This is a genomic window from Pseudogemmobacter sp. TB195, assembly GCF_058313095.1.
In genome coordinates, this window is sequence record NZ_JBZEGG010000005.1 from 1 (window position 1) to 56,562 (window position 56,562).

Annotated in this window: 48 protein-coding genes and 2 pseudogenes (1 of these 50 only partly in view); 34 read left to right on the top strand and 16 right to left on the bottom strand. The window is 63.0% G+C overall.

Annotated elements, in window-relative coordinates:
- Positions 1-175 precede the first annotated feature (175 nt).
- The 3 genes from AC4FS3_RS06865 to repA form a co-directional block, all read right to left on the bottom strand.
- Positions 176-1,381 (bottom strand): helix-turn-helix domain-containing protein, encoded by a 1,206-nt coding sequence (locus AC4FS3_RS06865; protein ID WP_491019901.1) that lies wholly within the window; start codon positions 1,379-1,381, stop codon positions 176-178.
- A gap of 195 nt (positions 1,382-1,576) precedes the next feature.
- Positions 1,577-2,563 (bottom strand): plasmid partitioning protein RepB, encoded by a 987-nt coding sequence (gene repB, locus AC4FS3_RS06870; protein WP_491019902.1) that lies wholly within the window; start codon positions 2,561-2,563, stop codon positions 1,577-1,579.
- A complete protein-coding gene (gene repA, locus AC4FS3_RS06875; protein ID WP_491019903.1) occupies positions 2,553-3,758 on the bottom strand; it encodes a plasmid partitioning protein RepA in 1,206 nt (401 codons plus the stop codon). The genes repB and repA overlap by 11 nt, the downstream gene beginning before the upstream one ends.
- Positions 3,759-4,844: 1,086 nt before the next feature.
- Here repA and AC4FS3_RS06880 point away from each other — a divergent pair.
- The 12 genes from AC4FS3_RS06880 to AC4FS3_RS06935 all read left to right on the top strand — a co-directional run bounded on the left by AC4FS3_RS06880 (position 4,845) and on the right by AC4FS3_RS06935 (position 17,861).
- Positions 4,845-6,005, top strand: a complete 1,161-nt coding sequence (locus AC4FS3_RS06880) for an acyl-CoA dehydrogenase family protein (protein WP_491019904.1) — start codon at positions 4,845-4,847, stop codon at positions 6,003-6,005.
- Positions 6,002-6,775, top strand: a complete 774-nt coding sequence (locus AC4FS3_RS06885) for an enoyl-CoA hydratase-related protein (protein ID WP_491019905.1) — start codon at positions 6,002-6,004, stop codon at positions 6,773-6,775. The genes AC4FS3_RS06880 and AC4FS3_RS06885 overlap by 4 nt, the downstream gene beginning before the upstream one ends.
- A 1-nt stretch (position 6,776) precedes the next feature.
- Positions 6,777-7,919 (top strand): acyl-CoA dehydrogenase family protein, encoded by a 1,143-nt coding sequence (locus AC4FS3_RS06890; RefSeq protein ID WP_283179371.1) that lies wholly within the window; start codon positions 6,777-6,779, stop codon positions 7,917-7,919.
- Positions 7,916-9,097 carry a trans-sulfuration enzyme family protein gene (locus AC4FS3_RS06895; RefSeq protein ID WP_491019906.1) on the top strand — a complete coding sequence of 394 codons (1,182 nt, stop codon included), beginning with the start codon at positions 7,916-7,918 and terminating at the stop codon, positions 9,095-9,097. The genes AC4FS3_RS06890 and AC4FS3_RS06895 overlap by 4 nt, the downstream gene beginning before the upstream one ends.
- The gene (gene hydA, locus AC4FS3_RS06900; RefSeq protein WP_491019907.1) at positions 9,097-10,485 is read left to right on the top strand and encodes a dihydropyrimidinase; all 1,389 of its coding nucleotides are present in this window, start codon (positions 9,097-9,099) and stop codon (positions 10,483-10,485) included. The genes AC4FS3_RS06895 and hydA overlap by 1 nt, the downstream gene beginning before the upstream one ends.
- Positions 10,486-10,488: 3 nt before the next feature.
- Entirely contained in the window at positions 10,489-11,676 is a 1,188-nt protein-coding gene (locus AC4FS3_RS06905; RefSeq protein WP_491019908.1) for a M20 family metallo-hydrolase, read from the top strand.
- A 157-nt stretch (positions 11,677-11,833) separates the two neighbouring features.
- Positions 11,834-13,567, top strand: coding sequence for an AMP-binding protein (locus tag AC4FS3_RS06910; protein ID WP_491019909.1), 1,734 nt, complete (start codon positions 11,834-11,836; stop codon positions 13,565-13,567).
- Positions 13,564-14,043 carry a MaoC family dehydratase gene (locus AC4FS3_RS06915; RefSeq protein WP_491019910.1) on the top strand — a complete coding sequence of 160 codons (480 nt, stop codon included), beginning with the start codon at positions 13,564-13,566 and terminating at the stop codon, positions 14,041-14,043. The genes AC4FS3_RS06910 and AC4FS3_RS06915 overlap by 4 nt, the downstream gene beginning before the upstream one ends.
- Entirely contained in the window at positions 14,043-15,050 is a 1,008-nt protein-coding gene (locus AC4FS3_RS06920; RefSeq protein WP_491019911.1) for an ABC transporter permease, read from the top strand. Before AC4FS3_RS06915 ends, AC4FS3_RS06920 begins: the two co-directional genes overlap by 1 nt.
- Positions 15,047-15,907 (top strand): ABC transporter permease, encoded by an 861-nt coding sequence (locus AC4FS3_RS06925; RefSeq protein WP_491019912.1) that lies wholly within the window; start codon positions 15,047-15,049, stop codon positions 15,905-15,907. Before AC4FS3_RS06920 ends, AC4FS3_RS06925 begins: the two co-directional genes overlap by 4 nt.
- On the top strand, positions 15,904-16,872 hold the full coding sequence (locus tag AC4FS3_RS06930; RefSeq protein WP_491019913.1) for an ABC transporter ATP-binding protein: 969 nt from the start codon (positions 15,904-15,906) through the stop codon (positions 16,870-16,872). The genes AC4FS3_RS06925 and AC4FS3_RS06930 overlap by 4 nt, the downstream gene beginning before the upstream one ends.
- Entirely contained in the window at positions 16,869-17,861 is a 993-nt protein-coding gene (locus AC4FS3_RS06935) for an oligopeptide/dipeptide ABC transporter ATP-binding protein (RefSeq protein ID WP_491019914.1), read from the top strand. Before AC4FS3_RS06930 ends, AC4FS3_RS06935 begins: the two co-directional genes overlap by 4 nt.
- 69 nt (positions 17,862-17,930) lie before the next feature.
- On the opposite strand, the gene AC4FS3_RS06940 is transcribed toward AC4FS3_RS06935, so the two are convergent.
- From AC4FS3_RS06940 to AC4FS3_RS06955, 4 genes are all read right to left on the bottom strand, one after another.
- On the bottom strand, positions 17,931-19,526 hold the full coding sequence (locus AC4FS3_RS06940) for an ABC transporter substrate-binding protein (protein ID WP_491019915.1): 1,596 nt from the start codon (positions 19,524-19,526) through the stop codon (positions 17,931-17,933).
- 178 nt (positions 19,527-19,704) lie between these two features.
- On the bottom strand, positions 19,705-20,652 hold the full coding sequence (kce, locus tag AC4FS3_RS06945) for a 3,5-dioxohexanoate:acetyl-CoA acetone transferase (RefSeq protein ID WP_491019916.1): 948 nt from the start codon (positions 20,650-20,652) through the stop codon (positions 19,705-19,707).
- A gap of 7 nt (positions 20,653-20,659) precedes the next feature.
- Entirely contained in the window at positions 20,660-21,442 is a 783-nt protein-coding gene (locus tag AC4FS3_RS06950) for an SDR family oxidoreductase (RefSeq protein WP_491019917.1), read from the bottom strand.
- A 69-nt stretch (positions 21,443-21,511) separates the two neighbouring features.
- Entirely contained in the window at positions 21,512-22,369 is an 858-nt protein-coding gene (locus tag AC4FS3_RS06955) for a MaoC/PaaZ C-terminal domain-containing protein (protein WP_491019918.1), read from the bottom strand.
- A 153-nt stretch (positions 22,370-22,522) separates the two neighbouring features.
- Between AC4FS3_RS06955 and AC4FS3_RS06960 the strand changes: the two genes are divergently transcribed.
- Positions 22,523-23,734, top strand: coding sequence for an acetyl-CoA C-acyltransferase (locus tag AC4FS3_RS06960; RefSeq protein WP_491020054.1), 1,212 nt, complete (start codon positions 22,523-22,525; stop codon positions 23,732-23,734).
- A gap of 15 nt (positions 23,735-23,749) precedes the next feature.
- A complete protein-coding gene (locus AC4FS3_RS06965) occupies positions 23,750-25,681 on the top strand; it encodes a 3-hydroxyacyl-CoA dehydrogenase NAD-binding domain-containing protein (protein WP_491019919.1) in 1,932 nt (643 codons plus the stop codon).
- Positions 25,682-25,695: 14 nt separating this feature from the next.
- On the opposite strand, the gene AC4FS3_RS06970 is transcribed toward AC4FS3_RS06965, so the two are convergent.
- Together AC4FS3_RS06970 and AC4FS3_RS06975 are read right to left on the bottom strand one after the other, a co-directional pair.
- On the bottom strand, positions 25,696-26,448 hold the full coding sequence (locus AC4FS3_RS06970) for an IclR family transcriptional regulator (protein ID WP_491019920.1): 753 nt from the start codon (positions 26,446-26,448) through the stop codon (positions 25,696-25,698).
- A gap of 80 nt (positions 26,449-26,528) precedes the next feature.
- Entirely contained in the window at positions 26,529-26,942 is a 414-nt protein-coding gene (locus tag AC4FS3_RS06975) for a rhodanese-like domain-containing protein (RefSeq protein WP_491019921.1), read from the bottom strand.
- A gap of 247 nt (positions 26,943-27,189) precedes the next feature.
- Between AC4FS3_RS06975 and AC4FS3_RS06980 the strand changes: the two genes are divergently transcribed.
- The gene (locus AC4FS3_RS06980) at positions 27,190-29,487 is read left to right on the top strand and encodes a molybdopterin-dependent oxidoreductase (protein WP_491019922.1); all 2,298 of its coding nucleotides are present in this window, start codon (positions 27,190-27,192) and stop codon (positions 29,485-29,487) included.
- Between the two features lie 508 nt (positions 29,488-29,995).
- Here the strand turns inward: AC4FS3_RS06980 and AC4FS3_RS06985 are convergent.
- A pseudogene (locus AC4FS3_RS06985) lies at positions 29,996-30,282 on the bottom strand (ATP-binding protein); the annotation flags it as partial.
- Between the two features lie 174 nt (positions 30,283-30,456).
- Between AC4FS3_RS06985 and AC4FS3_RS06990 the strand changes: the two are divergent.
- Positions 30,457-30,603 (top strand): annotated as a pseudogene (locus AC4FS3_RS06990) (IS5/IS1182 family transposase); the annotation flags it as partial.
- 46 nt (positions 30,604-30,649) lie between these two features.
- On the opposite strand, the gene otnC reads toward AC4FS3_RS06990, so the two are convergent.
- Both otnC and otnK read right to left on the bottom strand, forming a co-directional pair.
- Positions 30,650-31,297, bottom strand: coding sequence for a 3-oxo-tetronate 4-phosphate decarboxylase (gene otnC, locus AC4FS3_RS06995; RefSeq protein ID WP_491019923.1), 648 nt, complete (start codon positions 31,295-31,297; stop codon positions 30,650-30,652).
- Entirely contained in the window at positions 31,294-32,556 is a 1,263-nt protein-coding gene (otnK, locus tag AC4FS3_RS07000; protein ID WP_491019924.1) for a 3-oxo-tetronate kinase, read from the bottom strand. The genes otnC and otnK overlap by 4 nt, the downstream gene beginning before the upstream one ends.
- A gap of 417 nt (positions 32,557-32,973) precedes the next feature.
- Here otnK and AC4FS3_RS07005 point away from each other — a divergent pair, with 417 nt between their 5' ends.
- The 12 genes from AC4FS3_RS07005 (at position 32,974) to AC4FS3_RS07060 (ending at position 45,228) form a co-directional block, all read left to right on the top strand.
- A complete protein-coding gene (locus AC4FS3_RS07005; protein WP_491019925.1) occupies positions 32,974-34,545 on the top strand; it encodes a sugar ABC transporter ATP-binding protein in 1,572 nt (523 codons plus the stop codon).
- A gap of 23 nt (positions 34,546-34,568) precedes the next feature.
- Positions 34,569-35,543 (top strand): ABC transporter permease, encoded by a 975-nt coding sequence (locus AC4FS3_RS07010; protein WP_491019926.1) that lies wholly within the window; start codon positions 34,569-34,571, stop codon positions 35,541-35,543.
- 1 nt (position 35,544) lies between these two features.
- The gene (locus tag AC4FS3_RS07015) at positions 35,545-36,582 is read left to right on the top strand and encodes an ABC transporter permease (protein ID WP_491019927.1); all 1,038 of its coding nucleotides are present in this window, start codon (positions 35,545-35,547) and stop codon (positions 36,580-36,582) included.
- 78 nt (positions 36,583-36,660) lie between these two features.
- Complete coding sequence (locus AC4FS3_RS07020) at positions 36,661-37,875, top strand: sugar ABC transporter substrate-binding protein (RefSeq protein ID WP_491019928.1); 1,215 nt, start codon at positions 36,661-36,663, stop codon at positions 37,873-37,875.
- 110 nt (positions 37,876-37,985) lie between these two features.
- Positions 37,986-39,272 (top strand): histidinol dehydrogenase, encoded by a 1,287-nt coding sequence (hisD, locus tag AC4FS3_RS07025; RefSeq protein WP_491019929.1) that lies wholly within the window; start codon positions 37,986-37,988, stop codon positions 39,270-39,272.
- A 17-nt stretch (positions 39,273-39,289) separates the two neighbouring features.
- Positions 39,290-40,330: a LacI family DNA-binding transcriptional regulator gene (locus AC4FS3_RS07030; protein WP_491019930.1), complete on the top strand. Its 1,041-nt coding sequence runs from the start codon at positions 39,290-39,292 to the stop codon at positions 40,328-40,330.
- A complete protein-coding gene (locus tag AC4FS3_RS07035) occupies positions 40,327-40,905 on the top strand; it encodes a hypothetical protein (protein WP_491019931.1) in 579 nt (192 codons plus the stop codon). The genes AC4FS3_RS07030 and AC4FS3_RS07035 overlap by 4 nt, the downstream gene beginning before the upstream one ends.
- Positions 40,906-40,930: 25 nt before the next feature.
- Positions 40,931-41,818: an N-acyl homoserine lactonase family protein gene (locus AC4FS3_RS07040; protein WP_491019932.1), complete on the top strand. Its 888-nt coding sequence runs from the start codon at positions 40,931-40,933 to the stop codon at positions 41,816-41,818.
- Positions 41,818-42,759, top strand: a complete 942-nt coding sequence (locus AC4FS3_RS07045) for a 3-hydroxyacyl-CoA dehydrogenase (RefSeq protein WP_491019933.1) — start codon at positions 41,818-41,820, stop codon at positions 42,757-42,759. The genes AC4FS3_RS07040 and AC4FS3_RS07045 overlap by 1 nt, the downstream gene beginning before the upstream one ends.
- On the top strand, positions 42,756-43,520 hold the full coding sequence (locus AC4FS3_RS07050; RefSeq protein WP_491019934.1) for an SDR family NAD(P)-dependent oxidoreductase: 765 nt from the start codon (positions 42,756-42,758) through the stop codon (positions 43,518-43,520). The genes AC4FS3_RS07045 and AC4FS3_RS07050 overlap by 4 nt, the downstream gene beginning before the upstream one ends.
- A gap of 26 nt (positions 43,521-43,546) precedes the next feature.
- Positions 43,547-44,455 (top strand): L-threonate dehydrogenase, encoded by a 909-nt coding sequence (gene ltnD / locus AC4FS3_RS07055; protein WP_491019935.1) that lies wholly within the window; start codon positions 43,547-43,549, stop codon positions 44,453-44,455.
- A 5-nt stretch (positions 44,456-44,460) separates the two neighbouring features.
- Complete coding sequence (locus AC4FS3_RS07060) at positions 44,461-45,228, top strand: hydroxypyruvate isomerase family protein (RefSeq protein WP_491019936.1); 768 nt, start codon at positions 44,461-44,463, stop codon at positions 45,226-45,228.
- Here the strand turns inward: AC4FS3_RS07060 and AC4FS3_RS07065 are convergent.
- Together AC4FS3_RS07065 and AC4FS3_RS07070 are read right to left on the bottom strand one after the other, a co-directional pair.
- Positions 45,218-46,213, bottom strand: coding sequence for a four-carbon acid sugar kinase family protein (locus AC4FS3_RS07065; protein ID WP_491019937.1), 996 nt, complete (start codon positions 46,211-46,213; stop codon positions 45,218-45,220). The genes AC4FS3_RS07060 and AC4FS3_RS07065 overlap by 11 nt on opposite strands.
- Positions 46,210-46,986, bottom strand: coding sequence for a DeoR/GlpR family DNA-binding transcription regulator (locus AC4FS3_RS07070; RefSeq protein WP_283179319.1), 777 nt, complete (start codon positions 46,984-46,986; stop codon positions 46,210-46,212). The genes AC4FS3_RS07065 and AC4FS3_RS07070 overlap by 4 nt, the downstream gene beginning before the upstream one ends.
- Before the next feature lie 147 nt (positions 46,987-47,133).
- Between AC4FS3_RS07070 and pdxA the strand changes: the two genes are divergently transcribed.
- The gene (gene pdxA / locus AC4FS3_RS07075) at positions 47,134-48,147 is read left to right on the top strand and encodes a 4-hydroxythreonine-4-phosphate dehydrogenase PdxA (protein ID WP_283179318.1); all 1,014 of its coding nucleotides are present in this window, start codon (positions 47,134-47,136) and stop codon (positions 48,145-48,147) included.
- A gap of 370 nt (positions 48,148-48,517) precedes the next feature.
- Here pdxA and AC4FS3_RS07080 read toward each other — a convergent pair whose 3' ends face one another.
- Positions 48,518-50,077: an aldehyde dehydrogenase gene (locus AC4FS3_RS07080; RefSeq protein WP_491019938.1), complete on the bottom strand. Its 1,560-nt coding sequence runs from the start codon at positions 50,075-50,077 to the stop codon at positions 48,518-48,520.
- 280 nt (positions 50,078-50,357) lie between these two features.
- Between AC4FS3_RS07080 and AC4FS3_RS07085 the strand changes: the two genes are divergently transcribed.
- The 5 genes from AC4FS3_RS07085 to AC4FS3_RS07105 all read left to right on the top strand — a co-directional run bounded on the left by AC4FS3_RS07085 (position 50,358) and on the right by AC4FS3_RS07105 (position 55,887).
- On the top strand, positions 50,358-51,401 hold the full coding sequence (locus tag AC4FS3_RS07085; RefSeq protein WP_491019939.1) for an extracellular solute-binding protein: 1,044 nt from the start codon (positions 50,358-50,360) through the stop codon (positions 51,399-51,401).
- Between the two features lie 73 nt (positions 51,402-51,474).
- On the top strand, positions 51,475-52,647 hold the full coding sequence (locus AC4FS3_RS07090) for an ABC transporter permease (RefSeq protein WP_491019940.1): 1,173 nt from the start codon (positions 51,475-51,477) through the stop codon (positions 52,645-52,647).
- A gap of 3 nt (positions 52,648-52,650) precedes the next feature.
- Positions 52,651-53,430, top strand: coding sequence for an ABC transporter permease (locus AC4FS3_RS07095; RefSeq protein ID WP_283179314.1), 780 nt, complete (start codon positions 52,651-52,653; stop codon positions 53,428-53,430).
- Between the two features lie 33 nt (positions 53,431-53,463).
- Positions 53,464-54,579 (top strand): ABC transporter ATP-binding protein, encoded by a 1,116-nt coding sequence (locus tag AC4FS3_RS07100; RefSeq protein ID WP_491019941.1) that lies wholly within the window; start codon positions 53,464-53,466, stop codon positions 54,577-54,579.
- Positions 54,580-55,887, top strand: a complete 1,308-nt coding sequence (locus tag AC4FS3_RS07105; RefSeq protein ID WP_491019942.1) for an aspartate aminotransferase family protein — start codon at positions 54,580-54,582, stop codon at positions 55,885-55,887.
- Positions 55,888-55,971: 84 nt separating this feature from the next.
- Here the strand turns inward: AC4FS3_RS07105 and AC4FS3_RS07110 are convergent, their stop codons facing one another.
- Positions 55,972-56,562, bottom strand: the 3' portion of a protein-coding gene (locus AC4FS3_RS07110) for an isochorismatase family protein (protein ID WP_283179310.1). 123 nt of this gene lie beyond the right edge of the window; 591 of the gene's 714 nt are visible here — the last part of the coding sequence; its start codon lies off the right edge, out of view — the gene reads right to left on this strand; the stop codon is at positions 55,972-55,974.

Sequence of the window (56,562 nt, forward strand, 5' to 3'; positions counted from 1 at the left end):
GCTCTCTCCTCAGGTTTTTGACCGTGGTCCGGAAGACCATAGCGCAGGTGGGTGAGGAGCCGTCCACACCAGCACATGATCTCACCTCGCTGTGTTTCCGCATGAGAACAATCAAAGAACCTATCTGATTCCTTTCGGGCGGTCTATCTGTCCGATCTGGCCTGGATGCGTGGGTTCAGGCACGGAGGACGGACCGGACATAGGCATCAGGGTTGAGGATGGAGCCGATTTGTTTTGCCATGCGGTCTTCGAGGCTCAGAAGCCCCCACAGCCCGAGCCGGTTCGCAGCGCTTGCCAGAATGTCCTGGCTTATTCTCAGCATCTTTCCGAATTCAAACGCGATGCGGGTGGCGTCCTGAGCGGTGGATGGTTCGGGATAGAAAGCGCTGACCTCGGTCAAGGCCGTCCAGCTGGCAGGTGATCCGGGTTCCTTCTTTCTTTTTTTTGTTTCTGACTCTTGCTCTATGTGGCGGACATTTCGTCCGTCAGAGGCGGGCGTTTGGTTGGTCGACGCCGCGGAACATGTGTCTTGTGTGGCAGGGGCTTCTTCCATGGGTTCAGCCCTGTCGTGGTCGAGGGTATTCTCCGGGTGGCAAGCGGAGTGCGCTGGCCCCGCATTCGGCGGCAGGCGGGGCTCATCCCGCCTTGCCTGAGGATCCTGCGCTGACTGAGGCGGGATATCAGAAGAGAAGACCGTGGTCAGCCGGGCGAGCGCTGCACGCGCCTCACAAAGGGTAAGCGTTGTGCGACGCACCAGGTTGCGCAATCCGTCGATGAAGACGGTGAGGGCCGCATCCAGATGCAGTTCGGCGCAGGCCGCGCGGAGCCTGAGGATCTGCGCCCGCAGCCCGCGCAGCTCATCTGCTTCTTCGCGGCGCCGCCGGGCAAGCGCGAGCAATGCGTCGGATTGCGCGAAGAGGGGGGAGAGATCGAGCCCGAAGGCGCCGATCGGTTTGCCATGCCGCATCACCGGGAAGCGTTTGCCATTGGCGCTGTCACGGCGGAGGATCAGGCCGGCGGTTTCCAGCGTCTCTATGTGCCGACGCAGCTGACGGTCGGTGAGCCCCCTGGCGCGGAAGCAGAGGGTTTCGTTGCTGGCATAGATGGTGAGGAGGGTGGCCGGTGACACGAGGGTTTCGCGCCCATCCGCGCCCTGGCAGGGCAGGCAGCTCAGCAGAGCGTCCAGGACAACAACCGCCCCTTGCCGAATGCCGAGATCGCGGCCGCAGGTATTGACCGCGGCCATGATGTCACGCCGCGAGATCGGCCGGAACGCCGGCTGCAGGGTGATCGACCCCATCCCGGGAAGCGACTGCTCCGCGGATTTGGCACAAGTTTCCTGTGCCCCGGCCGCAAGGACCGTGGATGTGATGTGCTTCATGCGATTTCAGACGGCAAACGAAATCCGTTCACCGAAATCGGTGTTGCGCTGATTCGATTTTGGGGGTACCTAGTAAGTGCTGAAGTTACAGGGACCCTTCGTTAGCTCACCGCTTTCGGGGGGTTTCTTTTTGCCTGAAGTCTGCTCCTTTTCTCGTGATTTGCCTGTGGGGTCGATTTCGCCGATTGACCATGGTCAATCTTTATAAATCAATGAGTTACCTGTTTCAGTCTGTGCGCTGGACCAATCAGAATAAAGCTGGGCCAGCTGCGCCTCTACATAGCGGAGGAAGGCACGATCCTGTTTTCGATCTGCGCGCAGAACCAGATTTCCGGTCGCCAGATGGCAGCTGACAGAACCCGCAATGACGGTTCGCTGGGGCGCCGGGCGGGATCGTTGAGCTTTGGGCTCGTCATTGAAGCTGCCCGAAGACAGGGCGCTGATGACCGCTTCCAGCCGTTCTGCCGCTGATCCGCTTTCCGGGACGATGCTGACCGCTTTTTTCACGACCTTGTCGCTGGCGCCCTTGATCAGGTCGCGCAGCTCCATCCAGGGACGGCGCCCGATGCCCTGGGCCGCTCCGATGCGCTGAATGAGCTGATCAGGGATGTCGCGCACAACAGTCCGCAACCGGCTGAGGGTGCTTGAATCGATGGCAAGCGCCTGGCAGATGCGCTCGGCGGTGAACCCTGCCTCCTCCAGCTTGGCGGCGAAAACAGCCTGTTCAATGAAGCTTCGTTCGAGCCTTGCGGAGTTCTCAAGCGCCTGGGACATGAGGGCCTCATCGAGGCTCATGTCCCTGATATAGGCAGCCACCCTGATGCCGAGGGCACGGCAGGCGGCAATCCTGCGCCTGCCATAGACCACTTCGTATCTGGGTCCCGCGCCCCGGCGATGGCGCAGCATGACCGGAAGTTGCTGGCCTGAGGAACGAATCGACTCAACCAGATCGCTCAGCCCGTCCCGGACGTCGAACCGGTCTGCGATTTCGGAATCGGCGATTTCTGCGGGATCGACATCCTGGGGGGCCTGCGCGGAAACACTCGACAGAACATCTGCCATCGACTTCAGGGATTTCGGGCCGTCCGCATTGGGGGCAGGGGAGGGCGCTGCGACCTCTGCTGTCTTATCGCCGCCTTCAAGGCTTTTCCGGAGGCTTTGAGCCAGGATGTTATTTCGCATCGGACACCTCCCGGCCCCAGGCCGCCTGAATGAGCTTCTCGATATCGTTGGAAAACCCGGTCGCAGAATCCAGCGCCCGTTCGAAGGTCTTACGGTTTTTGACCGAAGACAGATCGACCTCAAAGATAGTGCGCTGTGACAATCCCGCCTCGCTGACGGCCGATGACTTCACGAAGGGGGTCGGTATCACGCTTGTCCCGAGAAGCTCGCGTATCCACTCCGCAAGATCCTGTTGGGTGCTGATCGAAGTGTCGAACCGGGTAAGCAGATAGGCGAAATTGTCAAAGGCGCCGGCGGCGCCGTTGGTGTGCAGCACTTCCATGACACCAGAGGCCATCATGAGGAACTGGCTGGCCGAGGCCAGATCCACCCGCTCGGGGGTGATCGTCATCAGGAGGGAGGTGGAGGCACAAACCGCCGACATTGTCAGGTAGCCGAGCTGCGGCGGGCAGTCGATCAGAACGATGTCGTAATCATCTTCGACCTGGCGCAGAGCATCCCGGATACGGTTGAAAAAGACAGGTTGCTCGCCCCGGCTGAGCGCCGTTGGCGTCTCGGTTTCGAACTCGGAGAGCAGGATCCCGGCCGGAACCAGATCCAGCCCCGGGAAATAGGTGCGTCGCAAGACAGTGGTGATCGACACACGCGTTGTATCGCCATCATTGTAGCGGATCGCATCATAAAGCGTACCGCCCTGGCGGAAGTCGATTTCGGGCTGATAGCCGAAGAATGTCGTCAGCGATGCCTGTGGATCGGCATCCACCACCAGCACCCGATAGCCGCGGAGCGCAAGCCGCATGGCAAGGGTAACGGTCGTCGTGGTTTTCGATGATCCGCCCTTGAAATTCACGGTGGACCAGATCTGCAGCTTGTCGCCCTCGCGGCGACCGGGCAGGAACTGAAACGGGTCTTTGGCGGTCTGGGCCAGAATGCGGCGGATGTCGATGATCGAGGCCGCCGTATACTGGCGCTTGCCGCCGGAGCCCTGCTCTACCTCGGGGATTTTGCCGTCGAAATGGGCCTTGCGCAGATAGCCATCGCTGACCCGCAAAAGTTCTGCGACCTCGGAAGAGGTAAAGCTGCGAAGTGTCTTTTCTTCTTTTGGCGCCAGGAACAGCTTCGACATACGCTCCAGGGCCTCCGAAAGGAGGTGGGCATCTGCCTTCAGTTTGTCGTGAAGAACAGGTAGGGTCATGGTCCGCTCGTGATCTGTCGCAGGTTTGCGTTACTCGGTGAAGCAGGTACTTTATCCTGCCCCAGAAACGCACTTTGCGATCATTTCTTACTTTTGTCGTTACACGTATGCCTGCGCGGTTCTCAGTTCTCAAGAAAAATCGTTCGCGGGTATTTTGTGTTGGGCTTGAGCAGGCCTGCCAGATTTTGATTTCTTCCCCAGGTGACCGTTGAGTAAATTTATTCAATGTATTGTTTTAAAAGTATTTAGTTATGCACAGGCTGGGGGAAGGGGGCTCTGTGCTGACTTCTTGCACCCGGAGTGAGCCCCGCAGTCACGGTAACGCAAGGCAGGCCAGTTTCTACCCAGGGCGTGTTCCGGAAAACACCGAGGCGATTCTTGTCACGGCCTGATTTGGAATGCGAATCCCTCAATGATCCGGCGCAATCACGTTACCGGGGTAGATGGTCCGGCTCACGCGAAGCCACATCCAAAGCCCGGAGAAGATCCTCGCGGCCCGGCAGTTCTGGCGGAAGCCGGTCCGCCTGAAAGCGCAAATCCGCTGGAACAGTTCCGGGCCGGGCTTTGCTATGCCGGTGTTTTTCAGGTTTTCATGGAAACCGTATAGAGGTCCGATAATGCAAGATTATGGGATGTTATGCAAAAGTGACGGATGCGGCGGATATGTCGAAAAAAAACAACAAAAACGCCGTGATATTCTGGAGCTCCGGTATGTTTCTTTCCCTGAACCCGCCGGATGGCCGCAGCCTCGCGCTGGCGCGCATGGGCGGACCCTCAGACCCGTCTCCGACCGATGGCGGGTGGGTCTTCGGCCAGCGATCGCCGTATAGCTGCCCTGGCATCATGCGTTGTCGTGTCACGGGGCACGTTCCGGCGGGCGGCCTTTGTCGTCCTGCGCTCCCGGGGCCGGCACCGGGGCGCCGTTTCCTCCATGAACAGACTGGATAAGCGCTTAAGACGTTCGGCCTGCGGGCCATAACGCGCCCACCATTCCAGGCGTTGCTATATTGACAAGTTTTGCGAATTCATAAAACGTCATGTCAAATAATGAAACGATCTTTCGGATCGGCAATACGGGTTTCAATGATGAGCTATGCAGCCTACAGCGAAGATCAGCGTATGGTGGCCCAGGGTGTGCGTGCCTTTGTCGAAAAAGAGCTGACGCCCCATGAGGATCTGATCGAAAAGGCCGATAAGGTCCCGGAAGATCTGTTCCGTGAGCTGAAAAAGAAGGCAATAGATGCCGGATATTACGCGCTGAACATGCCCGAAGAGCTGGGCGGTGGCGGCCTTGGGCAGCGGCTGCGCGCGGTGGCGGAGATTGAGTTCGGGCGCACCACAAGGGCGCTTAACATCATCTGCAACCGCCCGGCGCCGATCCTGAAAGCCTGCACCGGTGACCAGATCGAAACCTATCTGAAACCGGTGATCCGCGGCGAACGCTGGGAATGCTTTGGCCTGACCGAACCCGGCGCAGGCTCTGACGCGCGCCAGATCGCCACCAGGGCGGTGCGCGACGGCGATGATTACATCATCAATGGCGAAAAGATCTTCATCACCATGGCGATGGTGGCGGATTTCATCATCCTTTTCGCCGTCACCGGCGTCGATGACACTCCGAAAGGGCCGCAAAAGCGGATCACCTGCTTCCTCGTCGACAAATGCCTGCCTGGCGTGAGTGTCAGCCCGCTGGAGCTGGTTGGCAACCGGGGTTTCAAATCCTGCTCAATCGCGCTGGAGGATGTCCGCGTGCCGGTCGCCAATATCATTGGCGAAGAGGGCGGCGGATTTGCCATTGCGAAAAGCTGGATCTTTTCGGGCCGGGTGATGCTTTCGGCCAATATGGTGGGCCTGGCCGAGCGCGCCATGGGCATCGCCGCGCAATATGCCAATACGCGCCGTGCTTTTGGCAAGACCATCGGCCAGTTCCAGGGCACCTCGTTCAAACTGGCCGATATGGCGATGGAGATCGAGGCGACCCGCCTTCTGGTGCTGAATGGCGCCGCAAGGATGGAGGATGGGCTGATCACCCAGCGGGAGGCCTCTATCGTCAACCTCTATGGCTCGGAAATGGCGGGGCGCGTGACCGATAACGCGCTGCAGATGCTGGGCGGCATGGGGGTCTCAAAAGAATGGCCGATTGAGCGGATGTGGCGCGATGTCCGCGTTGAGCGGATCTGGGAGGGAACCTCTGAGATCCATCGCGACATCATCTCGAAAGACGTGCTGCGGGAGTTCCCGGCATGAGCCGCATCAGAACCGAAATCCGGGGTCAGGTGCTGGAGATTGTCTTTGATCATCCGCCCGCCAATGCCTTTGACCAGCAGGCCAGCCGCGATTTCGACGCGGCGCTGACGCTGTTGAATGAAAGCCCTGATCTGCGCGTGGGGATCGTTTCTGCGGCAGGGGGGAAGATCTTTTCGGCGGGCTGGGATCTGAAGGCGGTCGCGGCGGGCGATGATGGCGAGGATTTCGGCCCGAACGGGTTCATGAGCCTGAACCGCCAGGATATGATCAAGCCGGTGATCGCAGCGATTGACGGGCTGGCAGTAGGCGGCGGCTTTGAATTTGCGCTTTTCGCGACACTGGTCCTTTGCACGGAAAAGACCGAGTTTGGCCTGCCAGAGCTTCAACGCGGTTTCATCCCCGAAGCGGGCGGGCTGTGGCGCGCGCATCGCCGGCTGCCGGTGAATATCGCCTCCGAGCTTTTGCTGACCGGGCGGCGGCTGACAGCGGAGGAGGGGCATAAATATGGCTTCGTCAACCGGATCACCACCTCTGAGGCACTGATGGATGAGGCCCGCGCCCTGGCCGCGCAGATCGTCTCGGCCGCGCCGCTGGCGGTTGCCGCGCTGCTCGAGGTGACGCGCGAGGTCGAGGGGCTTTCGGATCGCGAGGCTTTTGAAAAGCTTTACTCCGGCCTGCCCGCGCGGGATCGCATCCGGGCCTCGGAAGATTACAAGGAAGGTCCGCGGGCCTTTGCAGAAAAACGCGCACCACGCTGGACGGGGAAATAAGATGGATTTCGAGATTAGCGAAGAACAGCGGCTGATGCGCGACAATCTGCGCAGCTTCCTGACGCGTGAATGCCCGATTGAATATGTGCGTGAATGTGACGAGGCCGAGCGCTTCCCGACCGAGCTTTACGACAAGCTGGCGGCGGCGGGCTGGCTCTCGCTGCCGATCCCGGTCGAATATGGCGGCATGGGTGGCAGCTGCACCGATCTGGTGGTGTTTCTGGAAGAATTCGCCCGCCATTTCGAGGCCGGTGCCAATCTCTACTATACGACCGTGGTCATCGCGACCGATGCGCTGACGCATTTCGCGACCGAAGAGCAGAAGAAAGAGCTTTTGCCGAAACTGGCGCGCGGCGAGATCCGTTTCGCGCTCTCGCTTTCCGAGCCGGGCTCGGGGTCTGATGCCGCCTCGCTGGTGACACGGGCCGAGCTGGACGGTGAGGAATGGGTGATCAACGGGCAGAAAATGTTCTGCTCTGCCGCCCAGGTGGCGGATTACATCCTGCTGATGACCCGCACCGACCCCGAGGCCCCGAAGCATAAGGGCATCACCATGCTGCTGGTGCCGACCGGCACCAAAGGCATGGAAATCCGGCGGCTGAAGAAGCTGGGCCTGAAGCCGATGGATCTGAACGAGATCTTCCTGACCGATTGCCGCATCCCGAAAGAGAATGTGATCGGCGAGGTGAATGGCGGCTGGATGAATGCGCTGAAGACACTGGATTACGAGCGCTGCTGCCTGACCGGCGTCAATGTCGGCGCGGCGCAGTCGGTGCTGGAGAAAATCCTGCAATATACCGATGAGCGCAAGCAGTTCGGTCAGAAGATCAACAGCTTCCAGCTGACCAAGGCGAAGCTCGCCGATATGGACATGGAGATCGAGGCCGCGCGGCTCCTGCTCTATCGTTCTGCAAACCTCGTGGATCGCGGCATTCCGAACAACAAGGAATCCGCGATGGCCAATCTCTTCTCGTCCGAGATGTATGTCCGCGCCGCGCTGAACGGCATGCGGATGATGGGCGGTTGGGGCTATCTGATGGAATTCGACATGCAGCGCCATTTCCGCGATTCAAAGCTGGCGGAAATCGGCGGCGGCACGTCCGAGATCCTGCGCATCATCATCGCGAAAGAGCTGACGAAATGACAAAAGCCCCCGCACTTCGCCTGGCCACGATCGCGGTTCACGCCGGTCACGACCCTGCGGAGGCAATGGGGGCGGTTTCGCCGCCGGTCTATCAGACCGGCACCTTTGTCGCGAAAGACACTGCCGAGCTGATGGCAATCAACAGCGGCGAAAAACGCGGCTATGTCTATTCCCGGGTGCGCAACCCCACTGTTCTGGCGGCGGAACAGCGGGTTGCGGCGCTGGAAGGGGCGCAGTCCTGCGTGCTTTACGCCTCGGGCATGGCGGCGATTGCGGGGGCATTGGCACCTTTGCTGGAAGCCGGCGACGAGCTGGTGGCACTGCCCGATATCTATGGCGGCACCATCCGCTATTTCCGTGATGTGCTGCCGCGTCAGGGCGTCAATGTGGTCTGGGCGGCGTCGGGCGCGGTGGCGGATGTTCTGGCCGCGGTGACAGAACGGACGAAAGCGATCTATGTCGAGACCCCGACCAATCCGCTGCTCAGGGTTGTTGATCTGCGGGCGATCTCGGAACTGGCGGCGGCGCGCGGAATTCCGGTTGTGGTCGATGGCACGCTCGGCGGGCCGATGAACCAGCGGCCCTTGCAGCTTGGGGCGGCGCTGGTGGTGCATTCGGCGTCGAAATACCTCAACGGGCATGGCGATCTTTTGCTGGGGGCGGTTTGCGGCGGCCGGGATCTGACGCGGAAGCTGCGCAGCAATCAGCAGGCTTCGGGCGCGATTGTCGACCCGCATGCCGCCTGGCTTTTGCTGCGCGGCATGACCACCTATGCGCTGCGCATGGCGGCCCATAATGCCGGTGGCCAGAAAGTGGCTGAATTCCTCGCCGCGCATCCCAAAGTCGCAAAGGTGCATTACCCTGGCCTCACCTCCCATCCCGATCACGCGCTTGCCCTAAGCCAGATGACCGGATTTGGCGCGCTTTTGTCCTTTGAGGCGCAGAGCCCCGAGGCCGCCCGCCATGTGGTGGATGCGACCCGGCTCTTTGGCATCGGTGCCTCGCTTGGCGGTGTGGAAAGCCTGATTTCCCAGCCTGGCAATACCTCGCATTACTCGGTGCCGCAGGCGCAGCGCCTTGCCATGGGGATCAGTGAGAGCCTCGTGCGCATCTCGGTCGGGGTCGAAGACCCTGAAGACCTGATCGCCGATCTTTCCCAGGCGCTGGAGGGCTGCTGATGTCGATCCTGATCAGCGGGGGCCGGGTTGTCACCCCCGAAGGCGTGCGGTTTGCCGATGTGCTGACCGAAGGCGAAAGCATCCGCGCGGTGCTGCCGCCGGGCGAGGGACGCCTTGTCGCGCCAGAGGCACGGGTGATCGATGCGACCGGCCGGATCGTTATCCCGGGCGGGGTCGATCCGCATGTGCATCTGATGGTCGGCTTCATGGGCGTGCGTTCGGTCTATGATTTCGGCTCGGGCGGGATTGCGGCCTTGCGCGGCGGCACCACGGCGGTGGTCGATTTCGCGCTGCAAAGACGCGGTGGCTCGATCCTGAAGGGGCTGAGCCATCGCCGGGGCCAGGCCGATGCCAATGTGACGGTGGATTACGGGCTGCATGTCATCGTCACCGATGTGAATGCGCAGACGCTTGCCGAACTGCCTGCGCTGCGCGCGGCGGGGGTCACCACGCTGAAGGTCTATACTGTCTATGAGGAAGACGGGCTGAAGCTGACCGATGGCGCGCTTTATGCGCTGATGGAGGCGGCGGCGCAGAATGACCTCTCGGTGGTGCTGCATGCCGAGAATGCCGATATTGTCGAACGGCTGCGGGCCGAGGCGGTTGCGGCAGGCCATGAACATCCGCGCTATCACGCGCTGACCCGGCCGAAGATCGTGGAGATCGAAGCCGTTTCGCGGGCCATAACCTTCTCCCGCGCCACCGGCTGCGGCGTTCATATCCTGCATCTGGTGGCCGCCGAGGCGATTGATCTGGTCGCCCGCGCCCGGGCCGAAGGCGTAAAGATCACCGCCGAGACCTGCACGCATTATCTGGCGCTGACCGAAGAGGCGCTGGAGCGCGAGGATGGCTATAACTACATCCTGTCGCCGCCGCTGCGCGATCAGGCAAATCAGGACGCGCTGTTCCGGGGGCTTGCGCAGGGCGGTCTCAGCCTCGTGGCCTCGGATGAGGTCAGCTACAGCGCTGAGGCCAAGCGCAAAGGCCTGCCGTCTTTCACCACCGTTGCCAATGGCACCACCGGGATCGAGTTCCGGCTGCCGGTGCTCTGGACCCGCGGCGTCGATCAGGGCCGGTTGTCGCTGATGCGGTTTGTCGAGCTGTTCTCGACCCTCCCGGCGCAGATTTTCGGCTTTGAAAAGAAGGGTGTTATCGCCCCGGGCTATGACGCTGATCTGGTGCTGATCGACCCGGTGACGCGTCACACCATCACGCCCGCCAGCGATTACGGCGATATTGGGTATAACCCCTATAGCGGGCAGGAACTGACCGGATTTGCCACCGCCACGATCCTGCGGGGGAAGCTCGTGGTCGAGGATGGGGTCTTCCTCGGTCACGAGGGACAGGGACGTTTTGTCATGCGGGCCTCGCCCCGCCGCCCGGGTTAAGCGATGGATTTCCGGTCGGATTTCGCGCGGCTGAAGGGCTTTGGGGCCGATCCTGACGGCGGCTGGTCCCGGCTTGCCTTCAGCGCGGCGGATAATCAGGCGCATGACTGGCTGCTGGCCGAGGCGCGCGCGGCGGGCCTTGGCGCACGCTATGACGCCTTCGGCAATGCCATTTTGCGCCTTGAGGGCAGGGGCCCCAAATTCCTGATCGGCTCGCATCTCGATTCGGTGCAGCGGGGCGGCGCGCTTGACGGCGCCATCGGGGTGCTTGCTGGCCTTTCGGTCCTGAAACAGCTGAAAGCCGAAGGCTGGCAGGGCCGCGCCATCGAGGTCATCGCCTTTCGCGACGAAGAAGGGCGGTTCGGCCCTTTCACCGGCAGCCGCGCCATGGCAGGGCTGCATGATGAGGCGGCCCTTGCCCGCGCGCGCGCAGCCGATGGCACGGAGCTTGCGCCGCTGATGCAGGCGGCAGGGTTTACGCCTGCCAATGCGCCCTATGATTTTTCGGATGTGGCGTTCTATCTGGAACTGCATATCGAGCAGGGCCCGGTGCTGGAAGCCGCAGGTATTCCGCTGGGGCTGGTCACCGCGATTGCCGGACAGGAGCGGCTGGCGCTGCGCTTTACAGGCCAGGCCGATCACGCCGGGACTGCCCCGATGGATCTGCGCCGTGATGCGCTGGCCGGAGCCGCGCGTTTTGCGACAGAGTTCCGGGCGATGATCCGCGCCGCCGGTGATCCGGATCTGCGCGGCACCATCGGCGTCTTCAGCGTTGCACCCAATCAGGGCAATGTGGTGCCGGGGGAGGTGCGCATGGGCCTTGAATTGCGCGGCCCGGATGGCGGGCAGTTGCTGGCCCTGCGCGGCGCGGTTGAAGAGCTGGCGGAAGCGGTCGCGACTGACGAAAAGCTCGGTCTGCGGATCCGCCGGGTCTATTCGGATCATCCGGTTCCGATGGATGCGGGCCTTGCCGCAGCGATGTCTGCGGCCGCGAAAGCCGAAGGCATCGCGACCTGCGAGCTGCTGTCCGGCGCCAATCATGATGCCGGGATCATCGGGCGCATCGTGCCCGCGATGATGCTGTTCGTGCCCTCGGTCGGCGGACGCAGCCATTGCCCTGAAGAAGAGAGCGACCTTGCGCATATCGAAGCGGCGATCCGGGTGATGCTTCGGATGCTCAGACAGGCCTGAACGGCCTTTTGACATCTCTGCAAGAACAGCATGTTCGTTCTGAAATCGGGCATGTTTGGGGATTTTCTGTCTAATCCCTTTTGACCCGTACAGCAGGTGCTTGTTTCATTATTAGGAACCTGATTTCATATATCAGACCCAAAGGACGTGAGCAGGAATGACGCCGAAGGCCGAAATCAGCGACAATACCCCTGCCGCTGCGCCGGGTTCAGAGCCATTGGCCTTCCAGACCGGGCTGCAATCGCCGCATTGGCCGGCCGGGCTTGCTGCTGATCTGCCGGTGACCGGCGAAAACCTTGCCGCTTTGCTCGAGCGCAGCGCCACGACCTGGCCGGAGCGGCCGGCGCTTTACTATTACGGCACCGTTTTGCGCTATGACGCCTTGCAGGCGGATGTCTGCGCGCTGGCCGCCTGGCTTATCGCTGAAGGGCTGCGCCCGGGTGACCGTGTTGTTCTTGACCTGCAAAATGCGCCGCAATTCGTGATCGGCTTTTATGCCGTGCTGCGGGCGGGCGGTGTGGTTGTGCCGGTCAACCCAATGAATACATCCGAAGAACTGGGCTGGATCGTCAGTGACAGCGGCGCCCGCATGGCGATTGTGGCGGATGAGCTGCTGGAGCGTTTCGCGGTCCTGACCGGAGCGGGCGCGCTCGACCGGATTCTGCGCCTGCGCTACCTGGACCGGGTGCCGGAGACATCTGATCCGCTGCCGGAGGTGATGCTGCGTCCCGCACCGGCAGAGGTTCCAGTGATCTCGGTCGATTTCGAGGCCGCAATCCGGGCTGGCCGGGAACTCAGCCTGCCGCCAATGCCGCCCGGGGGCGAGACGCTTGCGATCCTGCCTTATACGTCCGGCACCACTGGCCGACCCAAAGCCTGCTTTACCACCCATAGCGCTGCCGGCTTTGTCGCCGAGGCGCAGCGGGTCTGGTATCGCACCGATCACAGCTCGGTCATGACCTGCTTCATGCCACTGTTTCATGTGGCGGGCATGATTGCCTCGATGGCCGAGGCGATCTGTGCCGGGGCGGCGCTTGTGCTTCTGACCCGCTGGAACCCTGATGCCGTGCCCGGCCTCTTGCGCCGCCATAAGGTGACCTGGTGGTCTGCGGCGCCGACGATGATCGTCGATGTGCTGGGGTCGGAGAACTTCACCGATGATTGTTTTGCCTCGCTGCAGGTGCTGACCGGCGGGGGCGCCTCGATGCCGGCTGCGGTGGCCGAGCGCCTGTTCAGCAAATGGGGGCTGCGCTTTTGCGAGGGCTATGGCCTGACCGAAACCATCTCTGCCACCCATATCAACCCGCCGGATGCGCCAAAGGATCAGTGCCTCGGGCTGCCGATACAGAATACCCATTCGATTATTGTCGATCCCGAAACCCTGTTGCCAGTGCCGCAGGGGGAGCTGGGCGAGGTGTGGATCTCGGGGCCGCAGATCATGCGCGGTTACTGGAACCAGCCCGGCGCCAGCGCTGAAACGCTGGTGACGCTGAACGGCAGGACCTGGCTGCGCAGCGGCGATCTCGGCTATGTCGATGCCGAGGGCTATTACTTCATTGTCGACCGCATCAAGCGCATGATCAATGTCTCGGGCTATAAGGTCTGGCCGGCGGAATGTGAGATGCTGCTTTATCGGCATCCTGCGGTGCATGAGGTTTCGGTGATCTCGGCCCCCCATGCCCGCAGCGGCGAGACGGTCCGCGCCGTGATCGCGCTGAAGCCCGAATATCGCGGCAAGGTCGATGCCGATGAAATTATCACCTTCGCGCGCGGGCTGATGGCGGCCTATAAAGTGCCGAGGGAAGTGGAGTTCCGCGATGCTCTGCCGCGCTCGGGATCGCGTAAGATCGACTGGCGCAGCCTGTGGACCGAGGCCTGGAAAAAGACATGACCGAACAGATCTGGTATGAGACCTTTATCCCCGGCACGGTTCTGCAATCAGCGTCGCGGCTGATCACCGTGCAGGATATTGATGATTATGCCCGCCTGACAGGCGAGGATCATCCGGTTCACATGAATGACACCTTTGCGCGTGAGGCCGGGTTCGCGGGCCGTATCACGCATGGCCTGTTCAATCTGGCGCTGATCGAGGGGCTGAAGGCCGGGCTGGGCTGTTTTGACCGCTCTGTCACCGCATCGCTGGGCTGGAGCGACATCAAATTCTCTGCCCCGCTTTACCCCGGTGAAGAGGTGTATCTGAAGCTTGAATTCATCAGCCGGCGCGAGACGTCAAAGCCCGGACGCGGCCTCGCGACCGAGCGTGGTTATCTCGTCAAGACGGATGGCACCGAAGTGGTACGGGGCGATCATCTCATCTTTTTGCTGATGCAACCGGCAGGCGTTAGCGGAACAGAGGGTCAAGGCTGATGCATCAGATCCCGCTCCGGCTTCTTTCGGCGATCCCGACGCTGTTCGGAGTTGTGCTGGCCACCTTCCTGCTGACGCGCGTTCTGCCGGGCGATCCGGCGGTGATCTTTGCCTCGAACCCCTCGATGACCAGTGCCGATATCGAGGCGGTCCGCCAGAGCCTCGGGCTGGATCAGCCGCTGCCGCAACAGTTCCTGACCTATCTGGGGGCCATCGCACGCGGTGATCTGGGGCAGAGTTTCTCAACCGGGCAGCCAGTGCTGACCGAGCTGATCAACCGGCTGCCTGCCTCGGCAGAGCTGACGGTGATGGCCTTTCTGCTGGCGCTTGGCGTTGCCATTCCGCTGGGGCTAGCCGCCGCGCTGCGACCGGGGTCGCTGATCGACCATCTATCCCGGATCATCGCGACGCTGGGCGTCTCGATGCCCACCTTTGTGACCGGGCTTTTGCTGATCTATCTGTTCTATTTCCTGATCGGCGTCGCGCCTGAGCCGATTGGCCGGCTTGATCCCTTTATGTTCGAGCCTGACCGCGTCACCGGCTTTCTGACCATCGACGCGCTGATTGCCGGCGATCCGGAAATCTTCTTTGCTGCGCTGAAGCAGATGGTGCTGCCAGCAGTCACCATGGCGCTGTTTGCGCTGGCACCGCTGGCGCGGATGACGCGGGCGGCAATGCTGGAGGCGCTTGGGGCCGAGTTCATTCGCACCGCCCGGGCCTCGGGCCTGTCAAAACGCAAGATCGTGCTGACCTATGCCTTTCGCAATGCCATGCTGCCTCTGATCACGACCATGGGCATGACACTTTCCTATATGCTGGGCGCGAATGTGCTGGTGGAGCGTGTCTTCGCCTGGCCCGGCATTGGCAGCTTTGCCATGGACAGCATCATCAACCTTGATTACGCGCCGCTCCAGGGGTTCATGCTGATGATGGCGCTGATCTTCATTCTGATCAATCTCGCCACCGATATCCTTGCGGGGATCGTCGATCCGAGGGCCAGCAAATGAACGCCTCCCTCCTGAAAATCAGGCTGCGGGATGCCCGCTATGTGCTGGTGGAAAACCCGCTGAACATTCTGGCGCTGGTGCTTTTGCTTGTGATCCTCGGGGCCGCGCTGTTTGGTTCGGTGCTGGCGCCGCATGATCCACTGGCCACCAATTCGGCGCAGGCACTGCAACCGCCTTCGGCGCTGCACTGGTTCGGGACCGACCAGCTTGGCCGGGATATTTTCAGCCGGGTGCTGGTCGCCACCAGGCTTGACCTCACCATCGCCTTCGGGGCGGTGATCCTTTCCTGTGTGGCCGGATCGCTGATCGGCGCGATGATCGGCTATTGGGGCGGGCCTGGCGATGTGGTTGTGTCGCGGCTGGTCGATGTGCTGATGGCCTTCCCGCTTTTCGTGCTGGCGATGGGGCTGGTGGCGGCGCTTGGCAATAGTGTGATCAATATCATTTACGCCACCGCGATCATCAATCTGCCCTTTTATATCCGCCTGTGCCGGACAGAGGTTCGGGTGCGCCGCAACCTTGGCTATATCGAGGCGGCGAAGGTTGGCGGCTCGTCTGACATTCGCATTATGACGCGGTTTCTGCTGCCCAATATCGGTGCGCCGATTGTGATCCAGGCCTCGGTTAATCTGGGCTGGGCGGTGCTGAACGCGGCAGGGCTTTCCTTTCTCGGCCTCGGCGTCAGCCCGCCGACAGCGGAATGGGGGATCCTGGTGGCCGAGGGCGCGCGCTTCATGATGTCGGGCGAATGGTGGGTGGCTCTGTTCCCGGGGCTTGCACTGATGCTGACGGTCTTCACCTTCAACCTGACCGGCGATGCGCTGCGTGACCTGCTTGACCCAAGGATGCGGACATGAGCGCGCCCCTGCTTTCCGTCAGGAACCTGACCGTCGATTTCGCCACCCGCCATGGTGATGTGCATGTGCTGGATGATGTCAGTTTCGACATCGGTCGCGGCGAGATCATCGGCATCATCGGGGAATCCGGCTCGGGAAAGTCGGTCACCGCCTATACGATCATGGGCATTCTGGACCATGCCGCCCGTATCCGCAGCGGCGAGATCGCGTTTGACGGGCGCGATGTGCTGGGGATGAGCGCGCCGGAGCGTGACAGCTGGCGCGGTGCCGAAGCCTCGATCATCTTCCAGAACCCGCGCACGGCGCTGAACCCCATTCGCGCCACCGGCGATCAGATCGCCGATGTCATCGCACGCCACAGCCCCGCCAGCGCCGCCGAGATCCGTCGCCGGACACTCGATGCGCTGCGCGAGGTGCGCATCCCGGACCCCGAGCGCCGGATGAAGGCGATGCCCTATGAGCTCTCGGGCGGGCTGTGTCAGCGGATCGGGATTGCGATTGCCCTCGCCTGCCGGCCGCGGCTGCTGATTGCTGATGAGCCGACCACCGGGCTTGATGTCACGACCCAGGCGGTGATCATGGATCTGATCCGCGATCTGGCGCAGAGCCAGAGCATGTCGGTCGCGCTGATCACCCATGATCTGGCGCTGGCAGCCGAATATTGCGACCGCCTGGTGATCATGCATGCGGGCCATGTTGTCGAGACGGGTCCGACCCCGGAAATCATAACCGCGCCCCGCCATCCCTATACCAGCCGGCTGCTGCGCTCGGTTCCTTCAATGGTGGAGGATCTGAACGAGCTGCATCCGATCCAGGGATCGCTGCCGGATCTGCGCCGCAAGGATCTGCCGCCCTGCCGTCTGGCCGAGCGCTGTGACCGCCGTCTTGCGGTCTGTGATGCCGGGCGGCTGCGGCTGGAAGCCTGCGGCCCCGCGCATTCTGTTGCCTGCAGGAACCCGCTATGACCCCCCAGCTGATCGCCGCACATGGCCTGAAAATGCATTTCCCGCAGCGCTCCGGCAGGCTGTTTGCGCCAAAGGTGCATCTGCATGCCGTAGATGGCGTCGATCTTGAGATCGCGCCCGGCGAGGCGCTTGGCCTGGTCGGGGAATCCGGTTGCGGCAAATCCACGCTGTCGCGGCTGATCTGCCGGCTGCTTGACCCTACCGAGGGCCGCATCGAGCTGGAAAATGTCGATATAACCGCAAGCAGCGCCGCGCGCTTTGGCCGCTCGCCCGCGCGGCGCATGGTGCAGATGGTGTTCCAGGATCCGACGGAAAGCCTGAACCCGCGCTTTACAGTGTTTGATCTGATCGCGGATCCCGCCCGGACGCTTTTGCCGAAGGAAGGCGCCGGGGCCCTGCGGCGCCGGGTAGAGGATGCGGCTGATGCCGTCAGCCTGCCGCATACGTTGTTGCAGCGCTTTCCGCATCAGCTGTCTGGCGGGCAGAAAGCGCGGGTTGGTATCGCGCGCGCGCTGGTGGTCGAGCCGAGGCTGATCGTGCTTGACGAGCCGACCTCGGCGCTGGATGTCTCGGTACAGGCGACGGTGTTGCAGCTTCTGGATAAGCTGCGGCGCGAGCGTGGCATTGCGATGCTGTTTGTCAGCCATGATCTGAATGTCGTGCGGCTTTTATGCCAGCGCATCGCGGTGATGTATCTTGGTCTGGTGGTCGAACAGGGCACCACGGAAGAGGTCTATCACCGCCCGGCGCATCCCTATACCCAGGCGCTGCTTTCGGCGATCCCCAACCTGCGGGGCCGCAAAGGCGCGCGGATCAAGCTGGAGGGCGACCCGCAAAGCCCGTTCAATCCGCCACCCGATCGCTGCCGCTTTGCCGGTCGCTGCCCGGTGGAACAACCCGACTGCACCCGCGCCGCGCCGCAGCTTCTGGGTCATGGCGGCAGTCAGCTGGTCCGCTGCTTTCATCCGGTCTCTGCCGCCGCAGACTGAGCTTTCCCGGAGGGAAAAGGAAAAGGCGGCCCCAACCGGGGGCCGCCTTTGCTTTTGTCTCTCAGGATATCAGCCGCGCGAGAGAGGGCGCAGATCCAGCTGACGGTGGAAGGTATAGGAGTAGTTTTCGACCGATTTCGCCAGACCCACATCCAGCGTCGGATGCCAGAGCAGGATGATCGGAACCTCTTCCTTCACCAGCTCGATCATCCGCAGGATATCGGCATCATAGACCGCCTTATCGGTTTCGTAGCGGGTCTTGTCGACCAGCGCTTTGAATTCCGGGTTCTGGTAATTGCCGAAATTCCAGCGGGTATCGCCAAAATAGAAGATGCGGAAGAAGTAGTCGGGGTCCGCGAGATAAGAGGTCGATCCCTCGAAGTAGAAGGGGACCTTCTTCTCCTGCAAAAGCGTGCCAAGCTGGCCGGCCGGCACCTTTTCCAGGTTAACCCTGATACCGATCTTGCCAAGGCTTTCCTGGAGCAAAAGCGCAACAGGCTCGGCGACGGTGGCGACTGACAGCTCATAGGCAAAGCTGGTCTCGAAACCATCTGCCAGACCGGCCTCGGCCAGCAGGGCCTTGGCCTTGTCTAGATCGGTGGAATAGCCCAGCGGTTGCGGGAAGGTGGTGGTTTCCGGCTTGCCGGGCGTGCCGCCAAACAGCGGCTGGGCGCGGCCAAACAGGGCCGATTGCAGCATGTCATGATAGGGCAGCGCATAGGCAATCGCCTGGCGCACCCGCACATCATCGAATGGCGCTACGGCATTGTTCATGCCGATGAACTGGAAGTTCGAGGTCGGCACTCCGACAACCTTGATGTCAGGATTGTCCGACAGCGCGATCACGTCTTTCGGCGGCAGATCCTGTACCACATCGGCATCGCCCTTGATCAGCGAGGCAACCCGGCTTTCGGCGGTCGGCACAGTCTGCCACAGCACTTGCGCAAATCCCGGCTTCGGCCCCGATTTCCAGTCATCGAACCGGCTGAAGAGAATGCGTTCTCCGATCTGCGCGCGCTCGATTTTGAACGCGCCGCCGCCTGCGGGATTGGTCTTCAGCCATTCCGAGGCAAAGGGATCCTCGGCGGTCGCATGCTGCGTCGCAAGTTTCGAGTTGACGATGATCGGATAGGTCAGCGCGATGTTGGGCAGCGCGAAACGGTCGGGCTGCGGCAGGTCGACGCGGAACGTATGCGTGTCGACGACCACGAATTGCTCGGGCGTGGTCATCGAGCCGGTCGAGAACTGGGCCAGACCGATTGGCGAGGCGACGAGACGGTCAAAGGACCATTTCACATCCTCGGCGGTCACCGGCGCGCCGTCATGGAAAGTGGCATCTTTGCGCAGATGGAAGGTGATCTGCTTCTGGTCTTCCGACACTTCAAAGCTTTCGGCCAGCTCAGGCTGAATGTCGAAGTAATCGTAATAGAAGGTGCCATCCTCGCGCGGCTTATAGGCGAATTTCAGCAGCCGGTCATAGATGTTCCAGGTGATCTGCAACGAGTTGCGGTTCACGCCGACAGAGAAGCTGTCGAATGAGTTCGCGGCCCCCTCGCTGAGAACCCGCAGCGCCTCTGCCCTGTCCTGGGCATATGCCCATTTCGCCGGCAGAACCGCGGTTGCACCGAACAGGGCCGAGCTGGCCAGAAAAGCACGACGATTCATGATTGCTCCCGATGGAATGTGATTGCCAGTCTATCGACGTTCTGGGGAGATTATTCCACCAGATATAGCAGTTCACGCAAAACTTGGTTGGTTTGTTCTATTTATTGGGGCAAGGTCGGAATATTAATCTACCGCCTTGCCCATTCTCAGATCTGCTGACCGGCCCGGTCTGCCGGGTTCAGAAACCGACTTTATCGCCACCCTTTGTCGCCAGCATACGCCGTGCATCAGCCGGGGTCGCGACGGTCTTTTTCAGCCCTTCGATCACCGTGCGGATCATGCCGACCTGTTCGGCATTCGACTCTGCCAGCTTGCCCGGACCGGCATAGAGACTGTCTTCCAGGCCGACTCTGACATTGCCGCCCATGGTTGCGGCCATGGTGGCCATGTTCAGCTGATGGCGTCCACCCGCCAGCACCGACCACTGATAGGTGCCTGCGCCGAACAGGCGGTCGGCGGTTTCCTTCATGAACATGAGGTTCTCGGGGCCGGGGCCGATCCCGCCCAGCGTGCCCACGATCAGCTGCAGGAACATCGGCACCTGAACCAGCCCGCGATCCAGCATATGGGCGAGGTTGTAGAGATGGCCGACATCATAGCATTCAAATTCGAACCGGGTGCCGCCTTTGCCCATCACCTCAAGGATTGTCTCGATATCCTTAAAGGTGTTGCGGAAGATGGCATCGCGGGAGGCCTCAAGATAGCCCTCTTCCCAGTCCTCGATGAATTTGCCGCGATACTTTTCGGCCATCGTATAGGTGCCGAAATTCATCGAGCCCATATTGCACGAACACAGTTCGGGTGAGGCGGTCGAAGGTGCGAGCAGCCGGTCCGAGATCGACATGAAGGTCGAGCCGCCGGTGGTCATATTCAGGATGGCATCGCTCTCGGCCCGGATCGAGCGCAGAATATGCAGCCAGATATTCAGGTCCGGGGTCGGGCGATGGGTCTCAGGATCCCGGGCATGCAGGTGGATCACCGCCGCCCCGGCCTTTGCCGCCCCGATTGCCTGTTCGATGATCTGATCCGGCGTCACCGGCAGATATGGCGACATGGTTGGCGTATGGGTTGCGCCGGTGATGGCGCAGGTGATGATCACCTTGTTGCGGTCTTCTTTCGGGATCATTTGCGCATCACTCCGTATATTCCAGGCCGCCGCAGATCTGCATCACCTGGCCTGTGACCGGGCGACCGGCAGGGCCGGTCAGATACAGCACCATCTCGGCGATTTCGGCAGGATCGACCATGGTTTTCATGGAAACTGCGCGCAAAGCGATGGCCTCCATTTCCTCATATCTGATGCCACGGGTCGCGGCCCGGTCGGTGAAAACGCGTTTGATGCGGTCGCCCGCCACGACACCCGGCGCGATAGCATTCACGCGGATCTGATGCGGGCCAAGCTCGACCGAGAGGGCGCGCATCAGCGAGATCACCGCAGCCTTGGACGCGGCATAGGGCGAGCGCAGCCCGAAGGCGTATTTGCCGGCAACCGAAGCCATGCAGACGATCGAGCCGGAGGCATTCTTCTTCAGATGCGGGATCGCGGCATGGGCCATGTAGAACTGGCCATGGACATTCACGTCAAAGCAACGCCGCCAGGCTGCGGCATCCATCTCTTCCACCGACGCCGCAGGGCCGGCGATGCCGGCATTGTTGATCAGGATATCAAGCCCGCCCATCGCCCCGGTTGCACGGGCAACGAAAGCATCACATTGCGCCTGGTCAGCGACATCGCAGATCATGGTGCCGATCCCGGGCAGCTCAGCAGCGGCTTTGGCCAGCACCTCTTCGCTGATGTCGCAGATCCAGACCGCTGCACCCAGGGCATGATAGGCTCTGGCGATGGCAAGACCGATCCCGCTGGCGCCGGCGGTGATGATCACCCTTTGCGCAGACCAGTAAGTTGTTGCCGTCATGTCGTCTCCTTATCGTCGGTCCGGAGCAGCGGGTGATATGCCAGTCTGCCGTCCTGAATGTGATCGCTGTTAACCCGCAGCTGGGTCGATCGCGGCAAGCCCGCCATCAAGCACCGGCGCATCGCGTTCGGCGGCCCGCGCCGTAAACCGGATGCGGCCAGGCTCTGTGGTCCAGCAGGACAGGCGCAGCGTCTCGCCGGGGAAAAGCGGGCCGGTGAAGCGGGCGGTAAAGCGGCGCATCCGGGCGGCATCCCCGCCTGCGAAGCGGCGGAGCACTTCAAGGCAGGCGATGCCGAATGTATTGGCGCCATGCATGATGGGCCGCTCGAACCCAATTTTCCGCGCGGTGTCGGGATCGATATGCAACGGATTGCGATCACCAAGCAGGCGAAACAGCAGCGGACTGTCGCTGCGGGTGGGCAGGTCGTGGGTCTGGTCAGGCTCTCCCGCAGGCATTGCCTCGCTGGCGAAAGCTTCGCCCTGCGAGCCGCCAAAGCCGCCCGCGCCCATCACGAAGAAATTGGAATATGAGGTGAAGACGCGCTTGCCGCCCTGCCAGACCTCGCTGATCTGCAAGGCAAGCGCTGCCTTCCCCTCGCCCTTGTCGGTCAGGCCGCCGATCCGGGTCCTGACCGTCACCTCGCCCGAGGCAATAAAGGGGGCTTCCATCCGCAGATCCAGCCCGCCATGTACCACCTTTGCGATATCGACCCCGGCAGGCTGCATCCAGTCGTCAAAGAAACACAGATTCTGGCCAAAGCTCGGGACAACCTGCAGCCCGTCCTCGCGGATATAGCGGAAATCGCCTTCGGCCACCGCCCGGTCTGCGCCGCAGCACAGCGCGTAAAGCATGGCGTCGCGATCCTCATAGGAGAGGCTTCGATCCGCAATCGGTGTTCCAAAGATGCGGGAAGGATCCAGAGGCATTGGGGATTCCGGGCTGTTGCAGGCGGAGCCTTGCATTGTTCGAAAAAAATTGCAACAGGGGTTCAAATAGTGGAACGTTTTAATCGACCGCTGCATCAGTGCCGGTCGGGGATCTGAGCTCAGCCGCTGAAGGATGTCGAAATGCCTGCGCCCTTGCCCGAAGCCGTCATCGTCAGCACAGCCCGCACTCCGGTGGGCAAAGCTTATCGCGGTGCCCTGAATGACACCTCGCCACAACGACTGGCCGGCCATGCGATAGCGGCGGCGCTGGGGCGGGCGGGCGGGGCCGGGGCAATCGGACCTGAGGTCGCGGATGTGATCCTTGGCTGCGCGCTGCAACAGGGCGCAACCTCTTTCAATATCGGACGCCAGGCAGCGCTGGCCGCAGGATTGCCGGTGACGGTGCCGGGCATGACGGTTGACCGGCAATGCTCGTCCGGGCTGGTGGCCCTGTCGCTGGCCTGCCAGCAGATCCGGCTGGAGGGGCGGCGGATCGTCGTGGCGGGCGGGGTCGAAAGCTGCTCGCTGGTGCAGACGCCGCAGATGAACCTGCATCGCGCCCGTGACCCGGACCTCAGCGCCCGCATCCCCGCGCTTTACATGAGTATGATCGAGACGGCCGAGATTGTCGCGCAGCGCTATGGCGTTTCACGCGAGGCGCAGGATGCCTTTGCGCTGGCCTCGCAGCAGAAGATGGCGGCGGCCCAGGCGGCGGGCCATTTCACCGCCGAGATCGCTCCGCTCACCGTCCTGCAAAAGCGGACCGACCGGGACAGTGGCGAGGAGACGCTTGCCGAGGTCCACTTCTCGCAGGATGAATGCAATCGCCCGCAAACCCGTGCCGAAGACCTTGCCGCGCTGCCGCCGGTCCTGAAGGAGGGGCAGCAGATTGCGACCGGGGTTTGCGTCACCGCCGGAAATTCCAGCCAGGTCTCAGATGGGGCCAGCGCGCTTGTTGTGATGTCGGGCAGCGAGGCGGCGGCGCGCGGGCTGGCACCCCTTGGCACGCTGCGCGGCATCGAAATTGCAGGCTGCGCCCCGGATGAGATGGGGATCGGCCCGGTCTTTGCGATCCCACCGCTGCTGAAACGCTTTGGTCTTACGGTCGCGGATATTGATCTTTGGGAGATCAATGAGGCCTTCGCCGCGCAGGCTGTTTATTGTGCCGACCGGCTGGGGCTGCCTTTTGACCGGCTGAACGTCAATGGCGGGGCTATCGCCATGGGCCACCCCTATGGCATGTCGGGCGCAAGGATGAGCGGGCATATCCTGCTGGAGGGCCGGCGGCGCGGCGCGAAATGGGGCGTGGTCAGCATGTGTATCGGTGGCGGCATGGGCGCGGCCGGGCTTTTTGAAATCTTCTGATCAGGGCGCGCCATCATGCAAAAGATCCCGCTTTCCGCCAGCGTCCATGCCGAGATCCGCGATGGTATCTTGCTGATCATCACGGATAATCCGCCGGTGAACGTGCTTTCTGCCGATGTGCGGCGCGGGCTGATGGCGGGGTTTGATCTGCTGGAAGGCCGCGATGATCTGCGGGCCGCCGTGCTGCTTTGCGAGGGGAAAAGCTTCTTCGCCGGCGCGGATATGGCGGAATTCGGCGGTGAGATCGCGATGCCGGATCTGCCGGCGCTGATCACCCGCCTGTCTCAGCTGTCGCGGCCGGTGGTGGCTGCGATGCATGGCACAGCGCTTGGCGGCGGGTTTGAACTGGCGCTGGCGGCAACTGCGCGGGTGGCGGCACCCTCGGCCGGGATGGGCCTGCCTGAGGTGACGCTGGGTCTTTTGCCCGCCGGGGGCGGTATCGCGCAGGTGACGAGGCTGGCGGGCGCAGAAGTCGCACTGGATCTGGTGCTCTCGGGGCGCCGCATCGGGGCAGAAGAGGCCCGGCAGTCAGGGCTGATCGACCGGATCGCAGACGGGGATCTGCGCGAGGCGGCATTGGCGCTGGCCGGGTCGCTTCCTGCGCGGGTCGGGCCAAAGGCCGATCCGGACGCCGTGAGAAGAATTGCGGAATACCGGCGCAGGAATGCCGCGAAACTGGCCGGGCGTGACGCGCCTGAGGAAATCCTCCGGCTGATAGAGATGGCGGTGCAAGACCCCGATCGCGACCAGGGGCCAGAGGCGCGCGAGGCGTTTTTCCGGCTGGAACAGGGAGAGCAATCACGCGCGCTGCGCCATGTCTTTGCCGCCGAGCGACGCCTGAAAGACCTGCCCTTCCTGCCGGCTGAAACGCAAAGCCTGCCGGTCGCGACGGTGGGCGTGGTGGGGGCCGGGACGATGGGCAGCGGCATTGCCACGGTGCTGGCAACCGCCGGGTTCAATGTGCTGCTCTGTGATTCCATGGCCGAGGGGCTTCAGCGCGGTCTGCAGGCGGTCTCCGATAATCTTGCGGGTGCAGTCCGGCGTGGCAAGATGGATGACGCGGCCCGCACGGCGGCGCTGTCCCGGCTTTCGGGGCATGCAGAGCCGGAGGCGCTGGCCGGCGCTGATCTGGTGATCGAGGCGGTTTTTGAACGCCTTGACGTCAAGACCGCGCTCTTTGCCCGCCTTGACGCGATCTGCAAGCCGCAGACGATTCTGGCCAGCAATACCTCGTTTCTGGATATCGACGTGATGGCCGCTGCCACCGGGCGTCCGGATCGCGTGCTGGGGATGCATTTCTTCAGCCCCGCCCATGTGATGCGGCTGCTCGAGGTTGTGCGCGGCGCAAAGACCAGTCCCGAAGTGATCAGGACTGCGGTCGATATGGGGCGGCGCATGCAGAAAATCACCGTATGCGTCGGAAACTGCCACGGCTTCATCGGCAACCGTATCCTGCTTGCGCGGCAGAGGGCTGCGATGGATCTCTTGCTGGCGGGGGCCTCTCCCTATGATATCGACAGGGCAATGACCGGCTTTGGCCTGCCGATGGGGCCGTTTCAGATGGCCGATCTCGCGGGTCTTGACGTTGGCTGGGATCGCGACGGCAGCGCCGGGCGGACGCTGGAAGAGGTGTTCTGCGAAGCGGGCCGCTTTGGCATGAAGAACGGCCTGGGCTACTACGATTATGACGAAAAAGGGCGCGGCCAGCCCTCGGCGGATGCCATGGCGCTGATTAATGCTTTCCGGGCGCGCCACCCTGAGAAGTTGCGCGATGCCGCGCCTGAGGCGCTGCTGGATCACCTGCTGGAGCCGATGCTGGACCAGGTTGACGCCATCATCGCGGAAGGGATTGCGCTGCGGCCCTCAGACATTGATGTGGTCTGGGTGCATGGCTTTGGCTGGCCCCGCTGGAAGGGCGGCCCGGCCTGGCATCGCGGCCATCGCTGAGGGCGCGGCGCGGCTTACGACAGCGGCTGATGACCAAGCTGCGCCGAGAAGCTGATCGCAGCCCGGCGCACCACGTCTGAAATCGCCGCCAGTTTTTCTGGGCTCAACCTGTAGCTTGGCATCGAGACGCCGATGGTCGCATAGGCTTTGCCATCGGTGCCGATCACCGGCGCGGCGACCCCTGAGATTCCGTCGCGATATTCGTCCCGGCCAATCGCACAGCCAGCTGCCCGCATCCCGGCCAGTTGCGTCAGCAGCACTTTCGGGTCGGTGATGGTGTGATCGGTAAAGCGCTGCATCACCGGACCCAGTTCCATGACCTTCGGCGGCTCCTGTTGCATCAGAAACGCCTTGCCGAAGGAAGAGGCGTGCAGCGGCGACCGGCTTCCCAGTGGCGCAATGGCCTGAAGAGGCTGCGCGCAATCCACCTTTTCGATGATGATCACCTCCTGGACATCGGCCCGCGCAAGCAACGCGGTTTCATCCACGGCTGCGGTGATCGCCTGCAAATGTGGCCGTGCCATGATGCGGATATCGCTGCGCTGAAAGGCCCGCACGCCGACTTCCCACATCTTCACCGTCATCAGATAGCGGCCATTGGGCTCATCCTGGGTGACATAGCCCATCTGCGAGAGGGTTTCGAGCAGCCGGTAGGTGGTGCTTTTGTTCATCTCGATAGAGCGGGACAATTCCGCCAGCCGCACCGGCGCATCATAACGCGACAGATGCTCAAGCAGGGTAAGGGCTTTGCCGACGGTACCAGACATCTATACGCGCTCAAATCCGACTGAGGGAATTCATTCCTGAGGATGATTAGCCACAAGGTCCGGATGCCGACAAGCAGCTTTTACGGTTTGGCTTTTTGCTCGACCGTTTCAACAGGGTTGCCCGCCCGTTTCCAGTCGCCAAAACCACCGAGAATATGGGCGACCGGGGCAAGGCCCATATCCTGCGCCGTTTTCGCAGCCAGCGCAGAGCGCCAGCCCGAGGCACAGTAAAACACAAAGGTCTTATCTTCCTGAAAGACCGGCTTGGCATAGGGGCTTTCGGGGTCGATCCAGAATTCCAGCATGCCGCGCGGGCAGGAGAAAGCCTCGGGGATCTTGCCCTCGCGGGTCAGTTCGCGCGGATCACGCAGATCGACAAAAACCACATCATCGCGGCCGTAAAGCGCCAGCGCCTCTTCGGTGGTCAGGGTTTTCACCTGCTGATTGGCCTCGGCGACCATGTCTTTGATATGCCGGGTGATGGTCGATGGCATGCTGCATTCCTGCTGTAAAAGACGGGGACAGGCCGAAGCCGGGATCTTGTGGACGGTTGCCGGCCAGACTGAAAAAAGCCTAGCCTGGGGCGCATTATTCCGCAATAAAAATAGAACGACGTTTTGAATAATGAACCACCATCGCCGGTGCGTTGTCGTCTGGCCCCAGGTCCGCGCTTGTGCAGCCGGGCAGAAAGGTGTTTCGACAGGCAGCAGGCCCAGGTGAAAGAAAAGCGGAGCGGCACCGATGTCTGTCACCCTGAACCATTGGGGAATTGACCGTCCGATAGTGGAAGAGGGCCGCCTCACCGGTATGAGACCGGCAGAAGGTGATCCCTCACCCTCGCGGATCAGCGAAAACTTCGTGGGGTCGGTCAACGGCCCGATGCGGATCACGCAGCCCATGATCCGCAAGGGGTTTCTCGAGGGCGATGGAGGCGCAAAGCGCGGTGAGGACAGTTTCGTCGCCGTCAGCTGGGATGAGGCAAATGCGCGCGTCGCGAAAGAGCTGCGCGAGATCATTGCTGAGCATGGCAATGAGGCAATCTTTGGGGGGTCTTATGGCTGGGCCAGCGCAGGGCGCTTTCATCATGCGCAAAGCCAGATCCACCGGTTCCTGAACCTGCTCGGCGGCTATGTCCGCTCTGTCAACACCCACAGTCATGCCGCCGCCGAGGTGGTATTACCGCATCTGATCGGCAATCAGGATGGAATGGCCGACAATCAGACCCCATGGGAGCTGATCGTCGGCCATACCGAACTTTTCGTGGCGTTTGGCGGGCTCGCGGTCAAGAACGCCCAGGTCAGCGCCGGCGGCGTCAGTCAGCACAGGGTGCCCGATCAGCTGCAGCGCGCGCGCGCTGCCGGCACCCGTTTCGTCAATGTCAGCCCCCTGCGCGATGACACGCCCGCAGGCCTTGATCCGGAATGGCTGGCGCTGCGGCCAAATACTGATGTGGCGCTGATGCTGGCGCTGGCATATGTGCTGGAAGCCGAAGGCCGCGCCGATCATGCCTTTCTGGACCGCTATACCACCGGCTATGACCGCTTCCGGGCCTATCTGACGGGCCAGAGCGACGGGATCGCGAAAACCCCCGCCTGGGCTGCGGCGATCACTGGTCTTACGCCAGAGGTGATCACCAGCCTCGCGCGCGAGATGGCGCAGAAGCGCACGATGCTCTCGATGGCCTGGTCTTTGCAGCGCGCAGATCACGGCGAGCAGCCGGTCTGGATGATCGTGACGCTGGCCGCGATGCTGGGCCAGATAGGCCTGCCCGGAGGCGGTTTTGGCACTGGCTATGCGGCGGCGAACCGGGTGGGAAACATCTCTTTGCCTTTCGCCTGGCCTGCATTTCCTCAGCTGAAAAATCCCGTCCGCAGTTTTATCCCGGTGGCCCGGCTGGGCGATATGCTGGAACAGCCGGGCGCGGCCTTCGACTATAATGGCGCCCGCTATCACTACCCGAAAATCGAGCTGATCTGGTGGGCGGGTGGCAATCCCTTCCACCATCAGCAGGATCTGGGCAGGCTGCACCGGGTCTGGAAAAACCCCCGCTGCGTCATCGTGCAGGAGCCGTTCTGGAACGCGATCGCCAAACATGGCGACATTGTCCTGCCCTGCACCCTGCCCCTGGAGCGCAATGATCTGGGCATCACGAAAGGCGAGCCGCATCTTGTTGCGATGAAGCAGGTGGTGGCGCCTTTTGCCCAGTCCCGCAATGACTTTGACATTCTGGCGGGCATTGCCGCCGCCATGGGGATGAATGAGGATTTTACCGGTGGCCTGGATGAGATGGGCTGGCTGAACCGGCTTTACGGTGAAAGCCGCGAGGTGGCGGCGCAGAATGGCTATACGCTGCCAGAGTTTCACCGTTTCTGGCAGGATGGCGAATTTGCCTTTACCGCCACCACGCCGCCGCGCGCGTTGCTGCAGGCTTTCCGCGAAGACCCGCTGGCCTATCCTCTGGCAACGCCCTCGGGCCGCATTGAGATCTTTTCCGAGCGGGTGGAAGGGTTTGGATATGCGGATTGCCCTGGCCATGCCACCTGGTTCGAGCCGGGGGAATGGCTTGGCAATGCGCCGCAGAACGGGTGGGGCGATGCGCTGCATCTGATCTCGAACCAGCCTGACCGCAAGCTGCACAGCCAGCTTGACCTGGGCAGTTATTCGCGTGAGGCAAAGATCCGTCAGCGTGAACCGGCCAGGATAAACCCGGCCGAGGCGGCGCGGCGCGGCCTCGTATCGGGTCAGGTGGTGCGGGTCTGGTCAGAGCGCGGTGCCTGCCTCGCGGGGCTGGTCATTTCGGATGCAATTGCGGATGGTGTGATTCAGATATCGACCGGCGCCTGGCTTGACCTCTCGCACGAGGGGCTGGACCGGCATGGCAATGTCAATGTGCTGACGCGAGATCTGCCGACCTCCAGTCTTGCCCAGGGTCCGACCGCCCATACAACGCTGGTCTGGGCAGAGCCCTGGCTGGGCGAGTTGCCCCGTCTGGAGGCGTTTTTTCCGCCCGAGATCAGTGGCACCGACCAGCTCTCATGATCTGTGCCGGCGTCGGGAACGGTTGCTCGTGATGGGATTTGCGCCAGATCTTCCGGTTCTCTGTATCGACCCGGCGGGATCTCGGCCAACCGATCAGGCCGTTCCCGATCCAGCCCGTGGCCCCCAGGGTCGGGCGGCAGGGCAATCATCACCATAGCCCTGATCCAAACGTCTGGCTCGGCGAGGCCGAATTGGCAGATGCCCTTTTTCGCGCGCCGCTTGCCGAGCGACAAGATCGTGGCGGTCAGGGGCAGACCCGCAATCGCGCATCTGAAATCCGCCTCATCCTTGCCTTCTAGGAACAAGGCGGATCCCGGCCGGGTCCACGCGCTGTCGCTCGAGGCGGAGGTCTCCTGCGCCCATCCCTCTCGCGCCGGAACCGGGCCCGGGATGACTTGCCGCGTTGTCGCTACGACGACCAGGCGATCAAAGCTCTTGAGGCGAAATTCCTGATCTCGTCAGGCGAGGTTATCGAAGCTGTCCGGCATGTGACGGGAGATGGTCGGGATCAGGCGCGGTTTTTGAAGCGCCAGGACTCGTTGCCTGTTTCGATGAACTTGCAGTGATGAGGAAGACGGTCGAGAAGCGCAGTGGTCATCCTGGTATCGCCGAACACCATCGGCCATTCGCCAAATGCAAAGTTGGTGGCGACGATGATCAAGGTGCGTTCATAGGGGTGGTGATCAGGCAGAGCGCGAGCGGGCAGCCGGATTGCGCGAAGGGCAGGTAGCCCAATTCGTCGAGGATGACGACGTCGAGACGTGTGAGGTGGTTGGCAATACGGCCCTGCTTGCCGCCGCGGGTCTGGACCGCCGCGACTGGAGTTTCGCGGCTCTGATCACGGGGGCGGGCTGGCTGCGCCGCCGGGAATCTGCATGTCGCCCGGCAGGTTGTAAGCGATCGCGCTGTGGGGCCGGACCTCGCTGTCGTAACTACGCCAAAGGGGCTTGCGACGCGCCTCGCTGACGCACTGCGATCCTCAGGTGCGGCGCGGCGGCAAACACACCCATCCGCAAGAACGGGCGACGAGGGCGGGAGGACTGTCCCGCCGCCAAGGCCCACAAGAGATCCTCAAAGCCACAGAATGCCTGGGACGAGCGGCCTGGAAGCGCATGGACCGGCGCAGAAACACAGACCAACAGGAAACTCCCGAAGGTTGTCCTCAGTCGAGTTCGAGCCCGAAACGGCGCACGAGATCAGTGATCTGCGCCTCGGTCAGCAGGCGCGGCTGGCGGCCATGGGTCAGCAGGACCAGCTTCGCGGTCTCTTCCAGTTCCTCAATCGCATTCACGGCGGCGTCGAGATCCTTCCCGGCCACCACCGGCCCATGATGGGCAAGCAGCACCGCCGAGCGACGCCCGGCCAGGCTGCGCACCGCATCGCCCATCGCGGGATCGCCGGGCGCAAAAAAGGGCAGCAGCTTCACTTTGCCGAGTCGCATCACTGAATAGGCGGTGATCGGCGGCAGCACATTGTCGGGGTCGGTGTCGGGCAGCACGGAAAGCGCCACAGAATGCGTTGAATGCAGATGCACCACCGCGCCGGCGCCCTTTCTGGTGTCGTAAAACGCCTCGTGCAGGGCCATTTCTTTGGTCGGGGCATCGCCGGCTGTCTGGCGTCCATCGGCGTCGAAAAGCGCGAGACGGCCCGGCTCGAGCGATCCCATGCTGGAGCCGGTGGGCGTTACCAGCAATCTCCCATCCGACAGCCGGGCCGAGATGTTCCCCGAGGCGCCGCAGGTCAGGCCGCGCTCAAAGATCGAGCGGGCAAAGCGGCAGATGTCGTCGCGCAGGCGGGTTTCCTCGCTCATGTCGCCCCCAGGATTGTATCGGCTTCGGCAAAGAAATCGGGCCCCCCGAAATTCCCGGATTTGAGCGCGAGGGCAAGCGCGCTGCCATTTGGCAGGCCGCTGCGCAAAGCCGGTGCTCCGGGTGCGATTTCCGGTCCAATTTCCAGTGAATGCAGGCCCAGCCCCTCAACCACCGCTCCGGAAGTCTCGCCGCCCGCGACGATCAGCCGGCCAATCCCGCCCGCAACCAGCGCCCGGGCGATGGCCGCAAACAGCGCTTCGATCGCTCCGGCTGCGCGGTCGCGACTGTGTTTTTCCTGCGCCGCCCGCACCACTGCCGGATCGGCGGATGAGTAAATCAGCGGGCGATTGCCTTGCGCCAGTGCCCAGGCGGCAATTTCTTCGGGCTTCAGTGCGCCGGCAACGGCGGCGTCGGCGCTGATCTCAAACACAGGAAGGCCCTGAGCCTGATGTCGCGCCACCTGGCCGCGCGTCGCGTTGGAGCATGATCCCGACAGCACCGCGCTTTTGCCGCTAACGCCCTGCCAGCTGTTCTGCCCGCCTGCCAGCAGTCCCCGGCGGCGGAAATTTCCCGGCAACCCCATCGCGATCCCCGAGCCGCCCGTCACCAGCGGAACCCCGTCCAGCGCGCTACCGATCTCGATCAGGTCCTGATCCGAGAGCGCATCGACGACGATCAGCCTGGCACCCGCCGCATCCGCGCGCGCCAGCGCAGCGGCGATCTCTGCCGCACCCTGGCGCACGCTGGCAAAGCCGATATGGCCGGTTTTCAGAACGGTCTGGGCCGCGAGCCAGCGGCGAATATCGGGGTCACTCATTGGGGTGAGCGGGTGGTTCTCCATCCCGCTTTCGCTCAGCAACCGGTCATTCACGAAGAGATGCCCCTGGTAGACCGTGCGGCCCGCTCCGGGAAAGGCAGGGCAGACCACCACCTTGCGGGCGGCCAGTGCCTCGGCCAGCGCGGCCGTGACAGGGCCGATATTGCCCTCGGGTGTAGAGTCAAAGGTTGAGCAATACTTGAACAGAAATTGCCGGCAGCCCTGCGCGCGCAGCCAGTCCAGTGCGGCGAGGCTTTGGGCAATCGCCGCATCAGCCGATATGGTGCGGGATTTCAGCGCAACCACACCGGCCTCGATACCGGGATCTGCGGGTCCTGCGGGCACGCCGCAGAATTGCGTCACCCGCATGCCCTGAAGGGCGAGGGTATTGGCGAGGTCGCCTGAGCCGGTGAAGTCGTCACCAATACAGCCAAGAAGCATATGGGCTTTCCGATGGAAGAGGGGTTGAGAGGGAGGGCGTGACATGCACCTGCGGGGGACTGGCGGGGCTTTGGTCAGTGCCGGATCCCGGGCGGGGCGGGTTGCGCTGCGGAAGCAAGCTGCGGAGCCGGCATTTCTCCGGGCAGGCGGAAGGCAGGCCGCGACTCACCCGGTACGGACTTGTTAAGCCCGCGATCCGTTGTTCTGTAACACATGGAAAACATGTAATAATATTCCTCACCACCCAGGTGTGCCGGATCTTGGCTGACGCGCTGTTCTGGCCCTGTGCCGTAGTCTGATCCGGTCACAAATTTAACAGCTTGACCCGAAGAATGGAATCATCCTTATATGCAAACGTTCCCAGAGAACGTTTGCATTAGTCTGACGCAAACGTCTCCGGGGCGAGGGAGGAGATCTATGTCTGATGCGACCGGCCGCGAAAGCGGCAGCCCTGCATTTGCGGGGGCGGTGGCGCTATGTGCCGAAAGCCTGCGTAAGGCTTACGGGGCGACCGTTGCGCTGGAACATGCCGATATTTCGCTGGCGGCGGGCCAGGTCCATGCGCTTCTGGGCGAGAATGGCGCTGGTAAATCGACGCTGGTGCGGATCCTGACCGGCGCGGTGCGCCCGGATCAGGGCGAGATGCAGATCGGCGCGGCGGCCTATGCGCCGGGCTCGATCCTTGCGGCGCAAAGCATGGGCGTGGCGACCGCGTTTCAGGAGCTGAGCCTCGTGCGCAACCTGACCGTGGCGCAGAACCTGCATTTGCCGCAGCAGCCAAAAGGTGGCTTTGGCATCAATTCCCGCCGCCTTGGCGAGGAAAAGGCGGCGGCCACCCTGGCTAAATACGATATGGCCCGCATCAGCCCGCGCAGTCTGATCGCCGATCTGCCGCTGGCCGAGCGCCAGCGCATCGAGATCCTGCGCGCGATGGAGCATGCCTCAAAACTGCTTATTCTTGACGAGCCGACTGCTTCGCTGGCTGAGACCGACTGGCTGTTCGATCTGATCCGCAAGAGTACCGCGCGCGGCCTTGCGGTGCTCTATATCTCGCACCGCCTGCCGGAGGTGCGCGAACTGGCGACGCGGGCCACCGTTCTGCGGAACGGGCGTTCGATTGCGAGCGTCGATCTGGCGGCGGCGGATGATGACGATATTTTCGAGATGATGGTCGGCCACAAGGTCGATCACGCCCGCCCGGCCCGCGCGCCACGTGCGACGGCCACGCACCGGATTGAGGTGGAAGACGTAACAGGCCGGGGCGTGAACGGCGCCGGTTTCACGCTCGGCACGGGCGAGGTTCTGGGCGTCGCGGCGCTGGAGGGCCAGGGCCAGCGCGGGCTCTTCCGGATGCTTGCCGGGCTGGAGCCGGTCAGCAGCGGTGAGATCCGTGTCGATGGCAAGCCCGTCACACTGCGCAGCCCGCGCCAGGCGCTGGCCGCCGGCAGCGGCATCGCCTTCCTGCCCGAAGAGCGCAAGACCGAGGGTATCCTGGCCGGCCTCTCCACCGCCTCGAATGTGGTGCTGCCTGTATTGGGCCGTATCTCGCGCGCGCTGATTGTCGGGCCGAAAGCAGAGGCAAAACATGCGCTTGAGACGGCCGCGAAGGTCGATCTGAGCCCGCGTTATCTGGCTTTCGCCATCGGAGACCTCTCGGGCGGCAACCAGCAGAAGGCGCTGATCGCGCGCACCATGGCGACGGGGGCCCGCACATTGGTGCTTTACGACCCGACGCGGGGCGTCGATGTCGGCACCAAACAGGCGATCTATGACGCGATCCGGGCCTTTGCCGATGAGGGCGGCTCGGTGCTGTTCTACTCATCCGAACTGCCCGAGATCGTCCAGCTCGCCGACCGCGCGCTGGTGTTTTACGGCGGCCGCGTGAATGGCGTTTTCGAGGGCGAGGCGATCACCGAACAGCGCCTTGTCGCGTCCATGTTGGGCCAGGGAGCGGAAAATGCTCCCCGCGCAAAAGGGGAGGCGGCATGAGTTCCGCGACTGAACAGAGACAAATGAAGCGAAAGCCGGTGCTCAAAAGCCTTCTGACCGAGGGCGCGGTGCTCATCGTGCTGATCTATGTCATCCTTTACGCGATCAATGTCTGGCAGCAGCCGCGCGCCTGGTCACTGGGAGCCTTTGGCAATCTGGTGAACAATTCGGTGCCGCTGGCGCTTGCCGCCGCAGGCCAGACCCTGGTGGTATTGTCGCGGGGCTTTGACCTTTCGCTCGCCGGGGTGGTCTCGCTCACCAATGTGGTGATGGCGGTCTATCCCCTGCAGGGGCCAGCTGGGGCGCTGGCCTCGCTGGGGATCTGTCTTGGCATCGGCGCGGTGGTCGGCGCGGTCAATGGCTGGCTGGTGGCGGGGCTGCGGCTCCAGGCTATCGCGGCGACTTTGGCCACGATGATCATCTGCCAGGGCATCGCACTGGTGATTCTTGATGCGCCCGGCGGCCAGGTGGCCACCTGGGTGAGCTATGAGCTGACTGACCGGCTCTGGGGGGTGGTGCCGGTTTCCGGGCTGGTCGTGCTGGCGGTGATCGTGATCTGGAGCCTCGCCCGCCGCACCGACTGGGGTGTCGCGCTTTACGCCATTGGCGAGGATGAACAGGCGGCGCGGCTTTCCGGCGTGCCGGTGGCGCGGGTGCGCTTCCTGACCTTTGTCGGCGCCGGAATGCTTTACGGGCTGGCGGGTTATATGCTCTCGGCGCAGACCGCGACCGGCAACCCCAATGCCGGGACGCCACTGCTGATGCTGGCCTTTGCCGCCGTGGCGCTTGGCGGCACGGCTTTCACGGGCGGCAAGGGAGGGCTTTTCGCCTCGGTCATGGGGGCGGGCACTCTGATGCTGTTGCAAAAGGTGCTGTTCTCCAGCGGCGTCGCCTCTTTCTATACCGGGATTTTCCAGGGCGCGGTGCTGATCCTCGCGGTGGTCTTCAGCGGTGTGCTGGCGGGCATCGGGCGCGGTGCAGGCCTTGGGAAGCGCTGAGATGAAACAGATGATTACTTCCACTTCAGCCGAAAAATCCTCAGGTTACGCAGCATCCCCCGACCGGCGTGGCGCGGCCAGGATCTCACGCGAGACGATCTCGACGCTCGCGGTCTTTGCGATCTGCATCCTCATGCTGCTTGGCTCGCGCTTCATCAGCCCCAATCTCGGCTCATGGGCGCAGGTGCAGACCGTGATGGTGCTGGCCTCCTTCCTGGTGGTTCTTTCGTTCGGCCAGGGGCTGGTGATCCTGACCGGCGGGCTTGACCTGTCACTGCCGGCGCTGATCACCCTTGGCGGGGTGCTGGCGACCAGTCTCGTGGGGGCGGGTAATACCGGTGCATGGTATCTCCTGCCGCTTGTCGTGGTGATCTGCGCCGGGGTGGGGCTTGCCACCGCCATCGGCGTCGTCTGGCTGAAAGTGCCGCCCTTCATCATGACCATGGCGACCTCGATTATCGTGGCATCGGTCGCGCTTGGCATGACCAAGGGGACGCCGCGCGGGGCCTCGCCCGAAGCGCTGACCTGGCTGATGAAATCGCATCTTGCAGGCGTGCCGCTGCCGGTGGTGTTCGTGATCCTCTTCGTGGCGTTCGGCTGGCTGGTGCAGTCGCGTTCCACGCTTGGCCGCTATCTCTACGCGCTTGGCACCAATCCCGAGGCCGCGCGCATCGCCGGCATCCCGATGCTGACCGCACAGGTGGCGCCCTATGTGATCAGCGCCGCCTGCGCCGGTTTCACCGGCATGATGCTGGCAGGCTATTCGAACGGCGCCACGCTGCGGATGGGTGACAATTACATGCTGCCCTCGATTGCGGCGGTGGTGATCGGCGGCTCGTCGATCCTTGGCGGCTCGGGCTCGTTCCTCGGCACCGTCGGTGGCGCGATCCTGCTGACGACGCTCGGCACCATCATCTCGGCGATCGGGCTGCAATTCGGCCTTCGCACGATCATCGAAGGCGCCATCATCCTCGTCGCATTACTGCTGCTGCGCGACGAGGTGTTCGAGAAGATCCGTGCCCTGGTCCGCAAGGGCTGAGGTCAGGGGAGGGCGGCGCCTGCCTGAGCGGGCGCCGGATGCAGAGACCAACAGATTTTCAGGAGGAGAATCGAAACCATGACCACCACATTCGCGAAACTCTCGCTTTCGGCGCTGGCTCTGGCCACTGCAGGTGTGCTTGCCGCCGGCCCGGCTGCGGCAGAGGGCAAGAAATACAAGATCTATCTCTCGCTCTCCTATTCCGGCAACTCCTGGCAGTCGGAGGCGGCGAATATCGTTAAGGCCCTTGCGGCAACAGCGCCCTATAACGAGACGGTTGAGCTGATCGAAGTGATCTCGGGCACGGACCCCCAGGCGCAGATCTCGGCCTATGAGAGCATGATCGAGGATGGTGCCGATGGGATCATCACGTTCCCGATTTCCTCGACCGCGCTGAACCGCACCATCAAACGCGGTTGCGATGAGGGGGTCCTGTTCTTCACCTATGACGCCACCGTCACCGAGCCCTGCGCTTACAATGTCAGCTATATCACCTCGGGCTTTGGCGAGAACTCGGCCCAGGCGCTGGTCAACGAACTGGGCGGCAAGGGCAAGATCTTCCTGTCGCGCGGTGTGCCGGGCAATTCGGTCGACAAGCGCCATACCGATGGCGCAATGCATATCTTCAACCAGTATCCCGGCATCGAAGTTGTCGCGGAATACTATTCCTACTGGGACGACCGTACCACGCAGCAGGAAACCGCCAAAGCGCTGGCCGCACATCCGGATGTCGACGGCATCTGGGCCCAGGCCGGTGAATTCGGTGCCGTCCAGGCGCTGCTTGATGCAGGCGACCGTCTTGTCGCGATGACCGGTGAGAACTCGAACGGCTTCCGCCTCGCGCTGGCAGATCCCGATATGCAGGCCAAGGGCCTCAAAGGTGTCTCGGCTGGCTCGCCGCCGGCGCAATCGGGCTATGCGTTCAAACTGATGATGGAGATCCTTGAAGGCAAGCGCGAGCTGGAGCCGATGAATATCGAATTCCCGCTGCCCTGGGTGCCGGCTGCCGATGTGAAGATCTGTGAAGGCGAGAAATTCGAGAATGGCTGCAATGCCTTCCCGGCCGACCGCGTGCCGTCTTCCTTCGTCACCCAGGTGCTGGACCCGGTGCTGCTGCCAGAGCTTTCCATCGACTCGGCGCTGAACGGCACCCCGGTTGAGGGCGCGACCATCCAGGCACTGCCCGCCGATGTGCCGGCAGGCGCCAACGAGCCGGGCATCAACTGCCAGGACTGCGAGCCGCCCGCTGATCTCTACAAGCTGACCAAGGTCGAGCCGACCGTTCAGCCCTGACCCTTGTCGGGCCGGCTGAGCCCGGCCCGCAACCCCTGCGCGCGGGGACCGCTCCCGTCCCCGCGCGTGCCTTTCCCGACTGGCCACCACACAGGAACCGGACCACCATCATGAGATACCTCAAGCAGGGACAGACGGCCGAAGCGATCTCGGCGAATGATGCCGTCGTTAAGGAAACCGTCGAGACGATCCTTGCCGATATCGAGGCGCGCGGTGACGCCGCCGTGCGCGAGCTGGCAGGCAAATTTGACGGCTATGCGCCGGCAAGCTTCCGCCTCTCAGACGCTGAAATCCAGCAGGCGATTTCGGAAGTTTCGCCCCGCGATCTGGAGGATATCCATTTCGCGCAGACCCAGGTCCGCAACTTCGCAAAGGCGCAGCGCGATTGCCTGAAGGATCTGGAGGTCGAAACTCTGCCGGGCGTCTTCCTTGGCCATCGCAATGTGCCGGTCGAAGCCGTGGGCTGCTATGTGCCGGGTGGTAAGTACCCGATGGTCGCCTCGGCGCATATGTCGGTTCTGACGGCCAAGGTTGCCGGTGTGAAGCGGGTGATCGCCTGCGCGCCGCCCTTCCATGGCAAACCGCATCCGGCCATCGTCGCGGCGATGCATTTCGCCGGCGCCGATGAGATCTACTGCCTCGGCGGCGTTCAGGCCATTGGCGCCATGGCGATCGGCACCGAGAGCATCGCGCCAGTCGATATGCTGGTCGGCCCCGGCAATGCCTTTGTCGCCGAAGCCAAGCGTCAGCTTTACGGCCGCGTCGGCATCGATCTCTTCGCCGGCCCGACCGAGACGCTGGTGATCGCCGATGACACCGTTGATGGCGAGATCTGCGCGACCGACCTTCTGGGCCAGGCCGAACATGGCCCGACCAGCCCGGCGGCGCTCATCACCACCTCGGAAAAACTTGCCAATGACACCCTGGCCGAGATCGAGCGCCAGCTTGGCGTGCTCCCGACCGCCGATATCGCGCGCAAGGCCTGGGAGGCTTACGGCCAGGTGATCCTGTGCGACAGTGAAGAAGAGATGCTGAAAGTCGCCGACGATCTGGCCTATGAGCATGTCCAAGTCATGACCCGCGACCCGGATTACTTCCTGAAAAACATGCAGAATTTCGGCGCGCTCTTCCTTGGCCCACGCACCAATGTTGCTTATGGCGACAAGGTGATCGGCACCAATCACACGCTGCCAACCAAAAAGGCCGCGCGCTATACCGGCGGGTTGTGGGTCGGCAAGTTCATCAAGACCTGCACCTATCAGCGCGTCACCACTGACGCCGCTTCGGCGATGATCGGCGAATATGCCTCGCGGCTTTGCATGCTTGAGGGCTTTGCGGGCCATGCAGAACAGGCGAATATCCGCGTTCGCCGCTATGGCGGTTCAAACGCAGCCTGAAGACCGGAGCAAGGGTTATGAGTGACGACAGCAATAAAGGTGGTTCGCGCAAGCGGGTGACGGTCAAGGATCTTGCCCGCTCGCTCGGGATGTCGGTTTCGACCGTCTCGCGCGCCTTCTATCCCGATGCCATCGTTGCCCCGGAAACCCGCCGCCAGGTTCTGGAAGCCGCGGAAGAGATGGGCTACCGGCCCAACCCTTTCGCACGGTCGATGATCACAAGGCGGACGCGGATCGTCGGCCTTGTGGTCGCGGGCATCACCAACCCTTTCTATCCTGAGGTGATGACCCGGCTGACCACTGCGCTCCAGGAGATCGGCATGAATGTCATGCTGGTCTCCGCCGAAGCGCCCGAGCGGATCGATGAGGCGGTGGAACAGGCTCTGACCTATCAGCCTGATCTGATCATCATCCTCGCGGCCACCATGTCGTCGCGCGCGGTGCAGGAATGCACCGCCGCCGGCACCGCCTGTATCTTTTTTAACCGGCTGTCCTCGGACCCGGCCGGGCATGGTGTCACCTGTGACAATATCACCGGCGCCCGCATGGCCGCCGATCACCTGATCGACAAGGGGCACAGGCGGCTTTGCTATGTCGCGGCTTTTCCCGATGCCTCGACCAATATCGAACGCTGGCAGGGCTTTCGCGACCGCGCGCTGGAGCGTGGCCTCTCTGAGCCGCAAAAGGTTGAGGTCGGGAATTTCAGCTATGAGGCCGGGTTCTCGGGCGCTGAGGCCTTCGCCGCGCTGTCGGAGCGCCCGGATGGCGTGTTCTGCGCCAATGATATCGTCGCCATCGGCTTTGTCGAAGGCGTGCGGGCGCGGCTGGGGATTGGAGCCCCGCTTGATATTTCAGTGGTCGGTTTCGATGATATCGCCATGGCCTCCTGGCCATCGCATTCGCTGACAACCATCCCGCAGCCGATTGACCAGATGCTGGCGGTGACCGTCGATCTGGCGGCGCGGCTGGCAGCTGATCCAGCGACGCCGGTCGAATTGCACCGCATCGCCCCGAAACCGCTGATCGAACGTGGCACCACCGCGAGGAGACAAGAATGAGCGGCCATCCCATCTCCCGCCCACAGGGTGCCGCGCTGTTTGAGCGGCTCGCGGTGCTGCACCGCCCCGATTGCACCGCCCCGATGCAGCCGCCGCCCGCTGAGAGCCTGCCTGACGAGGGCGAAATAGCGCGGGCGCTCGCCTCCGACGCTGCCGGGCGCTACGGCAGCGCGGCCCGCGCCGTTTTCAACGATCTGCGTCGGCTGGTCGGGCAGCTGGCCGGGCTTTTGATCCTCGCGCGGCTCACTTCGCGCCCCGATCACGCCGGTCTGCCCGAGGTGAAAGCCTGCCGCGCGCGCGAGGAGGAGATCACCGCGCAGATTGCCGCGCTTGTTGCCCCCGGTCCGCTTGGCCCCCATCGCGACCGGCTTGCCGAAAGCGCCGGACTTTGCCGCGCGATCCTTGACGGGCTGGTCGCCTGGCGGGCCGATGCTCCGGGGGCGGACGCCACATTCGACGCGCTCAATGCGCAGATCCGCCGCGCATATACCGTGTTGGAAACCTGCGCCGAGACGCGCGCCGGACTGCAGATGATTGATTTCAGCCATGCCTGCTGCGCCTGCGGCGGGCATTGATCCGGGACAGTTCTGGGAGGAAATGATGTCCGACTATTCGATCTGGGTTTGTGAATATTCGTTCGTGAAAGACTATCACAAGAGCGGCGTACTCTATGGCGCCCATAACCAGGGCTATGTGAAGCTTCCCTATTGCTATGTCGTGATCAAGGGCAAGGATCACGTCGCCATGGTCGATGTCGGCTATAATGACAAGGCTTACGGCAAAACGCTGGGCGACCGCTTCAAGGTCGAGAACTGGCGCAGCCCGCGTGAGGTTCTGGCCGGGATCGGGCTGACGCCGGAAGATGTCGATACCGTCTTCATCACCCATGCGCATTTCGACCATTTCGGCAATGTCGAAGACTTTCCCAACGCCAAATTCTACATCCAGGAGCGCGAGATCGCGAAATGGGTCTGGGCGATGTCGCTGCCCGAGCGGATGCGCTGGATGATGGTCGCGGTCGATCCCGGCGATATCGTGCGCGGGGTGGAGCTGGCACGCGACCGCCGGCTGATCACTGTCAATGGCGCCGTCGAGAATGTTCTGCCGGGGATCGATCTGCATCTGGCCGAAGACAGCCACACCTATGGCTCGATGTGGGTCACGGTCCGGAATGACGGTCAGACACAGACGGCAGACCCCTGGGTGCTGGCCGGCGATCTGGTCTATGTCTTTGAAAACGTGAAAGGCCCGGGGGCTGCTGTCGATGCTGGCGAGATCTATGTGCCGGTCGGCCTCGCCGTCGGCAGTCAGACCAATCTGGTGCTGGCGACGGAAGAGATGATGAAGCAGGCCGGCTATGACGCGCATCGTGTGATCCCGGTCCATGAGGAGCGGCTGCGCGACACCTTCCCCTCGCGCATCACCAAAGACGGGCTGCGCATCTCGGAAATCTGCCTCGCCGATGGTGAGGCCTCGAAAGTCGCATGATGTCAGGAAAAGCTGTAATAGGGATTGTCGGGGCCGGGCTGGTCGGCTCCGGCTGGGCGGTGGTCTTCGCCCGCGCCGGGCATCAGGTGCTGGTGTTTGATCCGTCGCCCGAGGTCCGTGCGAAGGTGATCCCCTGGGCGCAGACCGCACTGAACGACCTGGCTGAGGTTGGGCTGGCCGATGATGCAGGCGCCGCGCTGGCGAAGATCAGCGTGGTGGAAAGCCTGTCGCAAGCCGTCAGCCCCGCCGATTATATCCAGGAATCTGTCTTTGAGCGGGTGGATGTGAAGACAGAGGTCTGCCGTCAGATTGGCCCGCTGCTGAAGGCAGGCGCGGTGGTTGGCTCGTCCTCATCGGGGATCCCGGCCTCGGCTTTCACCGAAGACTGTGCGAACCGCAATCGCTTCCTGATCTCGCATCCGGTCAACCCGCCGCATCTGGTGCCGGTGGTGGAACTGGTGCCGGCGCCCTGGACCGACGTGGATGCCGTCACCTCGACCCGCGCGCTGATGGAGGCGGTGGGTCAGGTCCCCGTCTCGCTGACGCGCGAGATTGAGGGCTTTGTGCTGAACCGCCTGCAAGGCGCGCTGCTGAACGAGGCCTGGGCGCTTTATGACGCGGGCTATGCGACGGCGGCGGATATTGATGCGACTGTGGCACATGGGCTCGGCCTGCGCTGGTCTTTCATGGGGCCGTTCGAGACCATCGACCTCAACGCGCCGGGCGGGGTGGCCGATTACGCGGCGCGGCTTGGCCCGCTTTATCATTCCATAGCGGAATCGCGCCGCGACCCGCAGCCCTGGTCCGCTGACCTTATCGCCCGCATCTCCGCCGAGCGCCGTGCGGCGCTGCCGGAGGGCGAGCTTGCGGCCCGCAGGGCCTGGCGCGACGGGCGCCTGACGCGGCTCGCCGCTTTCAGGGCGCGGGAAGGCGCGAAATGAAGATCGACCTTACAGGCAAACGCGCCTTCGTCACCGGCGCGACCGGCGGGCTCGGGCGCGCCATCGCCATCGGTCTCGCCGCCTCGGGCGCACGGGTGGCACTTGGCTATAACAGTTCCGCCGCCGGGGCGGAGGCGCTGGCGGCTTTGATGCCGGGCGAGGGGCATCTGCCTTTGCGCGCGCCGGTCACCGACAGCGCCGCGCTGGCAGAGGCTGCGGCAGAGATCCGCGCGGCGTTTGGCGGGCTGGATATTCTGGTGAACTGCGCCGGCATTACGCGTTTCGTGCCGCATGGCGATCTTGACGCGCTGGAGGATCAGATCATCGACGATATCCTTGCGGTGAATGTGCGAGGTGTGGTCGCCACCACCCGCGCCATGCGACCGATGCTGGATGCGTCCGACCGGGGCGCGGGCGGCAAGGCAGTGATCGTCAACATCTCCTCGATCGCGGCCCGGACGGGGATGGGGTCGAACATCGTCTATTGCGCGTCAAAGGCGGCGGTCGACAATATCACGCTTTCGCTCGCGCGGGCGTTGTCGCCGAAGATCCGGGTGCTTTCGGTGGCGCCGGGGCTGGTCGATACCGATTTCGTCAAATCACTGAGCCAGGACTGGCGCGACGAGCAGGCCGCGCGCACGCCGCTTGGCGATCTGGCGCAGCCGGAGCATATCGCCGATGCAGTGGTCGCGGCGGCGGGGCTTCTGACCTATTCGACCGGCACGGTGATCGCCGTGGATGGCGGCAGACCGCTCGGCTGAGGCCGGGCCTTTTAACGGAGAAGATGATGACCCGGACGGGTGCTGTGGCCGTGATCGGTCTTGGCTCGATGGGGCGTGGCGCGGCTTTGTCGCTCTTGCGCGCCGGGCTGGAAACCCATGCCTTTGATATCCGCCCCGAGGCGCGGGCGGATTTCGCCGCACAGGGCGGTTGCGCCCATGAGACCGCTGTTGCGGCAGTCGCGGCGGCGGAGGTGGTCTTCCTTTTCGTCGTCAATGCCGACCAGGCTGAGGACGTGCTGTTCGGCACCGGCCAGGCGGTCGCGGCGGCAAAGTCCGGCACCGTCTTCGCGGTCTCGGTGACGCAGGATCCGGCGCGGGCCGAAGATCAGGCGCGCCGGTTGCGCGAGGCCGGGATGCTGCCGCTGGACGCCCCGGTTTCAGGTGGTTCCGCGAAGGCGCTGGCGGGCGAGATGAGCGTGATGGCTTCTGGCCCCGAAGCGGCGTTCCTCAAGGCCGGCCCGGCGCTTGGCGCGATTGCGGGCAGGGTCTTCCGGCTGGGCGCGGCACCAGGGGCCGCGTCAAAGATGAAGATGATCAACCAGTTGCTGGCTGGGGTGCATATTGCGGCGGCGGCCGAGGCGATGGTGCTGGCGCGCGCCGCCGGCCTCGATCTGCATGAGGTGATCGGGGTGATCGGCGATTGCGCCGGGATGAGCTGGATGTTTGGCAACCGCGCGCCGCATATCGCCGATGGCGATTATACGCCGCATTCGGCGGTGGATATTTTCGTCAAGGATCTCGGCATCGTGACCGGCGCGGCTTTGGGGCTTGGGGCCAGCGTGCCGCTTTCCGACAGCGCACTTGCCCTGTTCCGTGAAGCCGCAGGTGCCGGGCTCGGGCGTGAGGATGATGCGGCAGTGGCGAAGGTGCTCGCCGCGCGGGCCGGAATCACGCTGCCCGGCAGCGGGGGCTGATCGGGATGCGCTTTTCTGCTAATCTCGGGTTTCTCTGGGCCGATCTGCCACTCCCCGAGGCGATCCGCGCCGCCGCACAGGCCGGCTTCGACGCGGTCGAATGCCACTGGCCTTATGAGACACCGTCGGCCCAGGTGAAGGCGGCGCTGGAGGAGACCGGGCTGCCGATGCTCGGCCTCAACACGCGGCGCGGGGCGTCGGGTGAGAACGGGCTGGCGGCGCTTCCCGGGCGCGAGGCAGAGGCGCGGGATGCGATCCTCGAAGCGCTCGCCTATGCCGATGCGATTGGCGCCGGGGCGGTACATGTGATGGCCGGGATCGCTTCCGGGCCGGAGGCCGATGCTGCGTTCCGCGCCAATCTTGCCTTTGCCTGCGCGCGGGCAGGCGGTCGTACCATTCTGATCGAGCCGCTGAACCCCTATGATGCGCCGGGCTATTTCCTCAACAGCGCCGAACAGGCAGCGTCTATCATTGAAGGCCTCGGCCATCCGGCGCTGAAACTGATGTTCGACTGCTATCACCTGCAGATCTGCGGCGGTGATATCTGCCGGCGGTTCGAGCGCCTGCTGCCGCTGATTGGTCATGTCCAGATCGCCTCGGTCCCTGACCGGGGCGCACCTGATCATGGCGAGCTGGATTATCGCGCGGTGCTCGCGCGGATCGGCGCGCTTGGCTGGACGGCACCCATCGGGGCGGAATACCGGCCCGGCAGGACGACTGCTGAGACGCTGTGCTGGCTGCCCGCCTTCCGCGAAATCCCCGTCAGCGCCTGAGAAAGCCTGTCAGCAGATCGGCGCCGCCGAAACCGCCGGATTTCGAGACCAGCAAACGCCCGTCGAACCGGCCGCCGATGACGCGCGAAACAGGGATGCCCGGACCGGCCTCGCCGATACAGTCGAGGGCTTCGGTGCCGGTCTGAGCAAGAACAAGGCTCAGACAATCGCCGCCGGTCACGAAAATCGCGCCCGCGCCGCCGGGCTGCAGACGCGAGAGGCTGTCGCGCAGCCGCGCATGGGTCTCGCGCGCATCGGCGCTGAGCGGCACCGGGTCCAGCAGGACAGGTCTCGCGCTGTCGGCGTCGAGCCCGGCCCCTGATGCGGGACGGATCAGGGGGGCAAGCGCTGCCGCCTGCGCGCGGGTGGCGGGATGCGCTGTCCCGAGGATGAAAAGCCCGACCTCTGGGCGCGGCAGGGGCGATGAGGGGGCGGCCAGCGCCTCGGCCAACCCCCGGCTTCCCGCCCAGAGCGTGCCCCGCATCCCGGTCCAGGGGCGGATGGCTGCGCGCAGTTCCGCCGCGTATTGCGCATCCGGCACATGGATTTCGCGCTCGGGCGCCAGCCTGGCAAAAGCCGCGCGCAGATCGCCTTGTGCGGTCTCGCGCCAGGTCCCGCCGTCCTGCACCAGCTGGCGCCCTTCCCTGGTGATCCGGCCCATTTCGGGGAAGGCCGGCGCAAAGATGCAACGCGCGAAACCGCCGGCTGCAATCATCGCCAGCGTCTCGGCCAGCGGGTGGCCGCGCAGCACGCTGTCGACCTTCTTGAACCAGAGCGCCGACGGGTCCGCCATCCGGCGCGCGGCATCGCGCACCAGCCCACAGGCGAGCGGTTCCGCCAGATCGCGGCTTTCGGTGCTGTGGCACAGCGCAGGCGTATCGCCGCCGGCTGACAGCGTCAGCCGCACCGGTGCGGCCTCGCGTGCAAAGGGCGCCGCCGCATCCAGCGCGCCGGTCAGATCATCCGCGATCAGCCGCAGCCTCACGGAAGTGCCGCCAGATCGACCTGGGGAATAGCATGTTGCAGCACCGCCAGCTGATCAAGCCCCAGCCGGTCATCCGTCACCAGCCGGTCCAGCTGTCGCAGCAGACCAAAGCTGCAAAAGGCGCGTGAGAAGATCTTCGAGCTGTCCGCCAGCAGCACTGGCCGGTCGGCGGCGGCAAGGATCACGCGTTTGAGCTGTGCCAGCTCGACCGAAGTATCCGACATCTCGGTCTCGCTGACCGCATGGGCACCGACGAAAGCCAGATCGGCGCGCAGCCGCCGCATCAGATCGAGCGTATCCGCCCCCATCAGCGTGCCGGAACCGGGGCGCAGCTCTCCCCCGGCGACGATCAGGCGGATCTGCGGCGCCTCCGCCAGCGTCGCGGCGATTGCGAGATCATTGGTGACGGCGGTAAAGGCCGTGCCACTGTCGCGTGCCGCCCGCGCCGCCGATGCCGTGGTGGAGCCGCTGTCAAAGATCGCGGTCATGCCGGGGCGGATCAGCTGCGCGGCCTCGCGCCCGATTGCCGCTTTTGCCCCGCTTTCCAACTCGGAAGCGATGGCGCGGCCGAGCTCTGGCCCGGCACGCAGGCTGCCGGTCAGCAGGGCGCCGCCGCGTGTGCGTTCCAGATGCCCGGCCTCAAAAAGCATGTCGACATCGCGGCGCAGCGTCGAGACAGAGACCCCGAGCGCGGCTGACATCTCTTTCAGCCCCGCTGCCCCGTCACGGCGCAGGAATTCGATGATCCGGGCCTGGCGCAGGGCTGGCAGCATGGGCTTCTTTCCGGTGCGGTTGGGTTGCGGGCTATTCTGGAATGGCCCGGCGAATATTTCAATACATTCCACATTGCGCCGGAAAATACTTCCAATATCTTTCATATGATGTCAAAAGATTTCAGTTCGATGCAGCCCGAGGTTCCAATGTCCCGCCCGCTTCTTGCTATCACGCTTGGCGATCCCGCCGGAATCGGCCCGGAAATCACGCTGCGCACGCTGGCGCATCTGCAGGACAGGCTGGATCAGGGCGCCTTCGCACTGGTAGTGATCGGCGATCCCGGCGCGCTCGCCCTGGCGGCGGAGGTCACCGGATTGCAGCCACCGCCGGTGATCAGCGAGGCGCAGCTTGCCGGGCTGCAAGGGGCCGCGATCCTGCCGACCCCGGCGCCGGACGCTGAGATCCGCTGGGGTGAGATCACGGCTGCGGCGGGGGAGCAGGCCTATCAGGCCATCGCCATCGCAGTGCGCCTCGCCATGGCGGGGCGGATTGACGGCATCGTTACCGCGCCGCTGAACAAAGAGGCGCTGAACCTCGCCGGGCGCCACTATGCCGGACATACCGAGATGCTCGCCGATCTGACCGGAGTGAAGGGCAGTGTGATGATGCTGGCGCATGGTGGCATGCGGGTCAGCCATGTTTCGACCCATTGCGCACTGGAGGAGGTGCCGGGACGCGCCACGGCGGCCCGCATCTGCCATGTCACCGATCTGACGCTGGCAACGCTGAGGCGGATGGGGATGACGGCGCCCCGCGTGGCCATCGCCGCGCTGAACCCGCATGCCGGCGAAGGAGGGATCTTCGGGCGTCATGATATCGACGTGACGGCGCCGCTGGTTGCGGAATACCAGGCGAAGGGCGAGAAAGTCTTCGGGCCGGTCCCCGGCGATACGGTCTTCGTGCGGCTGCGCGGCGGGGATTTCGACGCGGTCGTGGCGATGTATCACGACCAGGGCCATATCCCGGTGAAGCTCTTAGGCTTCGCGGTTGACCCGGCCACCGGGCGCTGGACGGCGCTGAACGGGGTGAATGTGACCCTCGGCCTGCCGGTGATCCGCACCTCGGTCGACCACGGCACTGCCTTTGACATTGCCGGCAAGGGCATCGCCGAGGCATCAAGCCTGATCGAGGCGGTGGATTACGCCCTCACGATGATATGAGCAATATCGTCCTGGAAACCCGTTTTCGGGGTTGGTTTCCGCCTGACCTGTTTTTGTGATCCGTCCCAATCGCTCCTGCTCTCCGAAGGAGTGCTGACGTGGAACAGGTCCAGGCCAGACGGCGAAGCCGCAGCCTCGCCGGCAGGGTCTGCGAGCGCTTCGCCGTTTCGGCGCCACCAGCAGGCCGATATCTCGTGCCGGTCACAACGCCCGGATTGAAGGGGGTTGCAGCGTCCGCGGCCTGGTCTCAGCTGGCAACGCATGATTTCGAACAGTCATCAGTGAAGGCTCCACGCGCCTGAGCAAACCATGCGGTTTGCCCAGGCGGTGCCTGTCGAAATATGTCGATCCGGCGGGCGGGCTGACCGGATCAGCGGCGGATGAAGGGGTTCGGGATTTCAACCCCCGTCGAGAGCCAGACACTTTTCAGTTCAACATATTCCATGATGCCGGTCATGCCCCCCTCGCGACCGATGCCGCTCATCCCAAAGCCACCAAAGGGCGAGGTGATCGAGGTGGATCGGTAGTTGTTCACCCAGACCGTGCCGGCACGGATCTTTTCCGTCATGCGCAGACCGCGGGCGAGGTCGCGGGTCCAGACCCCTGCGGCCAGACCGAAGATGGTGTCATTGGCGATCTGCACTGCCTCTTCCTCATCTTCAAACGGGATGATCGAAAGGACGGGGCCGAAGACTTCTTCCTGCGCGATCCGCATCGAATTTTTCACGTCGGTGAAAATCGTGGGTTCATAGAACAGCCCGTTGGGCCAGTCTGCGACAGCGGCACGTTTTCCGCCGCGCACCAGCTTTGCGCCCTCGGCGGTGGCGATGGCGACATATTCCTCGATCTTTGCCAGCTGCGGCGCGGTTGAGATCGGCGCGATCTGGGTATCGGGGTTCGATGGGTGGCCGAAGCGGATATCCTTCAGGAAGTCCACCAGCCTTTCCACAAAGCGATCATGGATGGACCGCTGCAGCAACAGGCGCGAACCTGCCACGCAGGTCTGGCCTGAGGCCGCAAAGATCCCTGCAACCGCACCTTTGATCGCCTGATCCAGATCGGCATCCTCGAAGATGATGTTCGGGGATTTGCCGCCCAGCTCCAGCGTGACCCGTTTCATGGCGCGGGCGGCCTGTTCGTTGATGATCCGCCCTGCGACCGGCCCACCGGTAAAGGCGATGCGCTCGACCTTCGGATGCGCGACAAGGGCCTCGCCCATCTCGTGGCCATAGCCGGTCACCACATTGACCACACCTTTCGGGAAGCCGGCCAGCTCTACCAGCTTCACGAATTCCAGGGTCGAGGCCGAGGTGAATTCCGACGGTTTCAGCACCACGGTATTGCCCGCCGCAAGCGCCGCCGCGAGCTTAAAGCTCATCAGGGGCAGGGGCGAGTTCCAGGGCATTATACAGGCTACGACGCCCAGGGGTTCATAGCGCGTGTAGTTGATTACCCCGGGCTTGTCGGTCGGGATGGTTGCGCCCTGCAATTTGTCCGCCATGCCGCCATAGTAATAGTAGTAATTCGGCAGGTAGTTCATCTGGACGGTCAGCTCGGCAATCAGCTTGCCGTTATCCTTCATCTCCAGCTGGGCAAGCCAGGCGGCGTTTTCAGCAATCAGATCGCCGAGCTTGCGCAGCAGCGCGCCGCGCGCCGTGGCAGAAAGTCCACGCCAGGCGGGATCGTTGAACGCGCGATGGGCGGCCATGACGGCGCGGTCGACATCCTCATTCTGGGCGCGGGCGATGGTGGACCAGACTTCGCCAGAGACCGGATCGGTCGATTCGATTCGGCCGCCCGAAGCGGCGGGCGTGAAGGCGCCGTCGATATAGAGCTGGTATTCGACAATGCCATCGCGGGCCGGGGTCGGACGGATGGCGGGATTGGCGGCCTGCGGCTGGAAGGGCCCGGTCGGGTCGGAGAGAGGCATGGCAACCGTCCTGTTTTGCGTGGCAAATGTATTATAGTGGCTACAATATAGCTTAAGATATATCTGCCCTGCAAGATGCTGTCTCTGCTGTCATGGCCGCTTCCGCAGGCTGGCGACATGCCTGAAGCAAAATCTGCTTGCCAAATACATAAATGTATTATTATTGCTACTATATAAACTATCCGGCGCCATGCGACCTGATGACCGCAGAAAGCGCCTGATTCCGGATAGCGATAATGGGCCGGTGTGTCGCCTGCCCTCTGACAGGAGAGTGACCAAAATGAGAGAAAAGAGGCTCCGGAACTCCGTCCTGCTGGCATTGCCGCTGGCACTCGGCTTTGCTGCAGGGGCGCAGGCGCGCGACCTTGTGATCATCGGGCCGGGCGGTGGATATCAGGATGCGGCGCGCGAGACGCTGTTCAAGAGCTTTACCGAGGCGACGGGAATCAAGGTCAAGGATGATGCGTCCGATGGCGAGCTGGCCAAGATCTATTCCATGGTCGAAGCCGGTCAGGTCACCGAAGACATCCAGATGATCGGCGAGCCGGAATTGCTGCGCGGCTGTGAAGACGGGATCTTCGAGGCTGTCGACTATGATATTGTTAAAAAAGACAAGTTCATCGACGGAACCGCACTGGAATGTGGGGTTGGCGGCGCGGGCTGGGGCGCGGCTGTCTTCTATGACAAGTCGAAACATGCCGCCGGACCGCAAAGCTTCGCGGAGTTCTTCGATGTTGAGGCATTCCCCGGCAAGCGTTCGCTGCGCTCTACCGCTCAGATGACGCTTGAGGCGGCGCTGCTTGCGGATGGCGTGCCGTCTGCCGAAGTCTACGAGGTTCTCGCCACGGAAGAGGGCGTGGCCCGTGCTTTCGCCAGGCTTGATACGCTGAAAGGCCATGTCGTCTGGTGGAATACCGGCGCGCAGCCTTTGCAATTTGTCGGCAGCGGCGAGGTCGACTTCGCGCTGGCCTTCACCGGTCGTATCCTGCGTGCGATGAGCGAAGACAAGAAAGACTACCAGCTCGACTGGAACACGCTGATCTATTCGGTCGATTACTGGGCAGTGGTCGCCGGTTCACCGAAGAAAGATGAGGCGATGAAGATGCTGGACTGGATCACCGATGTCGGCCCGTTGCGCGAACAGGCGAAAATCTGGCCAATCTCGCCGGCGAATAAAGAGGTGAACGAGGATCCGGTCATCCGCGAAAGCAATCCGGGTATGGTTCTGAACCACACCGATGAAGGCCTTCGGATCAATACCGAATTCTGGGTTATCCATGGTGAGGATCTGGAAGCGCGGTTCGCGGCCTGGGCTGCGCGCTGAACACTGAATGAACCGGCAGGCGCGCGCTTCAGGACGCGCCTGCCAGAACTGACTGCGGGGCGCGGGTGGCGAAGTGAACAAAACGACCGTTTCATGGCTGCTGATTGCGCCACTTTTATTGCTGATCCTGATCGGCTTCGTCATTCCGATCGGGGTTTCGATCAAACGGGCCTTTGACAGCCCCGAAATAAGCATCGCCCTGCCGCGCACGACGCTGGCGCTTGACGCCTGGGACGGTGAGGGGATGCCCTCCGAAGAGGCCTTCGCGGCGCTTGTCGCCGATATGGGGGCAGGGCTCGACAATCGCGCTTTCGGGGCGTTAACGCGGCGGCTGAATTTTGAATCGACCGGGCTGCGGTCGACGCTGACAAAGACCCGCTCCGGGGCGGATAAGCTGGAGGCGCCTTTCGCGACCTCGCTTCCTGAAATTGCCCCGGAATGGGGAAAGCCACAGATCTGGCGGCTGCTGAAACTCCATGGCAGCCCCTATACCGCCACTTATGTGCTGCGGGCGCTGGATCTGCGCTATAATGACAGCGGCGCCATAGTGCCGGTCAGCGAGGATCAGGCAATCTTTCGCAGCCTGTTTCTGCGCACCTTCCTCATCAGCGCGGCGGTGACCCTGATTACCGTGGTGATTGGCTATCCCGCCGCCTGGTATCTCTCGACCCTCACGGGGCGTGGCAAGGCGATAGCGATGATGTGCGTGCTGATCCCGTTCTGGATCTCGATCCTCGTGCGCTCGACCGCATGGTTCATCCTGTTGCAGCGCGAGGGCGTGATTAACGGTCTGCTGAGCGCGGCCAGTCTGATCTCGGAGCCGAAGGCGATTATTTTCACAAGGCCAGCGGTCTATATCGCGATGGTCCATGTGCTGCTGCCCTTCTTCATCCTGCCGCTGCTGAGCGTCATGGCGCGGATCAAAGGTGACTATGTTCGGGCGGGTGCCTCGCTCGGGGCGAAGCCCTGGCAACAGTTTCTGCTGATCTACCTGCCGCTGACATTGCCTGGTCTCAGTGCCGGTGCGCTGATCGTCTTCATGCTCTCCGTGGGCTTTTACATCACACCCGCGCTGGTCGGCGGCATCACTGATCAGATGATTGGCTACTATATCGACTATTTCACCAATAACACGATCAACCAGGGCATGGCGGCGGCGCTTTCCTTCCTGCTTTTGCTCTTTACCGGGCTGATCCTGCTGGTGGCAGGGCGGCTGATGCCCTCGCTGGGCAAGGGGAAGAGCTGAGCCATGATGCTTGCAATCCGTATCTTCGCGATCTTCGTCTTTGCCTTTCTGGTGCTGCCGATCCTCGTGATTTTCCCGCTTTCCTTCTCATCGGGCGAGGTGCTGACGCTGCCGACCCCGGGCTGGTCGCTGCGCTGGTACGAGGATTTCTTCCATTCGCCGCGCTGGCTGCTTGCGACATGGAACAGCTTTGTCATCGGCATCGCCACCATGTTCCTCGCCACCACGCTGGGCACTCTGGCGGCCTTCGGTCTGCATATGTCCGAGTTTCGCGGCAAGAAAATCGTGATCGCAACGCTGTCTTTGCCGATGGTGGTGCCGACCATCGTCATCGCCTCATCGCTGTTCTTCGGCTTTGCCACGGTGGGGCTGACCAACTCGCGCACGGGTCTGATCATCGCCCATACAATCATCGCCGCGCCCTATGTGGTGATCACCGTGCTGGCGGCCGTACAGACCTTTGACAACTCGCTTTTGCGCGCAGCAATGTCGCTCGGCGCTGGCCCTTTCACGGCCTTTGTCGAGGTGGTGCTGCCGATGATCATGCCGGGTGTCATTGCCGGGGCGATCTTTGCTTTCGCCACGTCGTTTGACGAACTGATCATCGCGATCTTCCTTTCCGGGCCGGAACAGCTCACCCTGCCGCGCCAGATGTTCTCTGGTCTGCGCGAAATGCTCAGCCCGACCATCGCGGCGGCAGCGGTGCTGATGATCCTCTTCTCAACCGCCATGCTGATCGTTGCGGAAGTCGTTCGCGCCCGCAGCGAAAGCATCCGCCGCTAGTTCTTCGTTCTCACCGGCCACAGCCGTCAGGAAATGCCTATGTCTTCCCAAGACCCCTCTCAGCCGTTCGTCCGTTTCCGTGATGTGTGCAAGAGCTATGACGGCTCTGTCCAGGTGGTCGATCACCTGAATCTCGACATTGCCGAAGGCGAGTTTCTGACGCTGCTCGGCCCTTCGGGATCGGGCAAGACCACCACCCTGATGATGCTTGCGGGCTTTGAGAAACCGTCCTCGGGCGAAGTGATCTTTGACGGCAAGCGCATCAACGAAACCCCGACCTATGCCCGCAATTTCGGCATGGTCTTCCAGAATTATGCGCTGTTTCCGCATATGACCGTGGCGCAGAACCTGGCCTTTCCACTCCGGATGCACAAATTCGCAAAGCATGAGATCGAAGCGCGGGTGAACCGGGCGCTGGATATGATCCGGCTCGACAAGGTGGCGGATCGTCGTCCGGTGCAGCTTTCGGGCGGCCAGCAGCAAAGGGTCGCCCTCGCGCGCGCGCTGGTCTTCGAGCCGAAGATGGTTTTGCTGGATGAGCCGCTGGGCGCGCTTGACAAGCAACTGCGCGAACATATGCAGCTTGAGATCCGCGAGCTGCATGAAAAGCTGGGCCTCACCATGCTTTACGTGACGCATGACCAGTCCGAGGCGCTGACAATGTCGGACCGGGTCGCGATCTTCAATGAGGGCCGCATTCAGCATATCGGCCCGCCGGATGAGGTCTATGACCGGCCCCAGACCGCTTTTGTCGCCCGGTTCATGGGCGAGAATAATGTCATCACCGGCAAGGTCAGCGGCAGAGATGCTGCTACCGTGACGGTGCGGACAGCGGCAGGCACCGAAATCCTGACCACTGCGACCGGATCCCAGTCGGACGGCGCGGATGTGCAGGTGCTGGTGCGCCCAGAACATATCCGGCTTGGGGCGGAAGAGGGCGCCCCGAACCGCTTCGCCGCCCATATCCGCGATGTGATTTACCATGGCGACCATTTCCGCGCGGTGATGGAGGTCGCAGGGATTGGCCCGATGACCGCCTATGTGCCGCGTGGTCTTGGCAAGAAACGTCCGGCAGCGGGTGATGACGTTGCAATCAGCTGGAAAGCCATTCGTGCGCTGACTTTCGCGACAGATGAGAAGGTGCGGTAAATGAATATTCGAAACGAGGTGACCATGGCAGAGCCCGCTTTTGTAACCGCTGCCCGTGAACACCGCGCCCGCGCGCTGAAAACTGTTGCCTTTGGCTGCTCCTCGACCCCGAGAGGGCGCCAGTTGCCGGCGCCACTGGTGGCGGCCCGCGCCGAAGGCGCGCATCTGTGGGATATTTCCGGTGCGCGTTTCATTGATTACGCGCTTGGCTATGGGCCGCTGATCCTCGGGCACAGTCCGCAAGGGGTGATCGGGGCGGTAAAGTCTTCGCTTGATCTCGGGCTCAGGACCGCGACCATCCACCAGGGCGAGGCGGAGCTGGGTGAGCTGATCGCACAGACGCTCCCCTCGGCTGAAGTCAGCGCCTTTGCCAGCTCGGGTTCCGAGGCGATCCAGCTGGCGCTGAGGATTGCCCGCGCTGCGACCGGGCGCACCCGGATCGTGAAGTTTCGCGGCAATTATCATGGCTGGTTCGATACGATCCAGATTGCGGGTATGCCGGGCAATGACGGGCCGGATACGCTGGGCCAGGACCCGGCTGCGGCGGCTTCGGTCACGGTGCTGGACTGGGGCGATCTGGACCAGCTGCGCGCGGTGCTGGATGACACATTCGCCGCCGTTATTCTTGAGCCTGTTGCGATCAATGGCGGCTGTTTCATGCCGCCGGCCGGCTACCTTGAGGGGCTGCGCGACCTGACGCGCGAAAAGGGCGTGGCGCTGATTTTCGACGAGGTGATTTCGGGGTACCGGCTCGGGACCGGCGGCGCGCAGGCTTTGGTAGGTGTGACGCCTGATCTCTCGGTGATCGGCAAGGCGATGGGGGCGGGGTTCCCGATCAGCGCTGTCGCCGGCAGCCGCGCTGCGATGGAGCCGGTGGCCTCTGGCCGGATGCTGCATCGTGGCACCTTCAATGGCAATCCGGTGTCGGTTGCGGCCGCTGTGGCCTGTATCCGCGAACTGATCGCGCGCGAGGATGAGATATTCCCGCGCATGGAAGCGCAGGGCGCGGATCTTGAGGCCCATATCCGCGACACCGCCCGCGAGGCGGGCCTGCCACTTTCGGTTGCGCGTACCGGCTCTGCGTTGCAAATCTTCCTCGGGATTGACCAGGTCTCTGGCCTTGGCGATCTGCCGCGGATCGACCGCGCCGCGACCGCAGCCTTCTGTGGCGAGCTGTTGCTTGCAGGTGTGCAGACCATTTCGCGCGGGCTTCTTTATCTTTCGGCGACGCATTCGGATGAGGATATTGCCCTCACCAAAGCGGCTGTTACCAGGGCCATCGCCTTTGCCTCCGGGCGGAGTGCCTGAACGCTCTGCCTTCAGCGAAACAAGGAAAAAAGGCGGCCCATATCTGGGCCGCCTTTCATGTTTTACGGGCGGGACGCTGAGCCGTCAGACCTCGCGGCGGGGCAGCCCCTTCATATAGTCCAGCACCTCGGCGGTGGGGATCACATCGGCATATTTGCAATTCATGTCGAAGAGGTTGATCGCATGGCTCGCCTCGAAACGGTCGAAGGCGGTTTCCTCCGGTATGATCACCTTGAAATTGTAGGAATACGCGTCAACCGTGGTCGCCCGCAGACAGCCAGATGTCGTGCAGCCGGTCATGATCAGCGTATCGACATCAAGGAAATTCAGGTGGCTCATGAAGAGCGTGCCGAAAAAGGCCGAAGGTTTGCGCTTGCCGATCAGGATATCCTGCGGCTGCGGCGCAAGCGGCGCGACGGTCTGGGTCGCATGGCTGCCTTCGGTCGAGGTCTTTTCGCCACCACGGTGGTTCTTGCCGACCTGAACACCGCTGTCGAGCATATCGGGCCGCCGCTCTGACTGCGTATAGAACACCGGCAGGTTCTTTTCGCGCGCCATCTTCAGCAGCGGCTCGATCCGGTTTACCGCTTCCCAGCCCGCCGGGCCGCAATGGGTGCGGTATTTTTTCACACCCTCAATCTGCGATTCACCAGGTTCGTCGCCACAGAAATTATA

What these genes read in the sequence shown, in the direction of transcription:
- AC4FS3_RS06865 (WP_491019901.1), bottom strand. Translation starts at nt 1,381, where the DNA reads ATGAAGCACATCACATCCACGGTCCTTGCGGCCGGGGCACAGGAAACT.
- repB (WP_491019902.1), bottom strand. Translation starts at nt 2,563, where the DNA reads ATGCGAAATAACATCCTGGCTCAAAGCCTCCGGAAAAGCCTTGAAGGC.
- repA (WP_491019903.1), bottom strand. Translation starts at nt 3,758, where the DNA reads ATGACCCTACCTGTTCTTCACGACAAACTGAAGGCAGATGCCCACCTC.
- AC4FS3_RS06880 (WP_491019904.1), top strand. Translation starts at nt 4,845, where the DNA reads ATGAGCTATGCAGCCTACAGCGAAGATCAGCGTATGGTGGCCCAGGGT.
- AC4FS3_RS06885 (WP_491019905.1), top strand. Translation starts at nt 6,002, where the DNA reads ATGAGCCGCATCAGAACCGAAATCCGGGGTCAGGTGCTGGAGATTGTC.
- AC4FS3_RS06890 (WP_283179371.1), top strand. Translation starts at nt 6,777, where the DNA reads ATGGATTTCGAGATTAGCGAAGAACAGCGGCTGATGCGCGACAATCTG.
- AC4FS3_RS06895 (WP_491019906.1), top strand. Translation starts at nt 7,916, where the DNA reads ATGACAAAAGCCCCCGCACTTCGCCTGGCCACGATCGCGGTTCACGCC.
- hydA (WP_491019907.1), top strand. Translation starts at nt 9,097, where the DNA reads ATGTCGATCCTGATCAGCGGGGGCCGGGTTGTCACCCCCGAAGGCGTG.
- AC4FS3_RS06905 (WP_491019908.1), top strand. Translation starts at nt 10,489, where the DNA reads ATGGATTTCCGGTCGGATTTCGCGCGGCTGAAGGGCTTTGGGGCCGAT.
- AC4FS3_RS06910 (WP_491019909.1), top strand. Translation starts at nt 11,834, where the DNA reads ATGACGCCGAAGGCCGAAATCAGCGACAATACCCCTGCCGCTGCGCCG.
- AC4FS3_RS06915 (WP_491019910.1), top strand. Translation starts at nt 13,564, where the DNA reads ATGACCGAACAGATCTGGTATGAGACCTTTATCCCCGGCACGGTTCTG.
- AC4FS3_RS06920 (WP_491019911.1), top strand. Translation starts at nt 14,043, where the DNA reads ATGCATCAGATCCCGCTCCGGCTTCTTTCGGCGATCCCGACGCTGTTC.
- AC4FS3_RS06925 (WP_491019912.1), top strand. Translation starts at nt 15,047, where the DNA reads ATGAACGCCTCCCTCCTGAAAATCAGGCTGCGGGATGCCCGCTATGTG.
- AC4FS3_RS06930 (WP_491019913.1), top strand. Translation starts at nt 15,904, where the DNA reads ATGAGCGCGCCCCTGCTTTCCGTCAGGAACCTGACCGTCGATTTCGCC.
- AC4FS3_RS06935 (WP_491019914.1), top strand. Translation starts at nt 16,869, where the DNA reads ATGACCCCCCAGCTGATCGCCGCACATGGCCTGAAAATGCATTTCCCG.
- AC4FS3_RS06940 (WP_491019915.1), bottom strand. Translation starts at nt 19,526, where the DNA reads ATGAATCGTCGTGCTTTTCTGGCCAGCTCGGCCCTGTTCGGTGCAACC.
- kce (WP_491019916.1), bottom strand. Translation starts at nt 20,652, where the DNA reads ATGATCCCGAAAGAAGACCGCAACAAGGTGATCATCACCTGCGCCATC.
- AC4FS3_RS06950 (WP_491019917.1), bottom strand. Translation starts at nt 21,442, where the DNA reads ATGACGGCAACAACTTACTGGTCTGCGCAAAGGGTGATCATCACCGCC.
- AC4FS3_RS06955 (WP_491019918.1), bottom strand. Translation starts at nt 22,369, where the DNA reads ATGCCTCTGGATCCTTCCCGCATCTTTGGAACACCGATTGCGGATCGA.
- AC4FS3_RS06965 (WP_491019919.1), top strand. Translation starts at nt 23,750, where the DNA reads ATGCAAAAGATCCCGCTTTCCGCCAGCGTCCATGCCGAGATCCGCGAT.
- AC4FS3_RS06970 (WP_491019920.1), bottom strand. Translation starts at nt 26,448, where the DNA reads ATGTCTGGTACCGTCGGCAAAGCCCTTACCCTGCTTGAGCATCTGTCG.
- AC4FS3_RS06975 (WP_491019921.1), bottom strand. Translation starts at nt 26,942, where the DNA reads ATGCCATCGACCATCACCCGGCATATCAAAGACATGGTCGCCGAGGCC.
- AC4FS3_RS06980 (WP_491019922.1), top strand. Translation starts at nt 27,190, where the DNA reads ATGTCTGTCACCCTGAACCATTGGGGAATTGACCGTCCGATAGTGGAA.
- otnC (WP_491019923.1), bottom strand. Translation starts at nt 31,297, where the DNA reads ATGAGCGAGGAAACCCGCCTGCGCGACGACATCTGCCGCTTTGCCCGC.
- otnK (WP_491019924.1), bottom strand. Translation starts at nt 32,556, where the DNA reads ATGCTTCTTGGCTGTATTGGTGACGACTTCACCGGCTCAGGCGACCTC.
- AC4FS3_RS07005 (WP_491019925.1), top strand. Translation starts at nt 32,974, where the DNA reads ATGTCTGATGCGACCGGCCGCGAAAGCGGCAGCCCTGCATTTGCGGGG.
- AC4FS3_RS07010 (WP_491019926.1), top strand. Translation starts at nt 34,569, where the DNA reads ATGAAGCGAAAGCCGGTGCTCAAAAGCCTTCTGACCGAGGGCGCGGTG.
- AC4FS3_RS07015 (WP_491019927.1), top strand. Translation starts at nt 35,545, where the DNA reads ATGAAACAGATGATTACTTCCACTTCAGCCGAAAAATCCTCAGGTTAC.
- AC4FS3_RS07020 (WP_491019928.1), top strand. Translation starts at nt 36,661, where the DNA reads ATGACCACCACATTCGCGAAACTCTCGCTTTCGGCGCTGGCTCTGGCC.
- hisD (WP_491019929.1), top strand. Translation starts at nt 37,986, where the DNA reads ATGAGATACCTCAAGCAGGGACAGACGGCCGAAGCGATCTCGGCGAAT.
- AC4FS3_RS07030 (WP_491019930.1), top strand. Translation starts at nt 39,290, where the DNA reads ATGAGTGACGACAGCAATAAAGGTGGTTCGCGCAAGCGGGTGACGGTC.
- AC4FS3_RS07035 (WP_491019931.1), top strand. Translation starts at nt 40,327, where the DNA reads ATGAGCGGCCATCCCATCTCCCGCCCACAGGGTGCCGCGCTGTTTGAG.
- AC4FS3_RS07040 (WP_491019932.1), top strand. Translation starts at nt 40,931, where the DNA reads ATGTCCGACTATTCGATCTGGGTTTGTGAATATTCGTTCGTGAAAGAC.
- AC4FS3_RS07045 (WP_491019933.1), top strand. Translation starts at nt 41,818, where the DNA reads ATGTCAGGAAAAGCTGTAATAGGGATTGTCGGGGCCGGGCTGGTCGGC.
- AC4FS3_RS07050 (WP_491019934.1), top strand. Translation starts at nt 42,756, where the DNA reads ATGAAGATCGACCTTACAGGCAAACGCGCCTTCGTCACCGGCGCGACC.
- ltnD (WP_491019935.1), top strand. Translation starts at nt 43,547, where the DNA reads ATGACCCGGACGGGTGCTGTGGCCGTGATCGGTCTTGGCTCGATGGGG.
- AC4FS3_RS07060 (WP_491019936.1), top strand. Translation starts at nt 44,461, where the DNA reads ATGCGCTTTTCTGCTAATCTCGGGTTTCTCTGGGCCGATCTGCCACTC.
- AC4FS3_RS07070 (WP_283179319.1), bottom strand. Translation starts at nt 46,986, where the DNA reads ATGCTGCCAGCCCTGCGCCAGGCCCGGATCATCGAATTCCTGCGCCGT.
- pdxA (WP_283179318.1), top strand. Translation starts at nt 47,134, where the DNA reads ATGTCCCGCCCGCTTCTTGCTATCACGCTTGGCGATCCCGCCGGAATC.
- AC4FS3_RS07080 (WP_491019938.1), bottom strand. Translation starts at nt 50,077, where the DNA reads ATGCCTCTCTCCGACCCGACCGGGCCCTTCCAGCCGCAGGCCGCCAAT.
- AC4FS3_RS07085 (WP_491019939.1), top strand. Translation starts at nt 50,358, where the DNA reads ATGAGAGAAAAGAGGCTCCGGAACTCCGTCCTGCTGGCATTGCCGCTG.
- AC4FS3_RS07095 (WP_283179314.1), top strand. Translation starts at nt 52,651, where the DNA reads ATGATGCTTGCAATCCGTATCTTCGCGATCTTCGTCTTTGCCTTTCTG.
- AC4FS3_RS07100 (WP_491019941.1), top strand. Translation starts at nt 53,464, where the DNA reads ATGCCTATGTCTTCCCAAGACCCCTCTCAGCCGTTCGTCCGTTTCCGT.
- AC4FS3_RS07105 (WP_491019942.1), top strand. Translation starts at nt 54,580, where the DNA reads ATGAATATTCGAAACGAGGTGACCATGGCAGAGCCCGCTTTTGTAACC.